Origin of the sequence: Spirosoma spitsbergense DSM 19989 (assembly GCF_000374085.1) — a bacterium.
In the GTDB taxonomy this organism is placed as follows: Bacteria; Bacteroidota; Bacteroidia; order Cytophagales; family Spirosomataceae; genus Spirosoma; species Spirosoma spitsbergense.
In genome coordinates, this window is the sequence record NZ_KB893387.1 from 1 (window position 1) to 57,671 (window position 57,671).

Consider the following 57,671-nt stretch of genomic DNA (forward strand, 5'->3'; position numbering starts at 1 on the left):
GATGCAGTACGGTAGTTTCAGAAATCGGGGTTTGCTGATTGGCAGTGGCCCAATGGAAGCGGCTCATCGCACGGTGATCCAGTGCCGGATGAAGCGCAGTGGTCAACGTTGGACCAACCCGGGGGCTCAGGCGATGCTCAACCTGCGAGTAGCGGCTAAAAGTGGCCGCTGGCAATTAGTCACCAATAACCTTAATAGGTGATAAGTAGTTTTGAAATGCACCTTATTACCGACATGTGCTCATCTTACTTTGTGGCTACGTAAAAGAAATCCAGACTTCCGGCGGGGTCATTGCTGACGAGGTAATCGGTGTAGTCGATTTCTGCGGCTAGTCCGTCGGCCTGCAGGAGCCGGTTGCGGTTTAGCCGGTTCATCAGGTCGTAGGGAACCTGTAGCAGTCGGCGGGGAAGTCGGTATTGCAGATTGAAAATATCGAAGCGGGTCAGCTTTTTGACCGACTCTTTATTCTGCTCATAATACGTCATCACCTTATTATTCCCATGAATACCCCGCGTCTCTACGGTTGGGAAATACCTGCTCATGAGGGCGCGCAGGTCCGCAGCGTGGTACTCCCGAACGTGCCAGGGGTTGCGGGTCAGCGAGAACAGTTTATTAACTGTCGTAAGCAACAGTTTCCCGCCCGGTTTCAGTACGCGGTGAGCCTCTTTAATGAATAAATCGTCGTTCTGGATGTGTTCGATCACCTGAAATGTCACGATGTAATCGAAGGTATTATCGGCAAACGTGCTGAGCGGAGGTATACTGGCCGAAATAAACGTGGCTTTTGGGTATTCAGCACTCAGGGCCGCAATCAACGCATCGTTCTTATCAATACCCGTGTACTGGTCGGCGGCTTTGGTCAGCAATTCCAGTCCCCGTCCCCAGCCGCAGCCAATTTCGAGCACGTTTCCGCTCACCATAGCAGCCGCTTTAACGTAAGGGAAAAGTAATCGCTGATGGACGGGATTGTCGGACGCGATTTCGGCGGAGGTTATTTCGGTTGTTTTATACATGGTTCTTCGGAACGGCAGTCATCGGTTACGGCCAGCGTTGGGGTTGCAATTAAACCAACAAAATTACTTCTTTTGTAGAAGCAACGAAAAGCAAAGCGTTTCCTGCGTTCGTTTTTATCCAGGACAGGCCATTGTTGAATAATAGAAAAGGCAAAAGTGCGGATTCATCTCCGCCGGAATGATAAAATTTGCTCTTTTTTCGTTGTAAATAAATAAGACTAAAACCAAGCCGTACCGGCGTTTGACCGTTACCGTTGTTTATGCGAATTCTAACTGCTTTATTTTTTGCTATTTCCCTGCTGTCGGCTTGCTCAAGCGCAAAAAAGACACGGCAGGCCCGTATTAACGAGGCCTATGATGCCCGCACGGAAGCGCAGCGGAATCGGCCATCCGTGCGCGTTGCCCAGACACCCGCCCCGGCCAGTTCCCGGACAGCTACGGTTTCTCCACCTGTTAAAGCAGCCGAAGGACCCTCTGTTGGTACTGGTCCGGCTATGGCCACCAAAACCGGGAGCGAATGGGTCGTTACCTCGATTAAAGGAAAATTCCTGGCCATCGACACCTCCAGCGTTCGGATATACATGGACCTGACGGCCAGAACACCGTCGGGTGAGTCAATTATGAATCCTGCCGATTTTATCGACCATTTTTCGATTGCCTACGTCATGTATCCCGACTACAACAACCGCGACCGGCTGGGATACGGAACCGTACCCCTGACAGCGCAAAATGTAGGCCATGACGGCGACCACCTGACGTTGACATTTGATATAAACCGGCCAAAAGGTGCGACGAATGCGCTGCTGCTAACTGAAATCACCGAAACAGCGAACGGAACAAAAGCCCGCAATGACCTGTCGCTGCGGTTCAACGCGTCCAAACTCAGTGACCGATTCTCGTTGTTCGATCAAAGCGGCCAACGGCCCGAACTGCGTAACTACGTGAACGTGAATGAACCCGTTGTTATCCGGGATGTGAAGGGGACCAGCAAGACCTTGTTCGGCATTCGATACCAACACGATTTCGACGCAGCTTCGTCGCCCATGAATACCTCGCCCCGGCCAGCGTCCAAATCGCTGGATGTCGACTCTACGCTGACCATCACCACCAACCAGCCGTTCATGCTCCCGCAGGAGGGGCTATACTATTTTGTGGAAGACACGACCGATGCATCGGGTATTGGCCTGGTTGTAGCCGACAAACGTTTCCCGAAAATGACCCGCCCCGAAAAGCTCATCAAGCCGGTTTTGTACATGAGTACCAGTTCTGAAATTGGGGAGTTGAACCAGGCGCAGGATACCAAAAAAGCCTTCGACCGGTATTGGCTGAGTATGATGTCGGGGAATGAAGGGGTGGCGAAGAAAGCGATAAAAGCGTATTTTGACCGGGTAGAAGAAGCTAATAAGCTGTTTACGAGTTATAAAGAAGGCTGGAAAACCGACAAGGGCATGATTTATATCGTGCTGGGTGCGCCCGACCGGGTGCAGCGGAACCGGGAGCGCGAAGTGTGGGTTTATAATCGCCGGGCCAACGTGTCGGAGGTAAACTTTACCTTCACCCGAAAAGCCAACCAATTTGTCGATGACCATTATGAGCTGGTGCGCTACATTGAGTACCAACCCATCTGGTATCCCATCGTTGAAGCCTGGCGAACCGGTGCCATCCGCGAATAACCTGATTGTCATTCAGTAGTCATTGGTCGTCGTTTATTGTCATTCATGGTTTCCAGGAGCCAATGACCACCGAATGACGACCGATGACGATAAAATGACTATTGATAATTAATGACAACTTAATGCCCCAGCCCCAAAATCGGCCCCAGCGCCCCCGCCCTCAGTTTCGTCCTGAACCAGATGAAATGGTATTTGGAATTCAGTCTGTTATCGAGACGCTCAAGTCCGACCAGCAGATTGATAAATTGTACATGGAAAAGGGATTGAGTAATCCCGATATTCAGAATCTGGCTTTTCAGAACCGCGTTACCATCCAGCGCGTGCCGGTCGAGCGTCTTGATAGACTCACCCGTAAAAATCACCAGGGTGTCGTTTGCCTGGTAGCGCAGGTGCAGTACGTTAAGCTCTCCAACGTCATTGCCGATGTGTATGAGCGGGGTGAGCAACCGTTTATTCTACTTCTCGACCGCATTACCGACGTTCGGAACTTCGGGGCCATTGCCCGCACGGCCGAGTGTACGGGCGTGCAGTGCATCGTTATTCCGGGGCGGGGGGCGGCTGCCATCAACTCCGATGCCATGAAAACCTCATCGGGCGCGTTAAACCATATTTCCGTTTGCCGGGAACCGGACCTGACCGAAACCATTAAATATTTGCAGGAATCGGGCATACTGGTCGTCGCCTGTACCGAAAAATCGAGTCGCGACCTCTATGAACGCACCACCGACCTAAGCGGCCCGATTGCCGTTATTATGGGGTCGGAAGAAGACGGTATTTCGCCCGAATTACTCCGTATGGCCGATACTCATATCAAGATTCCCCTGCTGGGTGCGGTTGGCTCGCTCAACGTATCGGTAGCCACGGGCGTAATGCTGTATGAGGCTGTCCGGCAGCGGACTATGGCGGCAAGTGCGGTGTGAATCCAGCGTATCGTTTGCAATCTACTAATACGACGAGCTACTCATTCGTCACTCGTATCGAATCAACGCTTTCGTTTTTACCCGCCAGGTGCCATTCTCCTGCACGGCTTCCCCATCCCGGCGCATAGCAATGCGGGTGTGCGTGCTGGAATAAGTATTCTCGCTGTCGCAGGCGGGTTCAATCATGTAATTACGGTAGGTCAGGAAGCGGGCTAATCGATTCGGGTCGGCTTCGAACCGAAAGCTGGCCACCGTCGGTTTTTCGGCACTGATGCTAAACCGGTACGCTGACTCCGGGGAGATTACCTCAGATTTTTGCGACAGGTCGAACTGACCATTTGGATCGGGTGGCGGGAAATAAAACACCGCTGGTTTTGCTGGCGCAGCTACCGCCTGCAACGGCTCTGCTACCGGAGTGACTGCAATAGGGGGCAATGCCTGAACAGGTTCCGGCTTCTCAACAGGTTCAGTACGTACTTCGCCGGAGCGCATGGCGGAAGCCGGTTTTGACGTATTCTCCGTTACCTGTTGCTTTAGTTGACGAATAGCCGCCAGTGGATTAGCGGAACCCAACTCGGCCACAATCGCATCGTAGGCACTCACTTTCTGCCGGTACTCAGGCCGAACGGCATTAGTCATCGCATCAGTACCGGGTTTGTTCCGCTGGGCCGTTTCCAGCGAATTGCGTAATCGGTTATTGTCGGCTAGTAGTGCTTTTGCTTCTGCCTCAATGCCCCGGTAAAGGAGTAAATAGATGGCCCCCGCGCCGACCACCAGGCCAATAATGCCACTTACAATCATCATCCAGAGTTGTTTTTCCTTGGTTTCTTTTACTTCGCGCTCCAACTGACCCATCTGAAATGTAGCCGGGTCGATGATCGCTTCATCGCCGGTAATAGCTGAACCAGCAGTTACGGTTGGATTACTCGAAACGGTGGGTGCTGGTTCTGTCGTTTCGGCGGGGGGTAACATCCGGTCAATCTTAGTCAGAATTTGCTGTTGTACGCTGGGCGGCAGGGCTTTCCGGTAACTTTCGTACGCTTTGTTTCGCTGATAGAACTGGGCAAGCTGTCGCCGGATAGCCGCGTTAGCCTCGGCTGGCCCCATACCAATAAAGGCTTTGGTATCCCGCAGTTGGCTTAGTTGCTGAATTCGCTGCCCTACCTGGTCCCAGCTTCCTACCGCCCGGATAATTCCCTGTGCCTCACAGCCATCGCCACAATCCACTAGCTGAGTGTATATTTCCTGCGCTTTGGGTTGGTCGATAGTGGCGAAAACGGCCAGCGCCACCTCTTTCGTCAGGGTATCGACGGCGGCCTGATTGATGCTCTGGGCAGACGATAACGATGCCGATAGGATGAGTACTAAAAAGGGTAGTATTCGCATACTTCCTGTCATCATTTTGTGGTCAGTTGATTGTCATGTCATGGTCATTAATCGTCATTGTCAATCATTCCCTGCTTCACTACGAATGACAATGAATGACTAACAATGACCACTGAATGCCTATACCATGACCATTTAGTTACGCCAGTGCATTGGCCAGTTTGTTAATAGCTCCGATGAGTGGGTAGAAAAACAGGGTTTCTTCAATGGGTGCGCCCAGCGCATCCGTCATCCCGCTGTACTCGGCGGCTACATCACCTTCTTTTCGCTGAATCCCATCCATGAGGGAGGTGTCCAGATGCGTCCGTAGTTCCTGCTGTGCAATGACCAGTGCCCGCGCCGAAACATTCAGATTACGAACGAAACTGAATTCCTGATTGACCGCGAAGAAAAAGTCGATAAACGCGTTGGTTTCTTTCAACAGGGACTGAACGACATCCGGCTTTCGCAGGTCGGCGTAGGTCAGTTTAGTGAACTCGTCATTGAAGGTAGCCGGATAAACATAGCTGATGGCTTCGGTATCCACCGGGCGGCTGTTGGCAGGCTGCATCAACGCCCCTTTGCAGGTTACCTCTTTTGGCCCTTTACGCTCATAAAACAGGGTTAGTCCGCTGGTGTCGTAGGGTTGCTCATACACCTTCTCAAAGATAACCCGTGCCAGTTTTCCCAGCATCTGATCGTCAGAACTGATGATGGTCAGGAGTTTGGAACCTGTACCACTAAAGGTGATGGCCCCCGGCAGGCTAATGCCCCGGTGCTTCATCAGTTGGGCAATGTGATACAGCAACGCGGTGTAGAACAGCACAAAGACGACTTTCAGGTCCTCATCCTTCGCCAGCATTCCGTTGAATGACAGCATGCTTTTGGCCTTTACATCATTACTTCTTTCGATGGAGAACCAGAACGCCATGATGTCTTCCGAGCGGTTCGTGTCGAGCATCCGGCGGTTGTTGTCGCTCAGATTGCCCAGGCTCTGGCTTTCCAAAAGCGTTTGAATTTTATCGGCGTATTTCCGAACGAAGCCGTTATGACTGGCCGCGCCGTACTCGCTGAAGGCGTCGCCGTAAATGGCGTTACCCGCAAAGCGGAAGGAGGTCAGCAGACGAGGTTCATTGCGTTCGTACACCACCACGTCAGACGTGCCACCACCAATGTCGATGTTGATAACCGGGCGGGCCGATGCGCTCAGCGTTGGATTCTGCTTGTAATAATAAAATGGCGCTACCGACTCCGACACCTCACGCAAACGTCCTGCCGGCCCGCCAATATAACGGTCGTAAAGCAACTGCCAGTCGGCGCGGAGTTGACTCACGCGACCGGGTGTCATACTGGCCGGGAAGAACCAGAACACCGTTGTCTGCAACAGATTACCGCCTTCGGTCAGCACTTTGTTCTTGATGAGCATTAGCAACTCTTCCAGGAACGCTTCCACGCGCCGTTCGGTCTGGTCGCTGGTTTTGGCCCATTTCAGGTTGGTGGTGATGCGGTTGGAACCCGCCGGTTGCCGTTCCACATAAAATGGAATGTTAAAGTCGGCCAGGGCCTGGGTTGGCTGATTGAAACTCAGGTTCATCGGTTCGGCAATGGCCGTGCGTGTCGGGAAACTATCGGGTTTGCCGGGGCCAATGGTGGGCGGCACAAACTCCAGGTCGTACAGCAGGAACAACTCGAACAATGCCGGATTATACTGGGCCGGAGCTACCAGCGTAGCTACCTGCGGGGTTAGTTCGGCCACGTCGAAGGGGCGGGGCGTACTACCATCTACACTGTACTCGATGTGCGTATTGGTGGTGCCGAAATCGACCGAGAAGGCAAATTGCTTGCTGCCGCCGTTATATTCCTGCCAGCGCGGAACCAGCAGGCCGTTCATCTCGCGGCTATCGGCGCGGATGTTGGTTTGCAGGTAGTCGAACTCCTCACGCAGCACGTAATAGACGCTTGACCCGTCGGTATTCTGTTGCCGGACGGTGCGCTGATGCTTCGATTCAACCGTAATCGGCGTGTTGTTCTGTTCGCTGAGATACGTTAGTTCGTATTGATTCTGACTATCGAAACCGGCTTCAATCAACTCAATCCGGTAGTCGGCTGGAATGGTGACCGAGCCAGACCGGACAAACGGATAAATATTGATCGTGAATGAGTTTTCAACAATGATACCTTCGTTGGTTGTTTCGTTGGGGGCCGCACCGGCACCCGCCGTTGAACTGTACAGCCGCTCGAACGTGACGAACTGATTGCCGGGCTGGTTGGGGGCCGTAACAGGAATGTCGAGGGTTACGTTGATACCACCCGCCTGCGGGGTCATCTTCAGCCGGACGCGGCCCATGAACAGGTCATCGACGTCAAAAAAGTCAAAGAAATCTTTTTTGAGCGGTAATAGAAAGCCTTTCTCCGTAGCACCACTTTGCAGGTTACCGTCGAAAAAACGGCTCCGGTCGGTGGGGAAAGGTAGCCGAATAAGGTACGGCTCCAGAAAGTCGCTGACGGTAAGCCAGGGGTAGTTGCCCGGTTGCCCCGGCAAGGGTCGCTGGTTGTCACGCCACGATTCGCGGGCGTAGTACGGTACGGGTGTGTTCGAGTTCCACTGTGCCTGCGGTACGTAGGTGAAGGGCCGGAAAAAGCGGTTCTGCAACGCCATGGGGCGTGGTTTGCCCGGATTGAGTCGGGCGTACTTGTCCGACCGGATGATGAAATCACTCACCTGGTCGATGGCGCGGGCATCGGATTTTTTCTTGCGAAGCGGGAAGCCCAGCACTTCTACAATATCGCCCGGTCCGGTGGTGAGTTCGTCAAAATCCTGGTCGAACTTCTCCCGCGTCAGCAACGGCTGCCCGTTTTGCGATTCGATATGTTCGTAAAACATCGTCGGGTTCTGCTGCTGCAACAGTTTCCGGCTCCGGTTCAGGTAGTCGTCTACTTCGCGGAAACGGTCCCGGAAGTTGGGCATGAACTGCTTGATGGCGTACCAGAATTTCTGGTACTCGATGTCGCGCTGGTGGAGCTGACACACCGACGCGTCGAACAGCCGGTCGTTACCCATCGAAACATCCATCCAGGTCAGGTCATTTCCCGAACTGAAGAACATCGTTTTGGGCGATGTGCCACCCACCACCCGCCCCCGGTAACTCAGCACGAACAGCCGGTTGATGTCGCCAAAGTTGTACTCGGGCGCATCCTGGTCCAGAAAGAGTTTCAATGCATCGCCCAGTCGTTTATGACCGATGTTCGATGATTGCCGCAACTGGTCCAAGTCGGTGCGAACATCGAAGGGGGTGATGGTAATGTAGTTTTTGAGCTTGTCGTAGTTGAAGAATAACTCGCCTACGTCCAGTGCATCAGAAACGACACGCTGGTCGTTCACGGTGCCGTTGAGGTCGGGTTTGAGGGACAGGTTCAGGAAGGCCGAACGCACCAGGTCCATCCGGGCAAACGGGCTTGGAATGGACGTTGGCTGCTTTACGGTCTGACCGCCCTGTGGGTCGCGGATGGCCGCAATCTGGTCTGTACCGAGGGGTCTGCTAACGTACCAATGCAGGCCAGGGGTAGGATTATGTAAGCTGAATGTTGTTGGCATAATTTAGTAGTCATTCACCGTCATTTGTTGTCATTACTGGTCACTCTGTCATTTTTGTTGATACTATGAATGACAATCAATGACGCGTAGCGAAAGACAATCAATGACATCTAATAATCTAATACTTTCGGGAGTTTCTCGTGGACGAATCGGTCGGTGCCTTCCGAGAATAACTGAATGAGTTTATCGGCTTCGCTACTGTAGGCTTTTCCTTCGGCGGTTTTATTGAGCGTCTGGTCGAAGTCGTCCACAATGTCGAACTTCACATCCGATTCACCCCCGAATAGTCCTTTCTTTTTGGGTTCGAATCCCCGGACGATATGGCCCAGATTGGGCGCGTCGAGCAGAAACGGTTCAAACGAACGCTTGTTCTCCCGCATCTCGGAAAGCCACTGCCGGAAGGCATTATCGAAGTTTCTGACGCTGTTGAAAAAGCCGGAGTTCAGGAAGGCGGTAGAAATAACGGGGTTGGCTTTCGACCACTGCACTGTACCGGCCGCCTGCTTAATCCGCTGATTCAGATACGTACTGAACAGGGCCATTTTCGACAGCGGTAAACTGATGATTTGCTTTGTGGCATTGGCCATATTACCCAACTGAATGCTGATGCCGTCCTGCTCAATGCCAAATTCCTTATAGACCGGATTGTTGGGTTTACCGTTGGTGACGGACAAACTGTTATCGTCGGTATTCATAAAGTCGACGATGGCCAGGGCCGATGCCATTTCTACGAAGTGCGCTTCGTTTTTCTGGCCACCCGCACCGGGGTCGTAGGTGTACGCTTTGGTCTGGTCGTCGCCGATGTAGTATAGCGCGTTGACCGCCGGATTTACGCCTTTTTGGTAGTAGTTGAGTGCCGCTTTCGTTTTGGCAATAAACGAAGCGGGGTCAATCAGTTTGTTGTCGTTGGTCGTCAAGCTGAAGTACGGCATGACCGACACCGCCCCGATTTTGGCATCGCGCAGAAACGCCGGATTCGGAATTTGCCCGATGGCCTGCGCTCCCCGAATGTTCTTGAGCAGAATGGGGAAACCAGCTGCGCCTGTACCGCCAAAAATGGAACTGACGATGAAAATCCGGTCGTTGGCTCCGAAGTTTTCGGCAAACGCCTGGAATACATCCGAGTTGCGAAACTGGTTTAGCACGGTGCTGCCGATATTCGGATTTCCTACAAAGCCAATGTCCATCTTGGTTTCCAGATTCTCCTCCGAGAACAACAGACTGGCGAAGGCTTTGGCGGGGGCATCCATGCCATCGAAGTTGATATAATCCCGGAATTTCTCCTGCTGAACGCCCTGTAATTCAAAAACGTACGTGTCGGCAATGGTCGCATTACCACCGATGGACCGGTTCAGGGTTTTGATTTCGGTACTGAAAAATCCCGCTGTGGGTTTGGTTTGAAGACCCGCCCGGATATTGCCGTATTCACGCAACAGGTCTTTGGTCCGTAGCAGGTCGTCATTGTTGGCGTGAGGGTCCAGCACAATCGGAATAACCTCGTCCGTATTAGTCAGTTTTACGCCGGAAGCCAGTAAAAACGTCAGGGCTTTGAGCACCCGTGAGCCGGTTCCGCCAATAGCGAATACAAATAGTTTTGGCATAATAGGAGGTTTATGGTCTTTGGTCTATGGTTTATGGTTGGCAAAAGCAGAAATATGCGTTAGCCGACCATGAACCGAAAACTATAAACAATGAACTTTATTTAGATGGCCAGAGCATGGGCCGGTGTTTGGCATTTTTACTGAAATTCTTCATGACCATCGAGATGATGAAGAAAATGACGGCTGTTAACAAGGCCATCTCGAAGGCGTAACTGAAAAAGACGCTGATGCCCTGGTCGAAGAGGGTACCCTGATTGGGGTCTGCTTCGTCGCGGAGAATTTCCTGATTTGCTTTCTGATAGCAGGTAACCAGTGCAATCAGGAACAGGACCAGCGCACTGATGCCCATCATAAGCAGCCATTTGCCCATACCGCTGAAACTCACTTTATTGAGCGGCCAGATGTAAAAGGCAAACGTCACGAGCAAGGCAATACCAACGGCGGTCCAGGTCAGGGGCGACAGCAGTTCTTCCTGATACAAATCTTCGAGCAGGTTGCTGTTGACAAACAGGTTGTAAAAGTTATAAAGGGATTCTTCCATATTTAAAGAGCGAAAGAATGAAAGAGTGAAGGAGCGAAAGAAAAGCGTCAGCCGGTATATCGGACCATCACTCATTCGCTCATTCGCTCTTTCACTCTTTCATTTGAATGGTTAGCGTGAAATACTCGGTTTGGTTATTGGGGTTATAGGCTCGTTCTACGCCTTGCAGCAGGTTTTGAATGCCGAACGTTGAACTGGCATCGGGCGAAGTATCATTGGTTGTGTTGGTGTTGGCAATCCAGCGGGGCGGAAACTGCCGCTTTAGCCGGATGGTGGCCGTGCGTTCCCCACGAGCGGGTTTGCTGGTTGTCAGCAATAGTTTATGGGTCGTACCGTTGGCTCCGGAATACGGCTGAACCGCTGTTACCCGGAAATTATCTTTTCCCACAACTTCATACTGGCTGGGGTCAGTGAGTAGCGACGCGGGAAGGCGTAGAGCCGACAAATCGACCGCAATGGGAATCGTCAGGCTTTTGTCCGCTACGTCGGGCTGTACATCGGTTATTGAACGAACCGCTTTGTCGTGATTCCGAATTTCGGCATCCGATCGTTTGAAGCGGCCTTTTCGGGCCGGGTCAGTGACCAGTATGCTATAAAACGGCATTATAGCTTTCGAATCCCGCCCGAAAAACCACGAATTTTCGTAACCCGGCAACTGGTCGAACCGGCGGATAGTCTCATAGGTCGCGTCCTGATACAGTTGCTGCATGGTTTCGTTGCGGGCAATCAGGCAGAGGTAATAGGGGCGGTCGCCGGTGTACTTTTTCTTCGCATTATTCCAGCTATAATACGTACCGTCATATCCACCTTCCAGTTTTATAACTAGCATGGAGTGTGTGCCGGCGTAGGGATTGAACACGGTGGTCAGGAGTGATGTAGCGGCATCCAGTGTTTTCTGGGCACTCATGCCGGTCAGGCTGGGGTCGGAGTAGATCAGGTCGGACACCAGCACGCTCAATTCGTTGCCGGACGTGTTGCTGAGAATGTCGCTGAAAATCTTTTCGAAATCCGTACTGGTTGTTTTGCCCTTCGTTTTGGCGACCGTAAAGATGTTATTTTCCTTGAAAAACTGGGGTAACGACAGGCCCAGGTCATTCACTTCGGTATTGACCACATAGAGTTTAGGTTGCCCTGGATTCACTGCGTCAAACTCCGTCAGTACGTCGTTGAGGGTCCGTTTAAAGGTACCATTCCCACCCGGAACATCGTAGGGGAACATGCTGGCACTGGCTTCCAGGTAGAGTTTTAGCCGGATGGGCTGGCTCGATGTAGCCGTAGACGACTCGTCTATCGCGGGCGCTTTGCCAATTTTTGACAGCTTACGATAGGACCGGTTCCGCTTGATATAAGCCGTCAGAGCTGCTTCGCTCACTTTGCCATCGGGCGTAATAAGCGTGGCGGTTTTCTGTTCTTTGCTCAGTTCCTTGCTTTTACTGACAATAAATACGCGCAACGCATCTTTCTCGGTCACATCGAGGGCATTGTCATTTTCCAGCGATTCGCTGATTTGGGTGTCCAGGTCATCGGCTGAATTGGAACAACTGGACAGCCCGACTGCTGACAGAAACAGAAAGAGCCATAAATACAGACGGGACTGATGCATGAATTGGGTTTTCGGGAAGTTAAGCATGCCATTGACAGGCGGTAAATGTAGTAAATCGGGCATGTACAGCCTTACCATTCGCTAAGTGACCTTAAATTTTCTTAAATTACTCGTTAACGTAACGAAGCCGCCAGCCATTTTATGTCAACCGGTACAACTAAACGATAAACGGTCGTTTACCTTTGTACTGCGATTATATAGTATACTATCTATTTCTTTGCCGACTCTGACCAACCCAGCCCCCCCTAAAACGGGAGCGGCTAAAAAACACTCTATAATGAGCCTTTCTATGTTAGGAGGGGTTGGGGCGGTAATTACATCAACCATGACGCTCCGCCACTTCGTACTACTGCTGTCTTTATCATTGCCTCTGTTCCTGCAAAACTGTGCCCAGGTAGCTCAGCCACCGGGCGGTAAAAAAGATACCATCGCCCCCAAAGTGGTGGAGAGTATGCCAAAATTCCGTCAGTTGAATTACCAGGGCAAAACCGTTGAACTTGAGTTTGACGAGTACGTGAACAGCGAGAATCTCCAGCAAAAAATTACCATTACCCCACAGGATAGCAATACGTTCATTGTTAAAACACTCCCGCTGGGCATTCGGTTAAATTTTGCCAAACCTTTTCTGCCCAATACCACCTATACCATTGACTTTTCTGATGGTATAAAGGATATTACCGAACGGAATATTGCTAAAAATACGAAGGTCGTTTTTAGTACCGGGCCGTTTATCGACTCACTGTCTCTGGCGGGAAATGTGGTGGACGATGAGACCCGCCGGCCGTTGCTGGGCTTTGTCGTGGGTCTTTTCGCTTCCACCGATACGTTGCCCATCAACCGGAAACGCCCACAGTATTTTGCCCGGACGGATAGTAGTGGGAATTATCGCATCGAAAATGTAAAGGCTGGTCTGTATAGAGTATATGGGTTCGACGATAAAGATCTGAATCTGGTGAACAACACACCAGGCGAGCGCGTGGCCTTCCGGGATAGCGTGCTAAACCTGAATAAAAACTACGTAGACATCAACATGGTAGCCTTCCGTGGGTATGGAAAGCCGCGCGTTAGCCGACGCGAACGCACCGACGAAACCCTGGGACTGGAACTGAGCAGCGGCATTGCCGATTACAAAATACGCTTTGGCAAAATGGTCTCTACAACGGCAACGTCTACGTCGGCCACCTCTACAACGGCTGTGTCCACGTCGGCCGTATCCGCGTCGGCAACCCCAACGAAGGTGACATCGACCTCGTTTTCTGCTTCGGGCGATACACTGGTGTCGTTTCTGGAAACGCCTAAAATGATTCGGTTGTACCGTCCGGCCGACCGGGCAGCTGATGACACCATCCACGTGGTCATCATGGCCGAAGATTCGGTGGGTAACGTTACCGAACTGCGGGAACGCGTTTATTTTTCTCCGCTGAAAACAAAGGCTAAAAACAGAACGCCACTCACCGTGCAGATAACCCCACAAGCGGGTGAGCCGATAGACCGAAATCTGGATTTTACCCTAGTCTTCAATAAACCGGTATTTCAATTTAAAACGGAACAGCTCATTATCGGTCCGGATAGCACGAAGCCGCTCAAATTGACAGCCGAAAACCTGACCTGGAGTAATAATCACTCACGCCTGGTTATCCGGAAAGCCACGAACCTTCGAGACACTCTTCTGTTCCGAATTCCGAAGGGAGCCTTCATCAGCGTTCAGGGCGATACACTGGCCCGGTATTCGTCCCGGTACATCATTGCCGAAGACGACAGCTATGGTCTAATTGCCGGTAACGTTAGTCCGGCTACCATTGGCACGGCGGGCAGTAAATTCATCGTCGAATTGCTGGATGAAAAGTATACCGTTGTTCGAACAGCGTACGGAGAAGCGAACTACAGTTTCGGGCGATTAAAACCGGGCCTGTACCGCGTCCGGCTGATTATCGACAGCAACGGCAACAAAAAGCGGGACATTGGCAATGTGCAAAAGGGCGTCCAGCCGGAGCGGATTATCTACGCCCCCGGCACGGAAGAGGACGGAACGATACGGGTTAAGCAGAATTTCGAATTGACCGATATTGATTTTTGACCCAACGGGGTTTCTTTCCCGGAGAGAAGTGCCCGTTATATCGGTCAGTTGCCCACTCCACCCCCCCCCGGCGTTTCAATGCGTATCCGCTCACCGGTTTGCATGGCCCGCGTGAAAATTCCGGGTAGTGATGCTGTCCGGCCATCGGCAAAAATCAGCGTCTGCTGGCCTGTTTTACCCGGCTCCCCGCCGTTTAATCCATAAGGAGCAATGACCCGGTGCTGGCTCAGCAGGGTTGCCTGAACGGGTTCCAGAAACTCCATTTCGCGGATGATACCGTCGCCCCCGCGCCACGTTCCCGTGCCCCCGGAACCCGTACGAATGGCGAACTGATGCAGCCGAACCGGGTAACGCCGTTCGAGTTCTTCGGGGTCGGTGAGTTTGGTGTTGGTCATGTGCTGATGCACCGCCGAACGCCCATCTGTTCCCACGGTAGCCCCGGCCCCTCCGCCAATGGTTTCGTAGTACCCGAAGGGTTTCGTGGTAGTCGAACTGCCGGACAGGTTCGATTGGCCGAACAGAAAATTATTCATCGTCCCCTGGCTACAGGCGGCTAGACCAAGAGCCTTCAGCAATGTATCCACCAGTCGCTGACTCACTTCGGTATTGCCGCCCACCACGGCGGGGCACAGAGCAGCCTCATCCTGAAAGACCGGATTCAGAAACGAGGCATCCGGCAAAATCAACGTTACGGGTGCCATTAACCCCTCGTTCAGCGGGATGTCCCGCCCGCACCACAGCCGGAGAACGTACAATACGGCACTGTAGAGTATCGAGATATTGGCATTGAGGTTGTTCGGATGAACGCCCGAGGTGCCGCTGAAATCGAACTGAATGCGGGGACTGCCCTGTTTGGTTGCGTCCGGTTCTTCCGTAGAAATGTCAATTCGCAGTTTTATCCGGTGCCCATCGTCCAGCGATTCTTCGGCGGTAAACTGCTGACCCGCCAGGGGTTGTAATACGGCGAGTATCGCATCTGTTGCCGACTGTTGCAGTCGCTTCATGTACGTCTGTACCGTGGCTAATCCGTACTGGCGCACCAGGTTTTGCAGGGCTTTCTCGCCCGATTGTAAGGAAGCCAGTGCGGCCTCAATGTCGGCGCGGTTTTCGGCCAGAGACCGGGTAGGGTAGGGGCAATCGGTAAATCGACGGGCAACACCTTGTTGCGGCCCATCGCTGGCATCATCCCACAGGAATTTACCGGCTTTCGCGATGTAGATTGGTTCCAGCACCACGCCTTCTTCTGCCAGCGATGTCGCATCGGGCGGCATGGAACCGGGGACTTTACCGCCAATTTCGGCGTGGTGCGCCCGATTAATCACGTAGCCAATAAGTTGCGGATTACCGTCGTAGGTATCGTCGGTAAAAACACCGCTTAGCAATGTAACATCGGGCAGGTGAGAGCCGCCGTATTTCGGGTGATTCGTGATAACTACATCGCCGGGTCCGATGGGGATTTTAGCCAGTATCAGGCGGGCACAGATGCCCAGGCTACCCAGATGAACCGGAATATGCGGGGCGTTCGCTACCAGTTCGGCGTTGGCGTCGAGGAGGGCGCAGGAGAAATCGAGTCGCTCTTTTACGTTGACAGAAAAGGCCGTTCGCTGGAGTTGCGTACCCATTTCTTCGGCAATGGCCCGGAATCGCTGGGTGAATAGCTCGAGCTGAATCACCTCATCTGACGCCTGAATGGTTATTTCCTCTGTGTCCCGGATATAATCAACCAGTGCATTTTTATCCGCCTGAATAACAATCCGCCAGCCGGGTTCGATAAAAGCCGAGGAAGTTGTATTCAACAGCAGAGCGGGTCCCCGAAAGGTGTCGCCTTCCTGCAATTGCGTCCAGTCGAATGCGGGGTAGGTATCGGTCTGAAAGGTAGGTACGGCATGGCGGTGAATCACGGGCGGACTACTTACCGGCTGGTCGGCTCCCGTCGTACTGACGATAACCCGGATGCTTTCCACCTCAATAGGGCGTTGCTGCCCCGCATGCTGACCGGGGAAATGACCATAAAGCTGCCGGTACTTTTCCTGAAAGTCGGCGGCTAACGCTGGACCGAACGGAACCTCGACGGTGGACTCCTGCCCAAGCAGTCTCAGAAAGACGGACCGGGTTTTGGTGGCAACGGGCACACCAGGACCAACGTCCTGCCGCAGTGCCTGTGTAGCGGTATCAATCAGTTCATCGACTAAGGCAGGCAGGTCATTTTCTGTATCAGTCAATAACCTCAATACCGACACGGATGCCAGGCGTTCAATCTGCGCCTGCCCAATGCCGTAGGCACTCAATAACCCACCATCGAAGGGTAAAATCAGTCGTTCCATGCCCAGTTGTCGGGCAATGGCACAGCCATGAAGGCCACCCGCTCCCCCGAACACCAGCAGATGATAGTCTGTTGGATCGAAGCCCCGGGCAATGGAAATCTTGCGAATGGCCCCCGCCATGGTTTCGTTGGCAATCTGTTCAAAGCCGCGTAGTATGGTTAGCGCATCGGGCTGGATACCAGTCAGCGTACCAATTTGCCCGATAATCTGCTGGAGGGCAACGGCTGCTTTGTCGGGGAAAACCGGAATGCCGAACTGCTTCGGGTGTAGTTTACCCAGTAATAAATTGACGTCGGTAATGGTGAGCAACGGGGGTTGACCGGGTGCCGTGGCCCCGTAGCAGGCCGGGCCGGGGTTAGCCCCCGCACTGTGCGGCCCCACGCGCAACTGACCGCTAGCGGCACCGTGTGTTTCAAACCAGCAAACAGACCCACCACCGGCGGCCACCGTTTCGATGGCCAGGGAGGGCAACTGCAAATCGAACGGACCTATTCGGGTCGTGAAGCGATAATCTACCTCCCCGTCAATCCGGGCCACGTCGGTGCTGGTGCCCCCCATGTCGAGGGTGAGCACGGGCTGCCCGTTTCCGATAGCGGCTGCCCCGATAACGCCCCCCGCCGGGCCGCTGAGCAGGCTGTCTTTCGGCTGGAACAGGTCCGCCCGCACCAGCCCGCCTGAACTGGTCATTACCCGAACCGAATGCTCCACCCCCAACTGCTGCTGAACATTATTAAGATACGCCTGCATGACGGGGGTCAGATAGGCGTTGACCACGGCCGTTTGGGTGCGGGAAACGTATTGAGGAGTAACCGAAACCTCCGTCGAAATTGTAAGATTGGGAAAACTGGCTGCCGCCAGTGCATCGCATACCTGGCGTTCGTGAACCGGGTTTCGGTAGGCATTCAGGAACGATATGGCTATCGCATCCGGCTGCGTCTTTTTCAGTTGTTCAATCAGGCTGGTCATCGTCCCATCCGACAGGGGCGTAAGCACCTGCCCGTCGGCACTGGTACGTTCGTCCACCTCCAGCACCGATTCGTACAGGACTTCGGCGGGTGGGATAGCCAGTTGAAAGAGGTCGGGTCGTTGCTGCGTCCCGATGAGCACCAGGTCTTTAAATCCCTTTGTAACCAGCAATGCTACGCGCCCTCCTTTTCGTTCGAGCAGTGCATTGGTGCCTTTCGTGGTGCCCAGCCGCATTTCCAGGGGAGGAAACGGTTGGTTCAACGGTGTTTTCGTGAGCAGCCGGGCGGCTAGTACGGGGGCTTCTTCGCCGGTGAACAGTTCAACGGTGTATGGTTCCCCGGACGGCCCGGCAGGGGGTGGAGCAGGCTGGTTGTTTTCCAGGCTAATCTGCCCGTTTGGGCTACAGGAGGCTATGGTAAATACGGCATCGGTTTCTAAAATCCGTAACTGATAGCCATCAAAAATGGGATCTATAAGCCAGGGAGCTACCAGTTTGTTATCGAGTAGCTGCCCCCTCAATCGACTGCTGCTCAGTACTTTGGTGCGGTGGATACTTCCATTGGGGGCCAGGGCCAGGCCATCCGTAAAGGTGCCGCCCGTATCAATCCAGATTTGGTACATGGGTTAATGAGCCGTTGACTGCCAGTCGGGCGAAAGGACTATGATGATGAATCCCAAACACTACCCTGCCTGTCAACATGATTTCTTATGTCAGGCGAACGCGCTTTTTAATCCAACCGGACTCTTGCCAACGTACGTGCTGTCAAAAATAGCCAACCTTTAGCGTTTTACAGGACATTTTTTCTCCCAACGATGAATGAGCTACTACAGTCTAACCTGGTTTAACCTTTAAATACACTGTGCCGTAAGGGACGCTTTCGGTGAGGATGGGTTAATCACAAGCCATCAGCGTGTAGGTTACGGTGCCGGTCGAACCGGTTAACGTATTTGTAAAAGTGTAGCCCAGTGGGTAGCTTTTGGCGTTGTATGAGGCCCTGGCTGTTGATGGTGAGCGGCTGCGTTTCGGTGCCATTGCCTGCCCGTATCAGGTACTTCGTTCATAAGCCATTCGTAAACGTCAAGATATTGGCACTTACTGCCTGGGCGTCGAACGTCATTTTTGTAATCTTTCCATTGCTGTCATACTCGTATTTGTTGGAATAGGTCGTTACATCACCCGCAGTACTAACGTTGCGCTGGAGATCGCTCACCAAACGCCCATCGGTATGTATGTACGTTTTACTATTCGATGAAACGACTGTTTTTCCGTTATTGGGACCTTCATTCGTGTTCGATTCGGTAGTCAGGAAACCGTTGGTATCGTAAGTCAGCGTTTGTTTCAATAGTCCGGTCGATTTGGTACCGGTTTTAGGCGTACTGACCGTTTGATACGTTTTGCTGATGAGCTGCCCGGCAGCATTATAACTGAACAGAATAGCGGTATTATAACTTCCTGAGCTATTCGTTGACGAATACACACTACGAGCCAGTTTGCAGGTTATGGCTGGCGTAACGTCATTTGTTTTTAACAGGAAATAACCGTTAGTGCTAACAGGCTGCCCGATAGCAAGACTGTACGAAAACTGTTTGTTTTGTGTGGCATGGCTAAACCTTACTGGCAGGATGTAACGAATGTTTCTTTCAGATAACTAACCGACTTATTAGTGGTGGGGTCGGTATAGGTAATATCTCGGCTCATCAGGCCACCCTGACCGTTAAAGGTGTTTATCGTAATCTGGTATGAAGTGTTGCCTATTTTATAGGCCGTAACTGTTCCCCGGAAGGGCCTGCCCAAGAAGCTGACGTAGGGCCACTGGACGTTCAAAAAACCAATGGGTATGAGTTGTTTCAGGTCTGCCTGTTCATTGGTTGTAATGGTGTAGAGTGACGACCCGATGGTAGCGGAGCGCAGGTACCCGTTTTCGGCGTTTATAACCGTTTCTTCTGTCCCCTGCCTCTTTATTTTGGTTAGGTATCCCTGGCTGTCATATTCATAATCATAGACCACTTTACTGCCCGATGGAGAGACATCTTCCCGGTGGGTAGCCCGGTTTTGCCCGTCGAGGGTAAGGGTGGTAGTCAGGTAAGGCTGGCCTACAAACGTCTGATTTATCGTAACCTTGCCGGCTGTCCCGTAATCATACGTCCAGGCCGTTTTCTGGGACAGTGTAGGATTAAAGTTGGAGTATTTTGTTTCTATAACGAAGGGGCGACCGTCACCACCGTATGTAAATGTATAGCTGTACTTGTTAGCATTGCTGGTGCCATCAAGGGAGGTATATTCCGTCGTCCGACATGTGGGCAGGGGTGTAACATCATCGGTTTTTTTACAGCTATCCAGGCTGATGATGAGCAGTATGCCAAGCAGTTGCGCTGATAAAGAAAAGAGCGTTTTCATGATAAATCATTGTTTAGGGTTTTCTTACAATCACTTATCGAATACCACTTTATAGACCGCGAAGCGTAGGGTTTGACTCGATACATCATTGTTGGCAATTACGTAGAGCGTGCCGTCGGGCGCGATGGCTATATCGAACTGGTCGAAGCGGAACGCCATCCGATTGCCTTTGCCGGATTTAGTGGCTCCCGCCAGGCCAAAGAGTTTTTTGTTGCCTACCACCGTCGTTACATTCCCCGACGCATCCACTTTTCGCACACAGCCCGATCCGTAATCGTTCACGTACACGTTGTCGCTCTCATCAACGGCAATGGTGTTGCCCCGGGCGTAGCCGCCATCCTGAAACCGGGCCGCGCTACCGGCGCCATCTACGTAGCCTTTCTGGCCCGCAGCCCCGGCAATGAGTTTGAGCGTGTTATCAGGTTGGAGTTTCCAGAGGGCCTGGTTGCAGAAAACGAAAACACTTTTAGCGTTGGTGCCCAACTGGGCATTGGCCTGGTCGGGGGTGCCTTTGAGCTGGCCGTTCACCAGCGTTGTCGAGAAACTGGACGCCGTATTGCCCCCCGCTGTGCTATTGACAATGCCGATTAGTTCGTTGTTAAAATTGGCGCATACGTAGCTGTATTTGCCCGTGGCTCCGCCCGGTTTCAGCGAGAATGACTGCGCTTTGGAGTCCGCTGATGATGACTTGGTGAAGTTACCAAAGCGGTAGGTGTAGTAATAGCCCGCACCCGTATCGCCCACGTAAAGATCACTACTGGGGCCACTGCCGGCAATACCAACGGGGCTGTCGGCGGTTGTCTGGAAGGGGGCCACGCCCAGGGTGGTCAGGTCCATGCGGTATACGGTCTTCTGACCGGGACCGGTTATGTAGAGCAGGTTAGTTGCGTACGCCATCCGAACCCCATCGGCGCCGGCAGTGGCAAACGCCGGAATACCCGCCAGTTTGGTTACCGTCGCTTTGGCCGAAAGCGGAACGATAACCGTAAAGTCGGTGGGGGAGGTGCCGGACTTACCCGCGTCTTCCAGCGTTATTTTGCCCGTTGTCGATCCGTCGGGGACAATAACTTTCAGAGTGGTAGTGCTGGTTCGGGTAATGCCGGTAGCCGCAACGCCGTTGAATTTTACGGCTGTACTGTTGGTGAAATTCAGCCCCGTGAGGGTGATCTGGTCACCTTCTTCACCCTGTTCGGGGGTGAAACTTGTAACGACCGGGCCGTCGATGAACGTGAAATCGGTGGCAGAGGTGGCCGTTCGTCCGTCTGTTGTAACGGTTATCTTTCCGCTTTGCGCCGTAGCCGGAACCCCTACTACCAACTGCGTAGCCGAAGCCGTTGTAACCGTAGCGACTCCGGTGCCAAACGTCACGACGTTCTTCGTTGGGTCGGCCGAGAATCCCTCCCCGCTGATGGTCACTACCGTACCTGCAACACCCTGCACGGGCGTGAAACTCAGGATGGAGAAAGGGGCTGGCTCCGGTTCGCTTTTCTTACAGGACAGGAGTACACCCAACAGTAACGCGAAAGTAAAAAAGACGTTTTTCATGATTTCATGCGGTAAGTATATGGGTAAATATGTACGACATGCCGTAGATTGCGGCTGGTAATGAGAAAGGTAATGAGAACTCTGGGAGGGAGTATTGGGCATTTGAGTAAACGGTGACATTGGCTTAGTAACTGGTAGAATGGGCTACCGCTACGTACGAATCAGGCAGGCCCTTCGATCCGTGTACAGGCTGTATGGCTAACCAGCCCTCGTCCGCTTTTATCGGTAATAAAACCGCCAACAGCCCCCTTATTTGCGTAAATTTGGGGTATACTAACAACAACCTACCCGATGCATGGCTGAACACAAGCCCTTGATATTAGTCACGAATGATGATGGCATTACGGCCCACGGCATTCGGACGCTCGTTGAACTAATGAAGCAACTGGGTTCGGTAGTGGTCGTAGCCCCCAACAGTCCCCAGTCTGGTATGGGGCACGCCATCACGATTGCGAATCCAATCCGTTTGTACCCCTCTGATTTGTACGGCGATGTGCCCGCGTATGAATGTTCCGGTACCCCCGCCGACTGTGTGAAGCTGGCGAAACACCACGTGCTGAAAGACCGCGCGCCCGACCTGGTTGTGAGTGGTATCAACCACGGCAGCAATTCGTCGATCAGCATTTTGTACTCCGGCACGATGTCGGCGGCTATCGAAGCGGCCATCGAAGGGATTCCGGCTATTGGCTTTTCGCTGGGCGATTTCACCCGCCAGCCCGATTTTTCGCATACGCACGAGCATATCCTGCGCATTGCCCGTTCGGTGCTGGAGAAAGGTATGGAGCGCGGAACGGCGCTGAACGTTAACTTCCCGGCCCGTGCGGCCGAGGCTCTGAAAGGAATTCGTATTTGTCGGCAGGCCAATGCCAAATGGCAGGAGGTGTTCGATGAACGGCGCGACCCGCACGGAAGACGGTATTTTTGGCTGGCCGGCGATTTTGTCAACTTCGACACCCATGCCGAAGACACGGACGAGTACGCGCTGGCCAATAACTACACCTCCGTTGTACCCTGTCAGTACGATCTGACGGCGTATCGAATGATGGACACATTGAAGGACTGGAAACTTTAAAATGAACAATGGATGATGTATAATGCCATGTTAACGAGTAACTTATTCATTGTACATTATCCATTGTTCATTCTCTAAAAACTATGGCTCTTTTAGGAAACATGCTTAAAAGTGGCATTCGCCTGACGAATGTCGTCCGGTTGCGAACGGCTACCCCCTTCCGGCAGCAACGGAAAGCCTTTCGGAAATTAGTCCGGAAAGCACAGTTCACGAAATTTGGGGAAGCCTATCGTTTTGAGGAGTTACTCCGGTCGGCCGAGTTTGGCCCTACCCGCGAGTTCTACGAAAAGTATAAACAGTACGTGCCGGTCCATGACTACAATAAGATGTTCGATGGCTGGTGGCACCGGACGCTGGCCGACGAAAAAAACGTAACCTGGCCGGGTAAAGTGAAGTATTTTGCCCTGAGCTCGGGCACGTCGGAGGCAGCCACCAAATACATTCCCGTTACCCGGGCAATGACCAAAGCCATCAAACGGACGGGTGTCCGGCAGATTCTGACGCTTGGCCGGTACCAGAACCTACCCCCAACCTTGTACGAGAAGGGTTGCCTGATGCTGGGGGGCAGTACCCAGTTGAACCGGCGGGAAGGCCACTTTGAAGGCGACCTCAGCGGGATTACGGCGGCTAAAATTCCCATCTGGTTCGAGCGGTTTTATAAGCCGGGCCGGAATATTGCCCAGGAACGCGACTGGGCCCTGAAACTGGACGAAATAACGGAGCAGGCAGGGCAGTGGGACATTGGGTACGTGGTGGGCGTACCCGCCTGGATTCAGTTGCTGATGGAAAAGATCATTGCCCGCTACAACGTCAAAACCATTCACGACGTATGGCCTAACCTGATGGTTTTCTGTCATGGTGGCGTTTCGTTTGAACCGTATAAAGCGGGTTTCTCCAAACTCCTGGCGCACCCTATTACCTACATCGAGACCTATCTGGCGTCGGAAGGGTTTATTGCGTACCAGACGCATCCGGATGCGCATGGCATGCAGCTGGTGCTCAACAACGGGCTGTTTTTTGAGTTTATCCCCTTCAACGAACAGAACTTTTCGCCCGATGGCGAACTGGTGGAAAAGCCCAAAACGCTCATGATTGATGAAGTAGAGGAGGGTAAAGAATACGCCCTGCTCATTTCGACCTGCTCCGGTGCCTGGCGCTATTTAATTGGTGACACCATCCGGTTTATCGATACGAAACGGGCCGAAATCGTCATTACGGGCCGCACCAAGCACTTTTTGAGCCTTTGTGGTGAACACCTGTCGGTGGATAATATGAACAAAGCCATCGAAACCGTAGCCGATGCGTTGGGTGTTTCGGTGAGGGAGTTTACGGTGGCGGGTGTAACACACGATACGCTGTTTGCGCACCACTGGTACATTGGTACCGATGATGTCGTGGATGCAGAAACGTTTCGCAATCAGCTCGATGCCAGGCTGAAAGTGCTCAACGACGATTATGCCGTGGAGCGTAAACACGCCCTCAAAGATATCAGCGTGACGGTGCTACCCACCAAAACGTTTTACGACTGGATGGCCTCAAAAGGAAAGATGGGCGGTCAGCACAAATTTCCCCGCGTTTTGAAAAAGGACCTGGTGAAGGAGTGGGAGGAGTTTCTTGATTCAAAAAGTGAAAGAGCGAAAGAATGAAAGAATATGCTTCAGCTATTCGTTCGTTCTTTCTTCCGCTATTGTATCCTACCAGTTCAGCGCTTTCTGGAGCGGTTCGAGCAATCGGGAATAGGTAATGTTGGCGGCTCCGATGAGGAAAATAACGCCGGTAGTGCGGTTGAATATTTTGACGACGCGGGGTGTAAAGAGCCGTTTGAGCCGGTTGGCGTAATAAGCCAGGGCCGTTTCGGTGGCAAATACCCCTACCAGGGCGGCAATCATGAACCCGTATTGCTGGGCATCGGAGTAGTGCAGATGCGAGCGAATATACGCCACAATGGCTACCCAGGCCACGAAATTGACCGGATTGAGCGCGTTCAGAAAAAAGCCGGTAGTGAAGTAATACACGAAATTACCCAGTCGGGTTGTGGGATACGCCAGCCGGGGCGTTCCTTTCAGAATATTGACCAGGCCGAGGGCAATCAGAAAAACAACCCCCACTACCGCCATCAGATTTTCGAACCACTGCGCCTTTGGGATAAAGGACGTTCCCAGTAAAGCCGCTATAACAAACAGAATATCGCCGATAATAACGCCAAAAACGATTTTCATCCCCGACCGAAATCCGTTGTCGACACTATTCTGAATCAGGGCAAAAAAAACCGTCCCGAACGTCAGGCAAAGGGCGGCACCCAATAAGAAACCAAGGAGAATGGGAAGAAACAAAGCTTGTTGATGGTTGAAGTTTACTGTTTGTAGTTACTTGTTGCGTCAGCCAATCTTGCGATAGCCAACTATAAATAGCAAACTACAAACGATAAACAGAGTTTAAATTCCCCGCAACCGGGCAACGATTAACAGGCCGCTTACGCTGAGCGAATCGGTAATCTGACTGCTCATCACCATGCGTATTGCTTCGGCTAGCGGGAGTTTCCAGATACGCAGGTCTTCGGTTTCTTCCGGGGCGTGTTGCCCCTGTTGTAAGTCTTCGGCAATGTATAAAAAACCTTCCTCATCGGTAGCCGAGTTGGACGTATGGATTCGGGCAATCCTGGTCCATTTGCCGGCTTCGAGCCCCGTTTCTTCTTTCAGTTCGCGCCGGGCCGATTCCAGCGGGTCTGTACCGAGCGGAGAACCTCCTTCCGGAATTTCCCACGAATATTCATTGAGCGGATACCGGTACTGGCCGACGAGATAGGTATTCCCATCGGCATCGATCGGGATTACGCCTACCGCTTTGTTCTTAAAACTAACTACGCCGTAGATGCCGGGTGTGCCGGCGGGTGTTATCACCTCTTCGTGCCGGATGGCTAACCAGGGATTTTCGTAGGTAACCGACGATTGGAGCGTTTGCCAGGGGTTTTCAGTCGAGTTCATGCGGACGAAAGTACAAACATTCCCGCTACGAATGGTTAACTTTGCTTAAACTAACCGTCAGCAGCTACACTTCATGAGTGCCAGTCAACAAACAAAATACCGCTGGATGGGCATCTCACTGGGATTGAGCATCGTTCTGCTGATTCTTAAATTCACAGCCTATTTCCTGACCTATTCAACGGCCATTCTGACGGATGCGGTCGAATCCATCGTCAACGTAATTGCCAGTGGATTTGCGTTTTACAGCATCTATCTGGCCAATTTGCCCGCCGATCAGAACCACCCTTACGGACACGGGAAAATTGAATTTTTATCGGCGGGGTTCGAAGGGTCAATGATTCTGTCGGCGGGGCTGGTGATCATGTGGCAGGCTATTCTTAGTTTTTTCGAACCGAAATCGCTTACTCACCTCGACTGGGGTATCGCCCTGGTGGGGCTTACGGCCATCGCCAACGCCTTTGTGGGCTGGATGCTCATCCGAACGGGCCGGCAAGCCGACTCTGCCGCGCTGTCTGCCGATGGCAAACACCTGCTCACCGATACGTTTAGCAGTATAGTCGTCATAATTGGGGTTGGGCTGGTAGCGCTGACGGGTAAAGGATGGATTGACAGCGCACTGTCGGTCGTGCTGGCCATCGCGATTATTTACAATGGATTTATGATTACCCGTCAATCGGTGGCCCGGCTCATGGACGAAACCGATGTGCCAACGCTTCATCGGGTGGTCAATTTGCTCAACGTTCATCGGGACCCTAACTGGATTGACGTTCATAACCTGCGCGTTCAGAAATACGGTGCCGACCTGCACATCGACTGCCACCTGACCCTGCCCTACTATTGGGAACTGACGCAGGTACACAACGAAGTCCACCACTTTGAAAATACGCTGAAAGCAGGGTTTCGGGGGGAAGTGGAAATCTTTGTACACACCGACCCCTGTATCAGCGAGTGCTGCCACTACTGCCGGGTAGCCAACTGCCCCGTGCGGGCCTTCGCCTTCGTAGGCTATGTTGACTGGACGGCCGAAAATTTGCCCCTGAATCAGAAGCATTTCGTGCCGCTGGTGGCCCCCCCGTCCCCGAATTAGGTGTATTTCACTTACTCGACGACATTGGTCAGGGTACCGATACCATCAATTGTGATGCTTACTTCATCGCCGGAACGGAGCGTAAAATCATCACCGGGTACAATGCCGGTGCCAGTCATCAGGTAGCAGCCGTTCGGAAATGAACACTCACGATAGAGATACTCAACCAGTTCGGTATGCTGCCGTTTCATCTGATTGATGGCAATGCTATTGGTGAAAACGGCCTGCTCATTTCGCACAATTTTCAGTCGAATCTGGGTTTCCGGGGTTATAGGGACTTCGGGAACGTACAGGCAGGGACCTAAAGCCGCGCTGCCGTCGTATGATTTGGCCTGGGGTAAATACAATGGATTTTCGCCTTCGATACTCCGCGAACTCATGTCGTTGCCACAGGTGTACCCCACAATTTTGCCGGACGAACTGATGAAAAGCGTTAGCTCCGGTTCCGGTACGTCCCAGGTTGAGTCGGCGCGGATACGGACATTACCGCCCGGATCCACTACACGTTCGGCGGTAGCTTTGAAGAACAGTTCAGGCCGTTCGGCATCGTACACGCGGTCGTAAAAGTTATCGCCACCCGATTTCTTCGATTCTTCCATCCGGGCATTGCGGCTGCGCAGGTATGTAACGCCCGACGCCCACACCTCCTGTCGGCCAATGGGGGCCAGCAAACCCGTTTGTGTCCAGGCCTGATAGTCATCGCCGGGTGTGGCGGTGGTGATTAATTCCTGTAGATAAACGTGCAGATCATCGCGGTTAATCAGCGTGTCCCAATCGGTGACGGGCACGGCATAAAACTGATTTTGGGATTCAATAACGAAGCCAGAGCGGGTTTTGTAAAGTTTCATGGAGAAAAATAGTGTACAATCAACAAAGATTTCTTGCATTAGACTTTACTCTATCGTAATATTGCGATGTATTAATGTCGGCCCACTCATCATGGGCCTGTAACCAATATGGGATTAGCGAAAACCGACTTGTTTACCAATCAGCAGAACCGCGTGGCAGAACTGGCCAAAGCCTTTGCCCATCCGGCCAGGGTGGCTATTTTGCAATTGCTGGCCGACAGGAAAGCCTGTGTCTGCGGTGACCTGGTAGACGAACTGCCCTTAGCGCAGGCCACGGTATCGCAGCATCTAAAAGAACTAAAACGCATTGGCATCATTAAAGGCGATATTGACCCGCCCCGCGTGTGCTATTGCATCAATGAACCGGTTTGGGACGAAGCCCGGCAGTTATTTGGGCAGGTACTGGATACATTTATGGTAGGCCAGGGCTGCTGCTGAATCTATTTTTTTGTCATTACCAATCGTAATAATACGATGGATTAAACCAAGTCAATTATGAACACATCCGAAGAACTCAAGGAACTAGTACGCCAGAAATACGGCGAAATAGCGCAGGCCGAAAACGCTCAGGGTGTAGTAGTGGATTGCTGTGGTCCCGCTACTGCCGGAGTATCCACTCCGGGACCATCCAGTCCCGGCGCTACCAGTTGTTGCGGGCCAGCCGTTACCGATGCTTCTTACAGCATTTTGATGAATGACGAATACACGTCAGTAGAGGGGTATGCGGTGGAAGCCGATTTGGGTTTAGGCTGCGGCCTGCCTACGCAATTTGCCCACATAAAGCCGGGTGATGTGGTTGTTGACCTTGGCTCCGGTGCGGGTAACGATTGTTTTGTGGCCCGTGCCGAAACCGGAGAGACGGGCCGGGTAATTGGACTAGACATGACTCCTGCCATGATAGACCGCGCCCGGAAAAATGCCAGAACGCTGGGCTATACCAACGTGGAATTTGTGTATGGCGACATCGAAGACATGCCCCTGCCTGAATCGCTGGCCGATGTGGTCGTGAGTAATTGTGTTATGAATCTCGTACCCGACAAGCTGAAAGCGTTCACTGAAACCTACCGGATTCTGAAACCGGGGGGGCATTTCAGCATGTCGGATATTGTGCTGGCCGGCGATTTACCCGATGGATTACAGCGCGATGCCGAATTATATGCAGGTTGTGTTTCGGGGGCGATTCCGCAACAGGATTACCTCCGTCTGGTGGCCGAAGCCGGTTTTACGGATGTACTGGTTCAAAAGCGGAAAGAAATCAATTTGCCCGATCAGCTTTTGCTCAATTACCTCAGCCCGGACGCGTTGCAACAGTACAAAAGCAGCCCGGAACAAGGTATTTTCAGCATTACGGTGTATGCCGAGAAACCCGGCACCGCGCAGCCAAAACCCTGTTGTGAAGCCTCTGCCGGTCAGGAAGCCGGTGCTGCCTGCTGCTGATTGTATGCTCTTTTTACTCATACATGTATCGAATTATAAGCACGTTTATGGCTATAACAATTCAACCCGCCCGCCCGGAACAACTGCCTGAGTTAGTGCAGTTGCTAACCAAAAATCAATTACCAGTCGAGGATTTGCCCGTCGATTTGCCCAATTTCTGGCTAGCCCTTGATGGCGAAAAACTCGTAGGTTCCGTTGGGTTTGAAATCTACAATACTGTTGGACTGTTACGCTCGCTAAGCGTGGACGAAACCTATCGGAACCAGGCTATTGCCCGCCAGTTGTGCGACCGGGCGTTTGACGAAGCGAAAAAACAAGCCGTCAGTACCGTATACCTGATCACGACCACCGCCGATCGGTATTTTCAACGGCTGGGCTTTTCGCTGGTAGACCGGTCTACTGTGCCCGATGCCATCATGAAAACCAGCCAGTTCAGTAGCTTGTGTCCCTCATCGGCTACTGTGATGAAACAAACGTATTCGGTATAAAACGAATTTTAGTGCTTTGCACGGGTAATCGCGACGGCGACCCGGCCGACCCGCAGCCAGATGGCACATGGGTATTTGCGGTTATGAACAACTACCGCCGTATCCGCGGCCAGATTAAAGCGTTTAGTCAGGCATTTGCTGCACAGAATGTGCTGATTTGAGTAGGTTGCCAGTCGGTTTTAACGGCTAAAAACCGTATCTTGTAGGATGCTTGCGAAAAGCAGGCATCGTATCATAATGCTCCATAAAACCAGAGGAATCGCCCTTAGTTACATCCGCTACCGCGAAACCTCCATCATCGCCCGCATCTATACCGAAGAGTTCGGTCTGCAAAGCTACATTGTCAATAGCGTACGGACGGCCCGCAGCAAAAACAACCGGATTGCGCTGTTTCAGCCGCTTACATTGCTGGAAATGGTCGTGTACAACAAACCCGACCGGGATTTGCACCGGCTATCGGAAATAAAGACCAGTGCCCCGTTTCAAAGCCTTCCCTTCGAGGTGTCCAAGTCGACCATTGCGATGTTCGTGACGGAGTTTCTGAACAAGGTATTGAAAGAAGAAGCCAGTAGCCCCGTGCTCTTTCGTTTTCTGGTCGAATCGGTCCTGTTTCTGGAAGAGGCCCGACTGAACTACGAGAATTTTCATATTGCTTTCCTGCTGAAGCTATCGTTTTTTCTGGGCTTCGGTCCGGAGTCGGCCCGCGAGTTCGAGAGTCAGCTCCGCGAAAATGCGTATCCTTTTTTGCCTGATAACGAGATGGATACGGCCCTGAACATCATGCTTCGGCAACCATTGGGAACCCCCGTTAAACTAAGCCGGGCCGCCCGAAACGAGCTGCTCGATGCCCTGGTAGCCTATTACCATATTCATATCGATTCGCTCGGTGAAGTGAAGTCACTACCCGTGTTGCGGGAGGTGTTAGGGTAGGAGGGGGGAACTTGACCGTCCGGTAGTTTAGTGGAAACCAATCTGGTGCGCATCTTTACAGAAAAAACGAACTTCATGGCTTATGAAACGACCAATTACGTTTGTGCTGATCAGTACATTATTCTGTGCCTGTGGGAGAGAAACGACCAAAAATGATGGCGGAGAATTATCCGAATCGCTCGTTGGAACCTGGAAACTACTATCGGGGACATTGATTGAAAAAGGGGATACATCGGTAACGGATTACACGAAAAATAGCTCCTTTATCAAAATCATTAACGGTTCTCATTTTGCTTTTTTAAAACATGGGGTGAATAAAGACTCGGCGGCTAATTATGATTCAGGAGGGGGTAAGTACACCCTCAGGGATAGTTCGTATACCGAGCATCTGGAGTACTGTAACGAGCGGGAATGGGAAGGCCATGACTTTACCTTTACCGTTTCTCTGAAAAATGATACCCTTATTCAACGGGGTATCGAGAAAGTGGAAAAGGCGGGTATCGACCGGATGAATATCGAGAAATATGTGCGGCTGAAAAATTGACAGCGCAGGCTGCTCGTAAAACACAACAACGCCGGGTTCCCAGGAACCCGGCGTTGTTGTGTTCGTGTGTGCCTAATAAAGACTATTCGTTGGCAGCTTCGATAGCAGCCTGGGCTTCCAGTGCTTCAATAGCCGATTTGTTTTTCTCGGCGTAACTGTCGCGCTGCTCCTCAAAGTGAGTAAAAATGTTGGATACTGCATCAACATTTTCGGCTACTTTGCTATGCATCTCGCCAAGGTTCTTCTCCAGAAACTTGTCGTTCAACCCGTTCATGTTGTCTACTTCTATCTTACCAATCTTCTCAATCAGGGCTGTTTGACTATTTTGCAGGTCTTCCAGTTCACGAACAATCTTGTTCATCAACTCAAACTTTTGTAGCTTATCCATTGTGCTTTTTATTAAGTACTGGATTAATAACTCATGAGGGGCCAAATGGTTTGATTTACGCTGCGTGGTAAAGGTCAATGTCATTACGCAGGGGAAGTCGTAAAAAACATAAGCCCACTATGATTAACCATACTAACCAGCCCGTACTACCCAGTAAACCGGCTAGTTCCCAGACCGGGAAACCAGGAATTACCGTAGCAAACAACTCACCCTGCGCCAGTAGATATACAGCCGATGCTGCATACCCAACGTAGCTTACCCAGCGCGGAAACAGGTTTAGTCGCGCAAAAACAGCCGATAACAGCACCGTGTATAGAATGGTGAACAATTGACCGAGGTGCTCACCCAGCACAACGCCCCCGTATTGATGAACAGCAGTAAACACTACTTCAATGGCCCGACGGGTAGCCGGGTCGGGGGTGGTTACGTAGTTCATCGCCAGCACCGGGACCACAAATGTCCAGCGCAGCAAACCGATAATTTGAACCAGACCGGAAACAACGCCCAGCGTCGTAGCCCACCGAACGGTAGTATTCTGTTGATCAAGCTGTTGTCCGATGAGTACGTAAGCCTGAAGTAGTGGCAGGCCGCCCAGAGAAAATACCCACCAGGTAACAATCAATGCACTGCCTCCCTGGTGAAAACGTGTCAATACAACAGCGGGGGTTTGCCGCAGAATATCGGGATAATCGAAATTGATGGTTAGTGCCGTATACGGAACCATCACTAGTACCACGCCGACAATAAGCAGCCAGCCAATAAGCCGGGATGAGGGCTTTACGAACGGTTCCATAGTTTTCTGAGGATGAGATTTACCAGTGAAACGAGTAGCTGATACCGGGCGTCGGGTTGATTTGGATGTCTTTCCCGTCACTTGCCAGCGCTATTACGCCTAAACGCAGGTTCAGCCCGCGCCAGACCATCCAGCGAAAACCCGCTTCGGCTGCCCCCGCATTCTCCTGCTCATAGTCCCGGTTCAGGCCGCGCAGGTACGACACGGATGCGTAAAATGAGGAAGGATTTTCACGGCGGCCAATGGGTAAAAACCAGTAGGTTAATCCCGTTTTGGCAAACTGCGTCGTTACGTTCGGGGTAAAGTTTGTAATGTAGTACCCGGCGTGGACCGAAACGTGGCTCCGGCGGTACTCCAGCCCAATGGAGGGGTTCCGGAAGCCATTGATACTAATCTCATTACGCGGGAAGCGTTGGGCAGTAGCCACGGTACTTATCAGTAGCAGGGTTGCCAGTGTTACTGTCTTCATATCGTCTGTCTGTTAGTTGATTGACGATACAAAGTTGGTTGGTCAGGTAGACCAATCTGGTAGACAAATGTCTAAATCGTTCGGCGCCTTATTCTTATTTGTCGCATTGCGCAATGGTCAGTCAATCATCGGATCTGGCCCCTGATGCGGCTCAGATGGCGGGGTGTAACGCCGAGGATAGACGCCAGGTAGTGTAGCGGTACTTCCTGCAATAGATGTGGTTCTTCTTTGATTAATTTCTGATACCGCTGTTCGGCGCTGAGTGTCAGTAGGTTGTAGCGGCTCTCTTCAATGCAATTGATCTGGTCTTCGAGCATACCCACATAAAACACGTCGAACGGGGGCAAATCCTGCCGCAGTTGTGAGAAGGCCGGTTTGTCAATCACCCAGATAATACTGTCCGTCAGGGCGCGGATGGACTCACGGGCTGGCTGGAGTTTTAGAAAACTGCCCAGTGAGATCAAAAAATCAGTCGGGCCAGCGGTGTACGTCGTTATTTCCTCGCCATCCCGGTCGCAGAAAAATTGAAACAGCCCCCGTTCCACAAAGGCCAGTCGGTCGCTGATTCGACCTGCCTCTACGAATAAACCGCCCTTATTCAGCGTCTGACGGTGAAACTGGCTGATAACCAAACGTTGCTGGCTGGCGTCGAAACCACTTTCGTTCAGGAATGCGCGTAGTTTGTCCATAAATGGTCGGTGATGCTTTTAGTTAGTGAGGTTCTTACGTAAAATGTCGGACTTTGGAGTCCGGCGTTTTACGTAAGCTCGTAGAGCAGGAAAGGTTTCAAACCAACCTCGAAGCTGGGTGATCTTGGTATCTAAGCGATAGCCTGTTGTTGGTGGTGGAAGGTTGGACGCCTAAAATTACGCTACGAAAACAGACGTTAAACCCTCAAATCATAAATTGCTGACCTTTATTCATCTTTATGAATAAAGGTCAGAGCATAACCCGTATATCCTTCCTGAAATAATAAGGCCCATCATCTGGATTGCTAAAAATTCGTTTCTACATTTGTCTTGCTGAAAGGCAAAGCTTTAGGGGTGCCCAACCGGGCTGAGAGATCACCCTTTGAACCTGAACAGGATAATACCTGCGGAGGGAAAAGCGAGAATACTGGCTTGATAAGAATTTTGTGCGGTCTCCTGACCGCCTTATCGGCGCTACTCGTTTTTTACCCGCTTTCCTTATTCGTCCGGTTCGTTCCCCTACGCTTGTGTGTTTGGCGCTACTATGCACAAGACCATGAACGTATCTGTTAATAACCAATCCGTAGAAACGGGGGAATCAACTTCCCTCGGGTGTCTACTGACGGAATTAGCCCTTGCCGATAAAAAAGGCATTGCGGTAGCCGTCAACAACGCTATTGTTCCCCGCACCAGCTGGGAGCAGTTTGCCTTATCCGGAAACGAAAAAATTACGATTCTACAAGCTACCCAGGGAGGATAATCATGAGTCAGAAAGTCGAACAGCTGCCCACGCAGCAAACCATTACCCGCCAGCCCCTGACCGGTTCGCGGAAGATTTACGTGCCGGGTCAACTGCACGACATTCGTGTTGCCATGCGGGAAATCAGCCTCTCCGATACGGTTTCGCACGTGGGCCTTCGGAAAGATCGCCAGCCCAATGCCCCCGTTACGGTGTATGATACCAGCGGACCGTATACCGATCCCAACATAGCCATTGACCTGGAACAGGGGCTGCCCCGTTTGCGTGAATCATGGATTATGAACCGGGGTGACGTAGAGCAGCAATTGGCCTTTTCGTCAGATTACGCCAATCAGCGAATGGCCAACCAGAGCCTGGATGCATTGCGGTTTGCCCACATCCGGCACCCTTTGCGGGCAAAAACCGACCATAACGTCACGCAGCTGCACTACGCCCGCAAGGGTATCATTACGCCGGAAATGGAATACATCGCCATCCGCGAGAACCAGCGCATCGACACCCTGAATGATCAGTCGTCGCTATGGCAGCAGCACCCCGGCAATAGCTTTGGAGCCAATACCCCAAAGCAGTTCATCACCCCGGAATTTGTCCGTCAGGAGGTAGCGGCTGGCCGGGCCATCATTCCGGCCAATATCAACCATCCGGAAATAGAACCGATGATTATCGGTCGGAATTTTCTGGTCAAGATCAACACCAACATCGGCAACTCGGTTGTTTCGTCGAGCATTGAGGAAGAGGTGGAAAAAGCCGTGTGGAGCTGCCGGTGGGGGGGCGACACCCTGATGGACTTATCGACCGGGAAGAACATCCACGAAACCCGCGAATGGATCATTCGCAACTGTCCGGTACCCGTTGGTACAGTACCCATTTATCAGGCGCTGGAAAAAGTAAACGGCAAAGCCGAAGCGCTTACCTGGGAGATTTTCCGGGACACGCTCATCGAACAGGCTGAGCAGGGCGTTGACTATTTCACCATTCATGCCGGGGTACTGCTGCGCTACATTCCACTGACGGCCCGCCGGGTAACGGGCATCGTTTCGCGTGGGGGTAGCATTATGGCCAAGTGGTGCCTGGCCCACCATAAGGAGAATTTCCTGTATACCCACTTCGAGGAGATCTGTGCCATTATGAAAGCCTACGATGTGTCGTTCTCCCTCGGCGACGGCCTGCGCCCGGGCTCTATTGCCGATGCCAACGATGCCGCGCAGTTTGCCGAACTAGAAACGCTGGGGGAACTAACCAAGATAGCCTGGAAACACGATGTGCAGGTCATGATTGAAGGGCCGGGTCATGTACCCATGCACATGATTAAGGCGAATATGGACAAGCAGCTGCAGCACTGCGACGAAGCACCGTTCTACACGCTCGGTCCCCTGACGATGGACATTGCTCCCGGTTACGACCATATTACGTCAGCCATTGGCGCGGCCATGATTGGCTGGTTTGGTACGGCCATGCTCTGCTACGTAACGCCAAAAGAACACCTCGGGCTACCGAACAAAAAGGATGTTAAAGACGGCGTTATCACCTACAAGATTGCCGCCCATGCGGCCGACCTGGCCAAAGGCCATCCCGGCGCCCAGTACCGCGACAATGCGCTGAGCAAAGCCCGGTTTGAGTTTCGGTGGGAAGATCAGTTCAATCTGGCACTCGACCCCGATACGGCCCGGGAGTTTCACGATGAAACCCTGCCCGCAGAAGGGGCCAAAACAGCGCACTTCTGCTCGATGTGCGGCCCGAATTTCTGCTCGATGAAAATAACGCAGGATGTACGCGAGTATGCCGAACAAAACGGGTTTGCCGACGAAGATGTGCTTGAAAAAGCGATGCAGGCCAAGGCAAAGGAGTTTGCCGAACAGGGTAATCAGCTTTATCTATGAACCCCATACCTGCCAAAATCCCCATCCAGACCGAACGGCCCTATGCGCTGACTATTGCCGGGTTGGATCCCTGCGCGGGAGCGGGCATACTGGCCGATATAAAGGTTTTTGAAGCCAGTCTGGTGTACGGACTCGGCGTGTGTACGGCCCTGACCATGCAGCACGATGCTGATTTTCGTCAGGTCAGGTGGGTAGCGTTGCCAACGATTATTGATCAGTGTAAACCGTTGGTAGAGCGGTATCCCATCCGGGCGGTAAAGATCGGCCTGATCGAGTCACTATTTGTCCTGACGGAATTGCTCGACTGGCTAACCATTCAACTGCCCGGTGTGCCATTGCTTTGGGATCCCATCCTGACCGCTTCTGCCGGTTTTAGTTTTCATGGTTCAACGGGCTGGGATTCCCTACGGAATATTCTGCCCCGGCTGGCACTCCTAACGCCTAATGTACCGGAAGTACGACAACTGGCCAGCGGGAAGGAAGCACAATTGGCGGCTGAGGAGCTGAGCCATTATTGCCCGGTATATCTAAAAGGGGGGCATGCCGAACCCCGAGAGGGAACAGTTACGGATTATCTGCTGATGGACGGGAAGGTGGTCGTATCGTATCCGGCGGCTTTCGTGTCGAACGGCAACAAGCACGGTAGTGGCTGCGTGCTGTCAGCGGCCATGGCGGCTGCACTGGCCGGTAACTCATCACTGCCCGATGCCTGTTTATCTGCCCGTCGTTATATGAGTCAATACCTGGCCAGTTCGCCCACGCTGCTGGGTTTTCACCAACCATACTCATGACTATCAGAACCTTACACTATATTGCCACCCGACCCGAGCAGGCCGAAATCGCCTGCCGGGCGGGTGTCGACTGGGTCCAGCTACGGCTGAAGAACCGGACCTATGCCGACTGGAAAACCGTCGCGCTGGAAATACTGGCCGTCTGCCGTCAATATAACGCCCGCCTTATCATCAACGATAATCCGCATCTGGCGGGCGAGATTGGGGCGGATGGCGTCCATCTGGGTCAGGAGGATATGCCCGTTCGGGAAGCCCGCGCCCTGCTGGGGCCGGGTGTTATCATTGGCGGCACGGCCAACACGGCCGATACAATAGTGGCCCACCAGCGCGACGGGGTCGATTACGTTGGCTTGGGACCGTTTCGGTTTACAGCCACCAAAGAAAAGCTAAGTCCGATATTGGGGCTGGCTGGCTATCGGCGCGTATTACTGGCTGTTCAACAGCAGGCGGTAACCTTACCGATTATTGCTATTGGGGGTATCACCCTGGCCGATGTGTCGGAACTCATTCGGGCTGGCCTGCACGGTATCGCCGTATCATCGGCCATTACGGACGCCCCCGATCCAGCTGCCCAGACACGGTTATTTCTATCACAACTAACCCTGGCACCAAATCATGTTCACTAAGCAGACAACGAATCCGCTGGTTATTGCCAGCAAATCATTTTCGTCCCGGCTCTTTACCGGAACGGGTAAATTTGGTTCTGCCCAGCTGATGGCAGATGCGCTGCTGGCATCAGGTACCGAGTTAGTAACCGTTGCCCTGAAACGAATTGATGCCTTTAACAGACAGGATGACCTACTGGCTCACCTGGCGCATCCCCGGTTCAATTTACTGCCCAATACATCTGGCGTCCGGACGGCTAAGGAAGCCGTGTTTGCCGCTCAGATGGCCCGTGAAGCGCTGGAAACAAACTGGCTTAAACTGGAGATTCACCCCGACCCGAAATACCTCCTGCCCGATCCAATAGAAACGTTGAAGGCGGCCGAAGAGCTGGTAAAACTCGGGTTCGTGGTCCTGCCTTACATCCATGCCGACCCGGTACTGTGTAAACGACTGGAAGAGGTAGGCGTGGCCGCCGTAATGCCCCTCGGTGCCCCTATTGGCACCAATAAAGGGCTAAAGACTGTTGACTTTCTGGAGATTATTATTGAGCAAAGCCGGGTTCCGGTCGTTGTGGATGCCGGTTTGGGAGCACCGTCCCACGCGGCTGCGGCTATGGAGATGGGCGCCGATGCCGTGCTGGTGAACACGGCCATTGCCGTTTCCGATGATCCGGTGCGGATGGCTACGGCATTCAAACTGGCCGTGGATGCGGGCCGGTTGGCCTACGAAGCCCGACTGGCACGTCCGTCGGTGGTGGCCCATGCCAGTAGTCCGTTCACTGCTTTTCTGGATGAACTATGAGCACGCACACCTGGTTTGATACCTATGACTGGGATACCGTTCAGCGCGCTATCTATACAACGACCGCCCGGCAGGTAGAGCGGGCCCTGAGCAACAGCCGCCGGACCCTCGACGATTTCCAGGCCCTGATTTCACCGGCTGCGCAGGCCTACCTGGAGCCAATGGCCCAGTTGAGCCACCAGTTAACGCAAAAACGGTTTGGCAAAACCATTCAACTCTACGCGCCCCTTTACCTCTCCAACGAGTGCCAGAACATCTGTACCTACTGCGCGTTTAGCCTTGATAACCGAATTAGTCGGCGGACGCTTACCGATGAGGAGATCCTGCGCGAAGCTACTGCCGTGAAAGAACTTGGGTACGACCATATTCTGCTGGTAACAGGTGAAGCAAACCAGACCGTTGGCGTACCCTATCTGAAGAATGCCATCCGGCTACTACAACCGCACTTTGCCCATATCTCCATGGAGGTTCAGCCCCTGGATCAGCCCGAGTATGAGGAACTTATTGCAGAAGGGCTCAACACGGTACTTGTTTATCAGGAAACGTACCACCGCGAAACGTATAGGAATCACCATCCGAAGGGCAAAAAATCTAACTTTTTATACCGGCTCGATACCCCCGACCGACTTGGAAAAGCGGGTATCCATAAAATGGGCCTGGGTGCCCTGCTGGGCCTGGAAGACTGGCGTACGGATAGTTTTTTTACGGCCGCCCACCTCCACTATCTGGAACGTATGTACTGGGAAACCCGGTATAGCATCTCGTTCCCGCGGCTGCGCCCCATTGACCTGTTACAAAACGATACGATTACCTCAAAATCCTTTGAACGGTGCATGACGGATCGTGATCTGGTGCAATTGATTTGTGCCTACCGGCTCCTCAATGAGGAGGTTGAGTTATCGTTGTCAACCCGCGAAACACCCCGTTTCCGGGATCATGTACTCAAACTAGGTATTACCAGCCTGAGTGCAGGCTCGAAAACCAATCCGGGTGGCTACACTGTTGAACCCCAGTCGCTGGAACAGTTCGCCATTTCCGACGAGCGCAGCCCGGCTCAGATGGTCGATGTTATCCGGCGGCAGGGCTACGAGCCGGTTTGGAAAGACTGGGATAAAACACTGACAGGCGTATGACACCGGCCGAACTGAATCGTTATGATCGCCATATTCGCCTGCCGGAGATAGGCCTGGCCGGGCAGCAGCAGCTGAAGCAGGCCCGGGTGGCTATCGTTGGGGCGGGTGGCCTGGGGTGTCCTGTATGTCAGTACCTCACCGCTGCGGGCGTTGGTGTACTGGGCATTATTGATGGCGATGTAGTGGAAGCCAGTAACCTGCAGCGACAGGTACTTTTTTCGCCCGAACACATTGGCCAGCTCAAAGCCACTGTAGCTGCGGCTGTATTAGCGCGTCAGAACCCGTACTGTCAGATCCTGGCACATCCTGTTTTTCTGGACAGGTCAAACGCATTGTCCTTACTCAGCAACTATGATATTATCGTGGATGGGTCCGACAATTTTGGAACCCGATACCTGGTTAATGATGCCTGTGTGTTGCTAAAGAAGCCATTGGTGTTCGGATCAATTTATAAATTCGATGGGCAGGTCAGTGTATTTAACCTTGAGGAAGGGCCAACCTACCGTTGTCTGTATCCTGAACCCAGTGAGTTGGAAGCCTGCGGTGAGGTTGGCGTAGTCGGTGTAGTTCCGGGTCTGACCGGGTGTTTTATGGCCAATGAAGTTATTAAACTCATTACCGGCATCGGCGATGTACTAAGTGGTACACTGCTGGTATTCAATGCGCTCACGCTGTCGTTCAATACGTTTTCGTTTACCACTAACCCGGCCAATAAAACCATAACGACCTTACCTGAATCGTTTGCGGGCTGCACTACTGGTATTCCGGAAATCACCCCCTCAGCGCTACGAACGTGGCTAACACAGGCTGATAAACCAATGCTGGTGGATGTCCGACAACCAGATGAATATGAGCGGGACAACCTGGGTGGCTTACTGCTGCCACTAGCTGCGCTGCTACAGCAACCGCATCTGATTCCAATGGATAGGCCCGTGGTGGTACACTGTCAGTCAGGGGGGCGCAGTAGACAGGCTGTGGAATTTTTAGTGAGGCAGGGTTATCAACACGTTTTTAATCTGAGTGGTGGCCTGAATACGTTCAGGTTATCGTTGGATGGAGAGCCTCTTTAACTGTTTTAAATGCACGAATGGCATCAGGTGTTTGCCAGAGAGCACCCATTAGCGCAGCTCCATCGAATCCGGCCTGTTGAAGCAGCGATACATTATCGGCATTCACTCCCCCTAATCCAATTAGCCGGGGCAGACGGTCATGTTGCCGGCGGATAGTTGCTACCTGTTTCGCAATGAAATCCAGACTGTTTGCCGGTCCGTAGCCGGGCTTACTGATACTGTCAAAGACGGGGCTGTAAAAAACCAGTTCGGCCTGCCCGGCCAGCGCAGGCCAATCGGTAAGGTCGTGAATGCTGGTCGAAAAAAACGTAGTGCCGGCTGGTAATTGTCGGCGGTCCGGTTCTTTCAGGTGCCAGCGAGAGGGAGAAGGAACATGATCTGCTTCACATGCCGGGAACATAATGGATGCCTGCACGTGGGTTGGAAACAGCTTTGTGTTTATTTTAGAAGCCAAGCTGCGCCAGTAGATAAAGTCAAGGCCATTGGCCAGTAACTCCAGCAGGGTTTGGTGATTGCGGCTCTGCACGCTATCATCGGTTATGCCAATGAGTAAAAAGGGCTTTTGATTCACTGATTGAATACCGCACACAAGTGGGAAGTTGTCCGTAAAGACCTCACTATCATTTACTTATCCTTCGCTGGGCGGGTCGAGTGGGGTAATCTTCTTTTTGCCCAGTACGTCGTCGATGGTGGCTTCGGCATCGGGGAAGTTGGCTTTCAGCATATCAGATAGCTGCTCCTTCAGTTTGTCGAAATAATCCGGGGCATGATCAATAGTACCTTCGGCTTCCGTTTTGAGCTGCATCCCTTTTTCTTTCAAGTCAGCCATTAGTTTCTGGCCATCTTCGGACTGAGCGTATTTGTTGAGGGCCACTCCGGCGGCTGCGCCAAGAATAAAGGTGGCCAAATGTTTTGCGTTGACAGGCATGATTGCTACGTAGTTAGATTATAAACGAAACCTACCGAAAAGTTTTTGACAAAGCAACATAAAGAAAGTGTGTGCCTGTGTATTGGCTGGGAAACTCCGCAAGAAGCGGGTTTCTCCACCACGGACTTATGGCGACTTTTGTACTGGTAAACGTCAAACAAATGAACATCAACAACGCATACACGTACAGGCAAATTGCCCGCGCCATCGAGCACCTGACTGCCAACTTCCGGGAGCAGCCATCTCTGCGCGAACTGGCCGAAAAAGCGAACCTGAGTGAGTTTCATTTCCAGCGTCTTTTCACCGAATGGGCGGGCGTAAGCCCCAAGAAATTCGGGCAGTACCTAACGCTCGAACACGCTAAAACCCGACTCCGAAGCGGTTTCCCCCTCGCCGATACGGCATACGAAGCGGGCCTTTCGGGTACGGGCCGTCTCCACGATTTGTTTGTCAGTATCGAAGGTGTAACACCGGGACAGTTCCGGCAGGCGGGTTTGGGGGTAGTACTGGCGTATGGCGTGTTCGATAGTCCGTTTGGCCAGTACGTGTTGGGAACTATCAGCGGAAAGATTGCCCTGCTGCACTTCCTGAATGAAAGTGATGAACCCGAAACCATTCTGGCAACGGCCTGGCCCGAAGCCGCCCTCCAACATGAACCCGCCCTGCTACAGTCGCTGGCCGATCAGATTTTTCCGTCTCATGAAACGAACAGTACGGTAAAAAAAGACCGGCTACCGGTGCTGCTGCGCGGCTCGGCGTTTCAACTTAAAGTGTGGGAAGCCCTGCTGAAAATTCCCGAAGGTCAACTAAGCAGTTACGACCAGATTGCCGAAGTTATCGGGCAGCCGACGGCAGCGCGGGCGGTTGGAACGGCCATTGGCAGTAATCCCGTTGGCTACCTGATTCCCTGCCACCGGGTTATTAAAAAGACCGGTCTCTTCGGCGGGTACCGGTGGGGAACCGAACGCAAGCAGGCCATGCTGGGCTGGGAAGCCGCCCGAACCGACTTATAACTTACTTGCCATTGGCGAATGCAAGCCACATCCTGTATTTTGGTAGTTTCTAACTGTCGGCTTATGGGATAAATACCTGAGTGAAGTTACAAGACATTATTGAAGGCGTTCCAACCTTTACTTATGCGGAACGGTCATAACAGCAAAAAACTCAATTATGAAGCGTCTACTACTTGTTCCGGGCTTTTGTATACTTTTAGTTTACCTTGTTTGGTCATGCCAGCAAGAAGGCCCACCACCGGCCACCTGTCCCGACGCGGGTGCTTACGTCAAACGAACCCGCAACGCCAGAGGTGACGTTTATTACGATTCTACTCAAAGTAGCTGGTTTATTCGAGTACCAAATAGTTTTGATTCTCACGATATTGGCTATACCTGTAATTTGGCGAGTGAGTTTCAGCAAACTGGATTGAACGTTCAGTTTAGTGGAAGTTACTACGAGTACGATAAAACGGTCTACGGTATAGCAGGCAATAAGTACTTTTATCTCTCCCTCGAATCTATTTCCCCTGCTAATTAGTGGCCTCAGGACTGATTTTTCATGATGCTCACTAACCTGGTCCACGATAGATTGACTAATGATTAAACACACCGAGTTAGGGGCATCTCATTACGCTCAGTTGAAAGTACTGGCCGGGCTACTGCGAAATGGTGTGGTTACACTGGCTGGTCATGCTCCCGGCAAAATTTATGGTCACCTGCATTGCCGGGCGGGAAAACGGATGAAAACTGCCAACCGGGTGTTTTTTCGGAATGAGGTAGAAGCAATGGCGCTGGGTTTTCGGCCCTGCGCCGTTTGCATGCGGGTAGCGTATCGGGCATGGCGGTCGACTGTTCAGTGATCCTTGTTACTGCCCTGTTTTTCCGCTAAACTTATCAAAATGGACTACTTTTACAATCTCTTCCCCCTGATACATCATCCATGAAAAACCTCTCCCGCTGGGCCAGCCGCCACACCCGTACGGCTATTCTGTTATTGATTTTCTGCGAAATCGGTAACGCGCTCAATGGCCTGCTATTGGGTATGAACCTATTGGCCAACTGGTCGGAAGGCGGTTTGCTGCTCCTGATTTCCGGGCTATTGGCCGGGGCGTTTTTTCTGCAAACCCAATCGGAGCGGGTAGCCGGTATGCGGTATTGGGTCGGGCGAAGGTGGCTGTTCGGGGCGTTCATGACCAACTTTTTACTGTTCATCCTGCTGGGCGGATTGTGGGCATCCCGTGTTCAGGCACCCAATACCAATCATACCGCCTGGGGTAGCCGACGAATAGATGTTCGGTCTGATACGCTCGTACGTCCGACGGATGCCCGGTCTTCCAACCCGGCTTATTTCGAAGAACGGGCTACCGTAAACGAACAGCCAGTCAGTAACCAGACGGGCAAGCGAGTGGGGTTTGTATTTCTGTTCCTACTGGGCATTACCCTGACCAGTTTGGCCCTTGGGCTGGCCTGCAACCTGACCTGTGCCGGAAACGGGGCGCTTGCGTTTGTCGTTGCCCTTCTGGGTACGGGTATATTTGTGGGTAGTTTCTTCCTGCTGAGTCGCGCTTTTGGTAAAGTTGTTAAGCCCTGGAAACAGATGAACCGTCTTGAACGAAGGCAAACGTATGTACGCGCCTTGTTTCTAATGGGTGGCTTTTTTGCAGTGTCCGTACTGCTGGGCCGTATTTTTAACTAAGAAATGGGTTTTAGCTTCTATGATCCAGCAGAGAGTCACTCAACGCCCTGAGCCCTCTGAGAGTAGTTTCTTCAGGATTAAGACACTTTGCTCCAGCTCATCCTCCGTACTGGAGGCAAACCCCAGCCGGGTGCCATTCAGTTGCTGACCGGGCGGGTTGTGCGCTTGCCCGCTTGCCACATACAATCCCGTAAAAGACGCCTGCCGGGCGAGTTTCTCCATATCCACGACTGGATTAAAGGCGGCCCAGACAGCCATTCCCCCATCGGGTTTTGTAAACTGTATCGCATTGGGTAACTCGCTGGTTAACAGGTTGAAGAAGTAGTCCCGCCGGGCGTGGTACGTACGCAACGCTTTCCGAAAGTGCCGTTTCAGTTCCCCCGTTTTGAACAGCTGCCCAATGGCAAATTCAAGCATCGGGTCGCCCTGCCGGTCGATGATGCGCCGAAGCCGGGCCAACTCGTCGATCAAACCCGATGGGGCTACTACATACCCAACCCGAAACGCGGGTGCCACCGACTTGGTGAGCGACCCCACATACACAACCATGCCCTGCCGGTCGGCGCTGGCCAGGGGCAGGATGGGGCGGCTCAGGTAGTGAAAATCATAATCGTAATCATCTTCCAGAATGGCAAAGCCGTGGTGTTCTGCCAACTGCAATAACCGAAGACGCCGATCAGCCCGGAGGGTTACCGTAGTGGGGTAATGATGATGGGGATTGACGAATACCATCCGAACCCTGTTTTTTTGACAAAGGACCGCCAGCGCATCAACATCCATCCCATACTGGTCGACAGGTACGGTTTTTAGCAGTGCGCCCGTTTTCTGGATATTCATGGTTGCACCCGCCCAGGTCGTCTCACCCGTTACAACGATGTCGCCCGGTCGGAGGAGGACCTGACAGGTCAGGTGCAGACCCATGATGCTGCCGCGCGTGATGAGGATATTGTCTGGCGCTGTTTGCAGACCCCGCGTTTCGTTCAGGTGCAGCGAGAGTTGTTCGCGCAGGAGCGGATGCCCTTTTGTGTCGCCGTAGCCGAAGTGAGCCTGCGGATTGCCCCACCGAAAATACGACCGGTAAGCCCGGCTTAGTTCATCCATCGGGGCCAGCCGGATATCAGGCAGGCCATCATCCAACCGTAACCCCGCCGACTGAGTCAGGACGGGTCGTTGTAGAAAAACCGTCGATTCAAAAGCGTAACCGGGTTGGCTGATTGTTGGCCTGTTCCAGTGTGGATTTTCTTCCGGCGTCAGCTGCTGCGGCCTGACTTCGGGAAAATGCGCGGCTACGTACGTACCGCTGCCCGACCGGCTTTCGAGCCAGCCCTGCGCCATCCCTTCGTCATAAGCCGCTACGATGGTTTGTCGGTTTAGTTCCAGCAGGGTGGCCAGTTGGCGGGAACCGGGCAACCGCTGACCAGGCACAAGCGTTCCCCGGCGGATAAGCTGACCAAGCTGGTCGCTTACCTGCACAAATACGGGCGTACTTAATGACCTGTCGACCTGGATAAGCGATTTGAAGGGGACCATAACCGGACTAGCTGTTTTTTGAAAATCGGACGGTTTTGCCAGTCCGGCAAAGAACGACATTTGTATGATAAATCAGCGAATTCTATGCAAACATCCCGTACAACCCCCAGTCGGTTGGCCAAACGCGCCCACTACGACGAAGCAACCATCCACCCCATTCTGGACGAAGCTCTTTTTTGTACGGTCAGCTTTGTCGTCGATGGGCAACCGATGGCGATTCCTACCGCCTTCGCTCGGAAAGAGAGTAGCCTGTACATTCATGGTTCCGTAGGGAGTCATTTTATCCGGGCTATCGAAACCGGTGCGCCGGTTTGTATTACCATTATGCTGGCCGATGGGCTGGTCCTGGCCAAATCGGCTTTTCATCACTCGGTCAACTACCGGTCGGTTGTCATCTTCGCCAACGCCGAAAAAGTAACGGACGCCGATGAGCAGATGAACGCGCTGGCCCTGATTACCGACCACCTCATTCCGGGCCGATGGGACGACCTCCGCCCCACCACGGAGAGCGAAATGCGCAAGACGACCGTACTGCGGTTTTCACTAGCCGAAGCGTCTGCCAAAGTTCGCACCGGTGGACCTAATGACGACCCTGAAGATATGGATTTGCCTACCTGGTCGGGCGTGGTTCCGCTGCAAACGGTGCGATTGACACCCGTTGCCAGAGAAGATACACCTGCTGTTCCTTTACCGGATTATTTGCACTAAATTTCCTTTATCGGTCTCCAGGCAACGATTTGCTGCTTTCTTGCTGGCCGGGTTGGGCCCGGATATGATTTACCGGAGCAAGGTGATGACCCCGCGCTGTCGTTTGGTGATGCCCCCCGTAAACTCCACAATGGCTTCGTACACGTAATTGTCGGGTGGGAGTGGCTGATTCTGATGTTTACCGTCCCATCCTACGGTCTGGTTATTGGGTTCAAGATTGACGCCTTCGTATACCTGCCCGCCCGACCGGCTAAAAACGCGAAGGAGTTGAATACGCACCAGATTACTCCCGTAAATGGTAAAGTTATCGCCGATGTTATTCCCGTCGGGGGTAAAGATGTCGGCTACCTGGAGGGTGCAGGTATCGACCCGGATAACATCCTGTAGCTCGACCGAATCCGGGCATGTACCGTTGTTGCTGGTCCAGAGTTTTATGTCGTACTGGCCCTGATTGAGCCTGATCTGCGGGTTCTGCGCCGTGGAGAAGAGCACTCCATTGGCATACCATTTCCATTGCGTAGCAGCGGTGGACGAATCCCGGAATGACACCAGTGTATCCGAACAGACGACTTTATTACTGACAAGGCTGAAACGGGGCTCTGCTTTATTCCGGATAGAAATGGTGTGCGGTACCGAAGCCGTACAACCGACGGGAAAACTAACCACCGTCATGGTAACGGTATAGGTCGTACCCCCTTTTGGGTACATATGCGTCGGCGAAAAATACGTGGAATCAATCGGCGAGCCATCCCCGAAATTCCAGCGAAAACGGTGGGTAGAACTCGACAGATTGGTGACCGAAACAGGCTGCCCCGGGCAGGCTTCCATGGGCAACCGGAAGGCCCCCGTCGGCACCGAATCGGTCTGGATCGATTGTTCATACGTTTTATAACCACCACATTCAGGATAAACCGTCTGGTTGATCCGATAAGTCGTGTTGGGTTTTGTGAATTTAGTGTATACAACAACGGACCCATCCAGTTTTTCGCCGTTTATGTCCCAACTGACGCGGGCTGGTTTGGGCGTAGTGGCGTCCGTAAAGGTGACCGGTTCACCCACGCAGATACGGGACCGGCTAATGGTAAACAGCGCAGTTGTAGAAACCGGCAATACCGTGACTGGAATCGTATCGCTGTCAGTGCCGCATTCGCCCCGAATGTCCAGCCGGACGAAATAAACGGTTTTGTCGGCAGGGGCTTTGAACTCATGATCGACCACGCTGGCCGTCGTGCTGAGGGGGGCACTCTGATCCCCAAAGTTCCAGAGAACCGCATCGCCCGTACTCGTGTAGCGGCTGGAAAAGCGCACAACGGCGGGGGGACAGCGTACGGTGGTCGAATCTACGCCAATTTCGGCTTTGGTGCGGGGGCGTACCGTAACGGAAGCCGTTTGCGAAAAGGAGCCACAGGCCGTACTGCCCCCAAACGAAATGGTGTAGGATTTTGGTTGTCGCCCCGTATTCTCAAACACCCGCTGACCCGACTGAAATGTAGTACTGGTTGTGCCGTTGCCAAAGTTCCACTGGTAACTCACGCCGTCCTGCGCCGTTCCGGCGGTGTTGAAGGTAACCGTCAGGGGGGAGCAGCCGCTCGATACGCTTGGCGTAATCTTTACGTCGCTGGGTACAGGGGCTATCGTGAGTTCCTGACTGGTGGTGGCGGTGCAACTTCCTGACCAGGCTACGAGGGTGACCTGCACGCGGCCCGACGGCAGGGTGAGCGTTGGCTGTTTATCAGTAGAAACAGGTTGACCATTAATCCGCCATTGAAAAAAGGTGGCACCCGTCGATGAATTGATGACCACCGGGGGTTTGGTGCTACACCCGGCGATTATAGAAAAACTGGCCACCGGATTCCCAATCGTCACCATCGCCGTAGCCGTAGCACTGCATTGACCGCTGACCTGGTATTCGACCTGCAGGCTGGATGATCCGGCGGGTAACCTGCCGACAAATAGGGTGTCGTTTCGAATACAGCCCGGGCAGTTAGTGAGGCTACGCCATTGCCCACCACCGGGAGACCCCGTCAGTTTCAACACCGACTGATCGCGGCATACGGCCATATCACTCACTTTTACCGCTATGCCGCCTACCTTGATGCGGACGGTGGTATCCCGCTCACATTTACCAACTCCCCGCCGGTAGTGCAGCGTATAGGAGCCGGTATCTTTGGGCATGAAAAAACTCTTGCCACTCCGTTGGACGATGTATGGACTGGCATCCCAGGTCCCATCGGCGAGGCTGGTAACGAGGGGTAGGTCGGCGGTGCTCGCGCATAGGGTGGTATCCCGGCGGGGACTCAGAATCTGAGCCGCCTGCGGGGTGCCCATCGTGAAGGTCACGCTTTGGGGATTGGCTCCGCAGAGATTGTTCAGGGTGCCTTCAACCACAACGGCGTAACTTGTTCCGGTTAGTTTTAAGAGGGTATCGCCCGATGCGGGCAACGGCCTGCCATTAATGGTATAGCGGGCCGTTTTATCGAATGGCGACGGTCGGTAGCGAAAATCCACACACTGCGAACCGGGATTATCCAGTTTAAGCACGGGCAGGTCTTCCACAATGTGGGTGCATTTGACCTGCGTACTCCAGACGTTACAGGCATTATTGACCCGTAGTTTAATGACATAGGTGCCGGGCTTCACAAACCTTACTTTCGGATTGGGTGAGTTGGGCGTTGTTTTCTCCAGATACTCCACGGCCGGCGAAATTTCCCATTCGTAGGCCGTGGCGCTGATGGAGCCATAGCCATCGAGCCGAATGACTCCCCCCGCATTATAACAGATAAGCACACTGTCGAGACCGACAGGAATAACCCGCCCACCCGAATCGGGACCGATTTTCGGTTCTGCCGGTTTGGTCACGACGATGGTACGGGTGGCTGGGGCACCCGCACCGCACACGTTCGTGCCCGACAGGGTTACGGTGTACGTGCCGGTCGTTGAATAAATTTTACTGGTATTGATGTCTTTGGTCGAGGTACCGTCGCCCAGCATCCATTCGTAGGTATTGCCGGTTGACGGGCAGGACTGATTCGAGAGGAATAGTTGCTGATTGGTACAGATAAGAGTTCGGGAGGGGGCAAAGGACAAACGGGGTTTGTTGATAAATGTCAGGTCGCGGGTGAGGTTTTCTTCTGAATTATCCTGATTACGGGTCACCAGTTTGATGCTTATATCCTTCTCGTCGAGACACGAATTGACGAAGTCCTTCATATTGTACGTGAAGGTGAGTGGATCGGGGATTTTATTGGCCGGAATGATCACCTTCGTGCTGGCATTGCTTTTGTCCCATTGCAGTTCAAACTCTTTGATGGGGACGTGACCCGCCGGAATAACGATTTTTATACAGACGGGCTGGCTTTCCCCGTCCACACAGACCCGATAGTTGCTTGAACCACAGAGAACGAAATTTACGTCCGTCTGAGCGTGGCTGTTTGTGCTTATCAGGCTGAAAAAAAGTAGTAGTAATACGAAAGATAAGCCGTAGTACTTTTCTGAACGTTGCTTGGTGGATACCATCGTTTTTAAGTTTTTTATTGGATAGAACTACGCTTTCACTGCCAGCGCCAGGGGCTGATTACTTGTACATGGGGCATCGCGGCCCTTTCTTTCCACTGGCTTTCTTTCCATCACCTTCGCAACGCCACATGGATTCAGGGAATAGACAGCGGGCCGTAACCTCGAAGGTATTTCCGGTGTAGTTCTGTAGCTTCGATATCGTTACATCGTAGCTAAATCCGACGGAGAGAGACCCCGTCTGAAGCCCTACAATACCGACCAGCGCATCCTGCGTAATTTGGTTGACCAGCGTTTTTGACAGGGGAATTCCCCGGTACATCAGGCCCAGCGTAAGGGAGGAGTACTGGAAATACGTACTGATGTCGAGTTGATAGATATGGCTCTGCATGCGGAAATTAGCGACGGGCGTGATGTTCCACCGGCCAGCCGCGAGTTTTGACCCCGCCTGCACACCGATACGCATGGGTAACCGGTAATTTTCGAAGCCAATGGCCACGTTGGGCTGGTTGAGGTGATAAACCGACACGCCAATCCAGTCCTGATCATTTTCTGTGTAGTTGAACTCGACCAATCCGCCGAATCCAACATCGAAAAAATTTCTGGAGAGGGGAGCAAGGGCTAAGGGGTCCCGGCTGGGATTGAGCGTTGGCTGACCCGTGAGTTGATCCATGAAGACTCCCTGGTTTGCCTTATACGTACGCTGGCCACCACCGGCGTAGAAGCCAATGCGGGCCGAGAACGTTTGCCGGTCGTTTCTGAATACCGCTGGTACGAAAACAACGCCCCCGCTAACCGTCTGGACACTGGCATTCTGGGCATCATGCATTACATAGATGCCGCCACCCATGAACTGGTTAGTACACTCCCGGCCTACATCGACCGAAGCACTGGTGGTATTGTAGCTGCCTAAATCGCGCCATTGATTGCGATAGGCCACATTTGCCCGCACATCACCCGCGTAGCCGGCATAAGCCGGATTGACATGCAAGGGGGCCGCATCGTTCTGGGAGAATTGGGGGTCCTGCCCCTGAGCGAAATGAACGGCCAGCCATAAACAAAGTAGATAGGGGTAGAAAGATAGCATCACAGGCATGGATAAGTTGACGCAAACAAGCACCAGAAGAGGAACAAACCCCTTTTGTCTTCTTTGCCTTAATGAGCGAAATAATGGACTATTCTGGTCGAGAAACCCTTTTGTGAAGAAACCCTGACTTATCTACTAATTCAGGGTTTGCTGGCTGGCTAAAGCAATCAAATTAAGCCGGAAAGATTGCTATATAGCTTATTTGGGCGATAAATTCAATACCGTACGCTACAATTAAGTTGGTCGGTTTTAGTGTAACACCAAACCGACCAACCAATTGACTTTCTTGGTGTGGTAAAAACGGAAAGCTTAGTGACCGGAGAACGCAATGGCAGGCAGGCTTCACCTGATCCTGTTACTGTATGCCGTTTACGGGTGGTAGGGTAACAGCTACCCGGCGAAGTTTTTTTTATTTTATGACTAAGTGGCTGGTTAGTAGGTGATAGCCCATACGCAAAAAACACGACTCGCCTGGTGAGTTGTGTTTATGTAAAGACCACTTATCCCTGCGTTTCAGTAATGTTCACCCCGTCTGGATCGGCCGTTTACCAGCGGGAAAAGCTGTAATGGAAGGTAAGATCGACGTTGTGCGATAAGGCCTTAGGCTTGGGCGTAGTGGCAAGCTGAATACGGGCAAGCTCATAGCTTAGGGCTATTTTGTAACTGCCTGGTCGAAACGATTTTTTCAGTAACTCTACCCCGATAGAGGCCCGAGGGTTGACCGATAACTGTAGCGAAGGCATATTGGCCGGTGCTACGGTCGTGCCATAGTTTTGATATGTGAAGCCAATAGGTATACGAACCATTGGACCGGCACTGGCAAATACGCCAAACCGATTGGCCGCAAATTGGTTTGGTCGTCGGCCAAAGGGAATCCAGGTTGCTTTGGGAAAAGCCGTCAGGTAGTACAGGTCAAGGGTTTCGAGCAAACGCTGCGACGGTTTATCCCCAATCAACGTGCCGTATTTTTGAGTCGAGTAAGCTACTTCGGCTTCAAATTGCCAGGGGCTTTGCCACTTGAACCGGGTTATCTGAAAACCCATGTACAGGTTATACGCATTAGGCACCCGATAGAGTAGTCCATCAACGGGTATCCCATCGACCGAGAACTGGGGCTGTCCGGCTACGGTCAATCCTGCCACGAAGCCCAGGTCCCAGAAGGTGCGTTCGGGGTGTAGTTCGAGGTAAGCAACGCCGGCTGAGTTGGCAAAGTAGCCCCGGCTGATACCCTTTTGCTGTAGTTCACGAAGCTGCAACTGTTTCCAGAAGCGACGCATGGCACTGATCCGGTCTTTGAAAGCAGGATGACTGGCACTGTATTTTGAATCCGGCTCCAGGTACTGCCGAATGTAGTCCGTATCGAACTCTGATACGAAGGCCTCGAAATTCAGTGATTTATCCAGCAGCGATAGCACCCAGAGACCAAAAAAGTCGGCCTGTATTTCTTCTGCCTGAATGTTGGTGACTTTATACCGTCGTTGAATACGGGTTGTATCTCCGGCATCGGTTCCCTTCAGGCCACCAAATACGGCTACGCCATCCGTATTTTTCAGGTGTCCCAATACATGATGACTGATTTCGTGCGCCAGAATATGCCGGTCTACACGGGTCATGAGCGCAACTTTTTTGTTGACGCCTTCCATAAACACCTTGTTATACAGGATTAACGGAACATCGGCCGCTTTTTTTTCGGTCACAACAGTTGGGCAACTGCGCGCTTCAGGTGCCCCGCAACCAGCCGCTTTCACCACAATGGAATCCGTATACTGCATAGAACTGTTCCGACGGATAAGGGTCAGTAACTCAGATACTGCTTTATTGGCCGCTTCTTCTGAGGGTAGATACCCTTTGGCCCCGGTAGTGAGTGCTCTACAGTCGCAGAATTGTTTATAAGACAGGTCGGTTTGCTGGGTGGGCGTGGGTTTAGCGGGTTGCCCGATTACCCGGTTCACAACAAATAGCACAAAAAGGGCCAGCAGGCATGGTCTCATAGAAGTCTTCTCAAAATGGTTGTGGGGTAGGGGTACACTCGTTCAATAGGGTTACCGAGTGGTCGGGCCGCTCGATGGATAAGGATCGGGAATCACTGTTATACCGTAACCGGTTGTTTTGAAGATAGAGGGTATCGCTGGTATTCTGGACAAAAATAGTCAGGGTATCCTGGCAATACCGATAGGCGGCTGTGGTTTTCAGCTTCCGGTCTTTTAGCCACTTTACGGGGAGCTTGCCAATGGGTAAATCGCCACCGGCATACCCTAAACCGGATTTCGGTCCGGTGCCGCCATCGGCCCGAAAGAGGAAGTTGGTTTCTGTTTTTACAAGTTGAGGTTCACGGTCTGGCCATAGTAACCAAGTTCCCACAAGCAGCAGGGCGATACAGGCCGCCATCGCGTAAGGATAACGCCGAACCAGATCGAAGATAGTCGTGCGCCTGCGCGCTCTGGCCCGTGCCCTTCCAGCGGCTTCCCATAGTTGCTGGTCGGAGTCTTCCCGGACTACGTCCGCTACCAACGTGTGCAGGGTGTAATCGTCGTAAAAAGAAGGGTCGGTACCCAGCAATTCCAAAAATTGCTGGCTCTCCTCATCCGTCAGGGCACCCTGCTGACGCTTTTCGATAAGCTGGCGACGTTGAGCAGGTGTCATGGGCAGTACGAGATTAGGGGTTGACGATTACAGCGTTCCATGGGCCATTTTCTTTAATTTTTCCATGCAGTCATAAAATCGGCTCTCCACCGTTTTAGGTGACTCTCTCCATTCGAAAGCCAGTGTCTGGAAAGGCACCGGTTCGCTGAAATCACTGTCATAATGACGTAGAATAATGGCGCGGCATTTCTCTCCGAGTTTTTTCAAACAGCGATGCAATATACTTTTCTGTTCATCCAGATAATCTCTGTCACCCGAAGAATGCCAGTTAGTATATGATCCGTTTTGGTCGTCGAATGAATCATTATTATCTTCTGGTTTTTCTTTCGGTTTTATTTCTTCATTTTCTATTCCAAGCAGCTTGTCAATGGCGTGGCTTTTCCTGACGAAAGCAAAAAGGTACGTGGCTAGTTTGGCATCCAGATAAAACATTTCCGGTTCAGCCTTCCATCGCTGGCATTTACGAAGAAAATCTAATTTTACCTGACTGACAATATCTTTCATTCCTTCCTCCAACTCAGCGTTGATGGTCTGTACTCGTTTGATAACTTCGCTCCTTACCCAATGATGCACGCTTATCAATGCTTCTTCGATAAAAAAAGCTTCTGTAGGCGTGTGGGAAATGTACACCCGTAAAGCGATCTGCTCGAACAGATACGCCCGAATTGGTTTGATACGCAGTTGGACCCGACCATTACGCAGCCAGAATAAAGCGGTTGTCTGGATGGGTTGTTTTTCCTGATATAGACAGGATAAAAAAGCGCGTAAGGTCCGGTAAGCAATAGCCTGCTGGTCTGACTTTGTCAGCATGCGGGTCAGCCGCCTGATGCGGGTGGGTTCCGGCCCGTTGGCTAAATGGATAATTCCCTGTAACACATCGGTCTGCCGCTGTTGGCTACTCTGGGCAGCTTCCCCAAAAGGTATTTTCCTGAGTGTATGTTTCCAGCGACAGGCATCGATCAGCTCATCTAACACGCTTTTGTAGTTGGTAATTAGGTGCGTGTCTGAAGGGAGTAGTGTAATAGTCAGGCCGTGTAACTCAAAAAGAATGCTCTGTTGTAAGATCTCATCGTTTTGTTCGGCTCTGGAAAGACGGCTGTTTATCTGCGGATTGAATACCTCATTAATCTGGAAGGTGAATTCCTCTTTCGCTGCGTCATTGATCAGGGCCTTTCCCTGCTCTACCAGCCGGGCAATAGCGCGTCTACGATTTGAAAAAAAGGGAAAGGTGTCCATGATTAGGGATAGAGAACAAAAATAACGTTAACCCAGCCACTGCGCCCATTTTATCTGCCACCAGATTTTCCAGCGGTCAACCGTTCTGATGGGGTACTCGCAGTCGATGCACTGCCTGAACTGGTTGTACATCCGCTCTGCTTTGTCGGGTTCGCCACTTTTCAGGTAGGCAAAGGCCAGATGCCACTGGGCCGCTTCGCGAAAATAGGGACGAATATCCGATGCCGTGAGTACCTGCTGAAAATTTTTTGCGGCCAGCGCATACTGCCCTTCCGACAGGTGGGACTGTCCTTCGAAAAACTGGCTGAATATCTGGTTGGGGGGCGTTGCCACCGTACTGCTATCGTCGGAGAGGTTGCGGGTTACGTTGATGTCGTTTTCTGAGTTGGGAAATACGACCGGCGAAGCCGACAGGTACAGAACCAGTAATAGCCCGGCGCTGGCCAGGCCCACCAGTGAACGACTGACCAACCGGATGCGCTGCATTTTTCGGCGACTCTGCCGTTGCAGGAATTTCACGGTACTGGTGGCCCGCTGTTCCAGAAATGCTTCTTCCATGAGTTTTTGCGTGCGTTGGAGGAGTAGTACTTCTTGTTTAAAAATGGGATCAGTCTGCATTTCGGTTTCCAGCTCGGCTCGTTCGCCGGCTGGCATCTGATTGGTCAGATAGCGTTCAATCCATTCGTGTTCTTCCTGTTTTTCCGTTGGCCTTTTCATGGTGTCATGCGTTCATTAGTCTTTTGAGTGCCTGTACGCATCGGTACTTTCTGGTTTTCGCGTTGTCTTCGTTTCCCAGCCCGAATTCGTCGGCTATCTGTTTCATAGTCTTTTTTTCGAAGTAAAAAGCTGTCAGTATTTGCTGACATAGTTCGTCCAGCCGGTTAAACGTGGTCAGAGACAGTGCCAGTTCTTCCTGCTCAATCACCTCCACCTCCGGAGTGGGGGTATCGGTTTGGTCATTGTGTTGCTGTTTGCCATACTTGTCATTCCGGTCGTTCCGGTTTATTCCTCTGCGTAATTCCTTAAGCCACATCCGGTTGGCTATCCCGTGAATGTAGGTCGTTACCATTACCCCGTCCCGAAGTTCGAATCTGTCTTCCCAGACGTTTTGCAGGAACGCCACGATTACGTCCTGAAATAAATCATCCGCATCGGCTGGTGAGCCGCTGTTGCTGGTTACCAGCCGCGTAATACTCCGCTGACACTGGTGGTAGAGGTAGGCTACAATAGCATCCAAAAGCGGGGTATTTTTCGAGCGAATACCATCAACAATTTCCTGGTCGGTAAAGGTTTTCTGCATGGATAGGGTAGGCTTCTTTGTGTATTTATACCGATTGGGGTGGGGAGGTAACATCTGAAAAAAATATTTTCCTGGTAATACCCAGGAAAACTACAGCAGGCCTGCGTAAAGCTGCGAATCACGTCGATTCCGCTAAACCGCTGTAGTTATGTGTACCCTCAAAAATCTCCTGTTCGTGTTCGCCGTGGCGACTACCATTACGCTGACCTCCTGCCAGTCGGCCTCTATCGAGCCACAAGCTCCTGAAAAAACTACTCAGGCACATCCGGCCGTGGCAGAGGATGATGCCGACCAGCCGCCTAAAGACAGAGATAACGGAGGGCACTGAATTCTTTATAAAAATGAGCCTTTTTAAGGCTCATTTTTATTTAACGGTATGCTGTTTGTGTTTTGGCATTAAACCATTTTTTGCTGGCGGGTGTACATAGTCCAAACCGGTACGCTGGTCCAGAATACTGGCTGTTGGAATGACTGCTTTACGAGTTGGTCAGATCATTGGTATGGAGTCTGAAAATCCCGCTTACCAGTCGTTTCCGCTGCCAGAATGCCAGCAGCCCCGTGCTTACTGCCAGCAGTAGCCACCCGGCCATTGACAGGCGACTGTTATCTGGCATGACTGGATTATAATTGCCCAGCAGGATGTAATTCGCCCAGTAGTAGGGGTGGTCGTATTTGGCAAAGACCGGCGATGCGAAAAAATCGAGCCGGGCCTGTTGCAGGGCTTGGTCGGTAGCCAATCCGCGAGATAGATGGTGATGAAGCCGGATGGTCAGGAAAGAGGTTGTTTCTTCATTGGCTTTCCAGAGCGTTGTGATAACCGATGGGCAGCCCGCGTAGGCAAACGCCCGGGCCAGCGACAGGATACCCTCGCCCCGGATGGTCTGGCCCGACCCGGTTTCGCAGGCCCCCAGCACCGCCAGGCCAGTGGCTCCCAGTGGGAGGTTGTATACATCGTCGGTGTACAGTTTATCTGCTTCGCCGGGGTAAAACGCGATGTGCGAATTGGCTGGGTCTGTTTCGTCGGTTTGGGCATGGGTCGCAAAATAAATAACCGGGCGATTCAGGTCTGTTTTTAAAAAACGGCCTACCGTAGCATCCGGTCCGGCCAGGACATCGCCCCCAATACGTCTGGCTTCGGCCTCGCTCGATGCCAGTGTCGGTACTGTTTCCTGGCGATTTACGGCCTGCTGAATGGCCTCGGTCCGGGCAAACGGGGCCACTACCAGCACAGGGTTGAGGCTGCTGGGCCGCTGGGAGGCAGCGAAAAAGGTCTGCGCCGAAAATGCATAGGCAATAGCGACGTGCCGGGTCAGGTAATCCCGCGCCTGTTCACCGGTTTCGAGTACTTCGAAGGGTAAAAAATTAAAACTCCAGTCGCGGCTAATAATGAGCCGTGTTTTGCCAGCCAGATGCACCCGGATAGGGGCGATGCAGGCGGCATAGAGACCAGCGGCATAGGCCGCGCCCTTATACTGGCGAATAACCGGGTCGTGGTAGAGTTCCTGACTCAGAGCCCTTAATTGCTGATCGAAGCGGGTTGAGTCGATGGGCTGGCGTATAAACTCGATTGTTTGCCGGGTGGCTACCAGTATAAAAAGGGAAGCCCCGTGCCGAACGTAGGCAACATAGGCGGCCTGATTGCCC

General features: G+C 52.4%; 52 protein-coding genes, 1 pseudogene and 1 riboswitch (1 of these 54 running past the window's edge). Of the genes and pseudogenes, 25 read left to right on the plus strand and 28 right to left on the minus strand.

The window, feature by feature from the left end; genetic code table 11:
* Positions 1–202 (plus strand): annotated as a pseudogene (locus tag B157_RS38770) (ISLre2-like element ISRsl1 family transposase); the annotation flags it as partial.
* 43 nt (positions 203–245) lie between these two features.
* Here B157_RS38770 and B157_RS0100010 read toward each other — a convergent pair.
* Positions 246–1,013 (minus strand): class I SAM-dependent methyltransferase, encoded by a 768-nt coding sequence (locus B157_RS0100010; RefSeq protein WP_020601314.1) that lies wholly within the window; start codon positions 1,011–1,013, stop codon positions 246–248.
* 260 nt (positions 1,014–1,273) lie between these two features.
* Between B157_RS0100010 and B157_RS0100015 the strand changes: the two genes are divergently transcribed.
* Positions 1,274–2,686, plus strand: a complete 1,413-nt coding sequence (locus B157_RS0100015; protein ID WP_020601315.1) for a GWxTD domain-containing protein — start codon at positions 1,274–1,276, stop codon at positions 2,684–2,686.
* Positions 2,687–2,808: 122 nt separating this feature from the next.
* Positions 2,809–3,606: a 23S rRNA (guanosine(2251)-2'-O)-methyltransferase RlmB gene (rlmB, locus tag B157_RS0100020; protein ID WP_020601316.1), complete on the plus strand. Its 798-nt coding sequence runs from the start codon at positions 2,809–2,811 to the stop codon at positions 3,604–3,606.
* A 48-nt stretch (positions 3,607–3,654) separates the two neighbouring features.
* Here rlmB and B157_RS0100025 read toward each other — a convergent pair whose 3' ends face one another.
* The 5 genes from B157_RS0100025 to B157_RS0100045 all read right to left on the minus strand — a co-directional run bounded on the left by B157_RS0100025 (position 3,655) and on the right by B157_RS0100045 (position 12,311).
* A complete protein-coding gene (locus B157_RS0100025) occupies positions 3,655–5,007 on the minus strand; it encodes a COX15/CtaA family protein (protein ID WP_245564995.1) in 1,353 nt (450 codons plus the stop codon).
* A gap of 124 nt (positions 5,008–5,131) precedes the next feature.
* Complete coding sequence (locus B157_RS0100030; RefSeq protein WP_020601318.1) at positions 5,132–8,566, minus strand: acetate and sugar kinases/Hsc70/actin family protein; 3,435 nt, start codon at positions 8,564–8,566, stop codon at positions 5,132–5,134.
* 110 nt (positions 8,567–8,676) lie between these two features.
* Positions 8,677–10,167 (minus strand): hypothetical protein, encoded by a 1,491-nt coding sequence (locus tag B157_RS0100035; protein WP_020601319.1) that lies wholly within the window; start codon positions 10,165–10,167, stop codon positions 8,677–8,679.
* 97 nt (positions 10,168–10,264) lie between these two features.
* A complete protein-coding gene (locus tag B157_RS0100040; RefSeq protein WP_026308371.1) occupies positions 10,265–10,708 on the minus strand; it encodes a hypothetical protein in 444 nt (147 codons plus the stop codon).
* 91 nt (positions 10,709–10,799) lie between these two features.
* A complete protein-coding gene (locus B157_RS0100045) occupies positions 10,800–12,311 on the minus strand; it encodes a hypothetical protein (RefSeq protein ID WP_026308372.1) in 1,512 nt (503 codons plus the stop codon).
* Positions 12,312–12,636: 325 nt separating this feature from the next.
* Between B157_RS0100045 and B157_RS0100050 the strand changes: the two genes are divergently transcribed.
* Positions 12,637–14,388 carry an Ig-like domain-containing domain gene (locus B157_RS0100050; protein WP_026308373.1) on the plus strand — a complete coding sequence of 584 codons (1,752 nt, stop codon included), beginning with the start codon at positions 12,637–12,639 and terminating at the stop codon, positions 14,386–14,388.
* A gap of 44 nt (positions 14,389–14,432) precedes the next feature.
* On the opposite strand, the gene B157_RS0100055 is transcribed toward B157_RS0100050, so the two are convergent.
* From B157_RS0100055 to B157_RS0100070, 4 genes are all read right to left on the minus strand, one after another.
* Positions 14,433–18,299, minus strand: coding sequence for a hydantoinase B/oxoprolinase family protein (locus B157_RS0100055; protein ID WP_020601323.1), 3,867 nt, complete (start codon positions 18,297–18,299; stop codon positions 14,433–14,435).
* A 437-nt stretch (positions 18,300–18,736) separates the two neighbouring features.
* On the minus strand, positions 18,737–19,156 hold the full coding sequence (locus B157_RS0100060) for a hypothetical protein (protein WP_020601324.1): 420 nt from the start codon (positions 19,154–19,156) through the stop codon (positions 18,737–18,739).
* A gap of 134 nt (positions 19,157–19,290) precedes the next feature.
* Entirely contained in the window at positions 19,291–20,076 is a 786-nt protein-coding gene (locus tag B157_RS0100065) for a hypothetical protein (RefSeq protein ID WP_020601325.1), read from the minus strand.
* Positions 20,077–20,106: 30 nt separating this feature from the next.
* Complete coding sequence (locus B157_RS0100070; protein WP_020601326.1) at positions 20,107–21,621, minus strand: IPT/TIG domain-containing protein; 1,515 nt, start codon at positions 21,619–21,621, stop codon at positions 20,107–20,109.
* 295 nt (positions 21,622–21,916) lie between these two features.
* Here B157_RS0100070 and surE point away from each other — a divergent pair, with 295 nt between their 5' ends.
* Together surE and B157_RS0100080 are read left to right on the plus strand one after the other, a co-directional pair.
* Positions 21,917–22,693, plus strand: coding sequence for a 5'/3'-nucleotidase SurE (gene surE, locus B157_RS0100075; protein ID WP_020601327.1), 777 nt, complete (start codon positions 21,917–21,919; stop codon positions 22,691–22,693).
* A gap of 83 nt (positions 22,694–22,776) precedes the next feature.
* A complete protein-coding gene (locus tag B157_RS0100080; protein WP_026308374.1) occupies positions 22,777–24,339 on the plus strand; it encodes a GH3 family acyl-acid amido synthetase in 1,563 nt (520 codons plus the stop codon).
* A 48-nt stretch (positions 24,340–24,387) separates the two neighbouring features.
* On the opposite strand, the gene B157_RS0100085 is transcribed toward B157_RS0100080, so the two are convergent.
* Positions 24,388–25,026 carry a LysE family translocator gene (locus B157_RS0100085; protein WP_020601329.1) on the minus strand — a complete coding sequence of 213 codons (639 nt, stop codon included), beginning with the start codon at positions 25,024–25,026 and terminating at the stop codon, positions 24,388–24,390.
* A gap of 102 nt (positions 25,027–25,128) precedes the next feature.
* On the minus strand, positions 25,129–25,677 hold the full coding sequence (locus B157_RS0100090) for an NUDIX domain-containing protein (protein ID WP_020601330.1): 549 nt from the start codon (positions 25,675–25,677) through the stop codon (positions 25,129–25,131).
* A gap of 73 nt (positions 25,678–25,750) precedes the next feature.
* Here B157_RS0100090 and B157_RS0100095 point away from each other — a divergent pair, with 73 nt between their 5' ends.
* A complete protein-coding gene (locus B157_RS0100095; RefSeq protein ID WP_020601331.1) occupies positions 25,751–26,764 on the plus strand; it encodes a cation diffusion facilitator family transporter in 1,014 nt (337 codons plus the stop codon).
* Between the two features lie 11 nt (positions 26,765–26,775).
* On the opposite strand, the gene B157_RS0100100 is transcribed toward B157_RS0100095, so the two are convergent.
* A complete protein-coding gene (locus B157_RS0100100) occupies positions 26,776–27,612 on the minus strand; it encodes a fumarylacetoacetate hydrolase family protein (RefSeq protein WP_026308375.1) in 837 nt (278 codons plus the stop codon).
* A gap of 108 nt (positions 27,613–27,720) precedes the next feature.
* Here B157_RS0100100 and B157_RS0100105 point away from each other — a divergent pair, with 108 nt between their 5' ends.
* The 6 genes from B157_RS0100105 to B157_RS0100130 all read left to right on the plus strand — a co-directional run bounded on the left by B157_RS0100105 (position 27,721) and on the right by B157_RS0100130 (position 31,011).
* Positions 27,721–28,050 (plus strand): ArsR/SmtB family transcription factor, encoded by a 330-nt coding sequence (locus tag B157_RS0100105; RefSeq protein WP_020601333.1) that lies wholly within the window; start codon positions 27,721–27,723, stop codon positions 28,048–28,050.
* A 57-nt stretch (positions 28,051–28,107) separates the two neighbouring features.
* The gene (locus B157_RS0100110) at positions 28,108–29,049 is read left to right on the plus strand and encodes an arsenite methyltransferase (protein WP_020601334.1); all 942 of its coding nucleotides are present in this window, start codon (positions 28,108–28,110) and stop codon (positions 29,047–29,049) included.
* Positions 29,050–29,096: 47 nt separating this feature from the next.
* Complete coding sequence (gene arsN2, locus B157_RS0100115) at positions 29,097–29,537, plus strand: arsenic resistance N-acetyltransferase ArsN2 (RefSeq protein ID WP_020601335.1); 441 nt, start codon at positions 29,097–29,099, stop codon at positions 29,535–29,537.
* 11 nt (positions 29,538–29,548) lie between these two features.
* The gene (locus B157_RS37925; protein ID WP_020601336.1) at positions 29,549–29,698 is read left to right on the plus strand and encodes a hypothetical protein; all 150 of its coding nucleotides are present in this window, start codon (positions 29,549–29,551) and stop codon (positions 29,696–29,698) included.
* A 76-nt stretch (positions 29,699–29,774) separates the two neighbouring features.
* Complete coding sequence (gene recO / locus B157_RS0100125; protein ID WP_020601337.1) at positions 29,775–30,467, plus strand: DNA repair protein RecO; 693 nt, start codon at positions 29,775–29,777, stop codon at positions 30,465–30,467.
* Between the two features lie 82 nt (positions 30,468–30,549).
* The gene (locus B157_RS0100130) at positions 30,550–31,011 is read left to right on the plus strand and encodes a hypothetical protein (protein ID WP_020601338.1); all 462 of its coding nucleotides are present in this window, start codon (positions 30,550–30,552) and stop codon (positions 31,009–31,011) included.
* Positions 31,012–31,093: 82 nt separating this feature from the next.
* Here B157_RS0100130 and B157_RS0100135 read toward each other — a convergent pair whose 3' ends face one another.
* The 4 genes from B157_RS0100135 to B157_RS0100150 form a co-directional block, all read right to left on the minus strand.
* Positions 31,094–31,399 (minus strand): hypothetical protein, encoded by a 306-nt coding sequence (locus B157_RS0100135; RefSeq protein WP_020601339.1) that lies wholly within the window; start codon positions 31,397–31,399, stop codon positions 31,094–31,096.
* Between the two features lie 55 nt (positions 31,400–31,454).
* Positions 31,455–32,192 (minus strand): DUF4386 domain-containing protein, encoded by a 738-nt coding sequence (locus B157_RS0100140; protein ID WP_020601340.1) that lies wholly within the window; start codon positions 32,190–32,192, stop codon positions 31,455–31,457.
* A gap of 19 nt (positions 32,193–32,211) precedes the next feature.
* Complete coding sequence (locus B157_RS0100145) at positions 32,212–32,661, minus strand: hypothetical protein (RefSeq protein WP_020601341.1); 450 nt, start codon at positions 32,659–32,661, stop codon at positions 32,212–32,214.
* 125 nt (positions 32,662–32,786) lie between these two features.
* Complete coding sequence (locus tag B157_RS0100150) at positions 32,787–33,350, minus strand: Crp/Fnr family transcriptional regulator (RefSeq protein ID WP_020601342.1); 564 nt, start codon at positions 33,348–33,350, stop codon at positions 32,787–32,789.
* A 340-nt stretch (positions 33,351–33,690) separates the two neighbouring features.
* Positions 33,691–33,782: riboswitch (TPP riboswitch) on the plus strand.
* 124 nt (positions 33,783–33,906) lie between these two features.
* On the opposite strand from B157_RS0100150, the gene thiS reads away from it, so the two are divergent.
* Genes thiS through moeB form a run of 7 tightly spaced genes read left to right on the plus strand, consistent with a single transcriptional unit; the run spans position 33,907 to position 40,391 of the window.
* Positions 33,907–34,110, plus strand: a complete 204-nt coding sequence (thiS, locus tag B157_RS0100155) for a sulfur carrier protein ThiS (protein ID WP_020601343.1) — start codon at positions 33,907–33,909, stop codon at positions 34,108–34,110.
* Positions 34,111–34,112: 2 nt separating this feature from the next.
* On the plus strand, positions 34,113–35,990 hold the full coding sequence (gene thiC, locus B157_RS0100160; RefSeq protein ID WP_020601344.1) for a phosphomethylpyrimidine synthase ThiC: 1,878 nt from the start codon (positions 34,113–34,115) through the stop codon (positions 35,988–35,990).
* Entirely contained in the window at positions 35,987–36,781 is a 795-nt protein-coding gene (locus B157_RS0100165) for a hydroxymethylpyrimidine/phosphomethylpyrimidine kinase (protein WP_020601345.1), read from the plus strand. The genes thiC and B157_RS0100165 overlap by 4 nt, the downstream gene beginning before the upstream one ends.
* A complete protein-coding gene (locus B157_RS0100170; RefSeq protein WP_020601346.1) occupies positions 36,778–37,407 on the plus strand; it encodes a thiamine phosphate synthase in 630 nt (209 codons plus the stop codon). The genes B157_RS0100165 and B157_RS0100170 overlap by 4 nt, the downstream gene beginning before the upstream one ends.
* Positions 37,397–38,188 carry a thiazole synthase gene (locus B157_RS0100175; RefSeq protein WP_020601347.1) on the plus strand — a complete coding sequence of 264 codons (792 nt, stop codon included), beginning with the start codon at positions 37,397–37,399 and terminating at the stop codon, positions 38,186–38,188. Before B157_RS0100170 ends, B157_RS0100175 begins: the two co-directional genes overlap by 11 nt.
* Positions 38,185–39,321 carry a 2-iminoacetate synthase ThiH gene (thiH, locus tag B157_RS0100180; protein ID WP_020601348.1) on the plus strand — a complete coding sequence of 379 codons (1,137 nt, stop codon included), beginning with the start codon at positions 38,185–38,187 and terminating at the stop codon, positions 39,319–39,321. The genes B157_RS0100175 and thiH overlap by 4 nt, the downstream gene beginning before the upstream one ends.
* A complete protein-coding gene (moeB, locus tag B157_RS0100185; protein WP_020601349.1) occupies positions 39,318–40,391 on the plus strand; it encodes a HesA/MoeB/ThiF family protein in 1,074 nt (357 codons plus the stop codon). The genes thiH and moeB overlap by 4 nt, the downstream gene beginning before the upstream one ends.
* Here moeB and B157_RS0100190 read toward each other — a convergent pair.
* Complete coding sequence (locus B157_RS0100190) at positions 40,360–40,962, minus strand: thiamine phosphate synthase (RefSeq protein WP_020601350.1); 603 nt, start codon at positions 40,960–40,962, stop codon at positions 40,360–40,362. The two genes, moeB and B157_RS0100190, sit on opposite strands and share 32 nt — an antisense overlap.
* Positions 40,963–41,019: 57 nt before the next feature.
* A complete protein-coding gene (locus B157_RS0100195; protein ID WP_020601351.1) occupies positions 41,020–41,319 on the minus strand; it encodes a YtxH domain-containing protein in 300 nt (99 codons plus the stop codon).
* A 128-nt stretch (positions 41,320–41,447) separates the two neighbouring features.
* Here B157_RS0100195 and B157_RS0100200 point away from each other — a divergent pair, with 128 nt between their 5' ends.
* The 3 genes from B157_RS0100200 (at position 41,448) to B157_RS0100215 (ending at position 44,010) form a co-directional block, all read left to right on the plus strand.
* Positions 41,448–42,332 (plus strand): bifunctional transcriptional activator/DNA repair enzyme AdaA, encoded by an 885-nt coding sequence (locus tag B157_RS0100200; RefSeq protein WP_245564997.1) that lies wholly within the window; start codon positions 41,448–41,450, stop codon positions 42,330–42,332.
* A 578-nt stretch (positions 42,333–42,910) separates the two neighbouring features.
* Positions 42,911–43,174 carry an Ada metal-binding domain-containing protein gene (locus B157_RS0100210; RefSeq protein ID WP_020601354.1) on the plus strand — a complete coding sequence of 88 codons (264 nt, stop codon included), beginning with the start codon at positions 42,911–42,913 and terminating at the stop codon, positions 43,172–43,174.
* Between the two features lie 80 nt (positions 43,175–43,254).
* Positions 43,255–44,010: a hypothetical protein gene (locus B157_RS0100215; protein WP_020601355.1), complete on the plus strand. Its 756-nt coding sequence runs from the start codon at positions 43,255–43,257 to the stop codon at positions 44,008–44,010.
* Between the two features lie 39 nt (positions 44,011–44,049).
* On the opposite strand, the gene B157_RS0100220 is transcribed toward B157_RS0100215, so the two are convergent.
* Complete coding sequence (locus tag B157_RS0100220; RefSeq protein ID WP_020601356.1) at positions 44,050–45,600, minus strand: aminotransferase-like domain-containing protein; 1,551 nt, start codon at positions 45,598–45,600, stop codon at positions 44,050–44,052.
* Between the two features lie 24 nt (positions 45,601–45,624).
* On the opposite strand from B157_RS0100220, the gene B157_RS0100225 reads away from it, so the two are divergent.
* Positions 45,625–46,248 carry a pyridoxamine 5'-phosphate oxidase family protein gene (locus B157_RS0100225; RefSeq protein ID WP_020601357.1) on the plus strand — a complete coding sequence of 208 codons (624 nt, stop codon included), beginning with the start codon at positions 45,625–45,627 and terminating at the stop codon, positions 46,246–46,248.
* 69 nt (positions 46,249–46,317) lie between these two features.
* Here B157_RS0100225 and B157_RS0100230 read toward each other — a convergent pair whose 3' ends face one another.
* The 7 genes from B157_RS0100230 to B157_RS0100260 form a co-directional block, all read right to left on the minus strand.
* Positions 46,318–49,617: a PKD domain-containing protein gene (locus B157_RS0100230; protein WP_169521636.1), complete on the minus strand. Its 3,300-nt coding sequence runs from the start codon at positions 49,615–49,617 to the stop codon at positions 46,318–46,320.
* Positions 49,618–49,822: 205 nt separating this feature from the next.
* Complete coding sequence (locus B157_RS0100235; RefSeq protein WP_020601359.1) at positions 49,823–50,848, minus strand: PorP/SprF family type IX secretion system membrane protein; 1,026 nt, start codon at positions 50,846–50,848, stop codon at positions 49,823–49,825.
* A gap of 545 nt (positions 50,849–51,393) precedes the next feature.
* Positions 51,394–52,839 carry a M48 family metalloprotease gene (locus tag B157_RS0100240; protein WP_020601360.1) on the minus strand — a complete coding sequence of 482 codons (1,446 nt, stop codon included), beginning with the start codon at positions 52,837–52,839 and terminating at the stop codon, positions 51,394–51,396.
* Positions 52,840–52,849: 10 nt separating this feature from the next.
* On the minus strand, positions 52,850–53,491 hold the full coding sequence (locus B157_RS0100245) for a hypothetical protein (RefSeq protein WP_020601361.1): 642 nt from the start codon (positions 53,489–53,491) through the stop codon (positions 52,850–52,852).
* 27 nt (positions 53,492–53,518) lie between these two features.
* Positions 53,519–54,727 carry a sigma-70 RNA polymerase sigma factor region 4 domain-containing protein gene (locus B157_RS0100250; protein ID WP_020601362.1) on the minus strand — a complete coding sequence of 403 codons (1,209 nt, stop codon included), beginning with the start codon at positions 54,725–54,727 and terminating at the stop codon, positions 53,519–53,521.
* A gap of 27 nt (positions 54,728–54,754) precedes the next feature.
* Positions 54,755–55,444 (minus strand): tetratricopeptide repeat protein, encoded by a 690-nt coding sequence (locus B157_RS0100255; RefSeq protein ID WP_020601363.1) that lies wholly within the window; start codon positions 55,442–55,444, stop codon positions 54,755–54,757.
* Between the two features lie 4 nt (positions 55,445–55,448).
* Positions 55,449–56,081 carry an RNA polymerase sigma factor gene (locus tag B157_RS0100260; RefSeq protein WP_245564998.1) on the minus strand — a complete coding sequence of 211 codons (633 nt, stop codon included), beginning with the start codon at positions 56,079–56,081 and terminating at the stop codon, positions 55,449–55,451.
* Positions 56,082–56,175: 94 nt separating this feature from the next.
* On the opposite strand from B157_RS0100260, the gene B157_RS0100265 reads away from it, so the two are divergent.
* Positions 56,176–56,355: a hypothetical protein gene (locus B157_RS0100265; RefSeq protein WP_020601365.1), complete on the plus strand. Its 180-nt coding sequence runs from the start codon at positions 56,176–56,178 to the stop codon at positions 56,353–56,355.
* 148 nt (positions 56,356–56,503) lie between these two features.
* Here B157_RS0100265 and B157_RS0100270 read toward each other — a convergent pair whose 3' ends face one another.
* A protein-coding gene (locus B157_RS0100270; RefSeq protein ID WP_157618252.1) for a CHAT domain-containing protein crosses the window boundary here: on the minus strand, positions 56,504–57,671 show its final stretch. 1,691 nt of this gene lie beyond the right edge of the window; the window shows 1,168 of its 2,859 coding nt (coding positions 1,692–2,859); the start codon falls outside the window, past its right edge — the gene reads right to left on this strand; its stop codon occupies positions 56,504–56,506.

Bases quoted from the DNA above. Each gene is read 5' to 3' on its own strand.
- B157_RS0100010 (WP_020601314.1), bottom strand. From the start codon at position 1,013: ATGTATAAAACAACCGAAATAACCTCCGCCGAAATCGCGTCCGACAAT.
- B157_RS0100015 (WP_020601315.1), top strand. From the start codon at position 1,274: ATGCGAATTCTAACTGCTTTATTTTTTGCTATTTCCCTGCTGTCGGCT.
- rlmB (WP_020601316.1), top strand. From the start codon at position 2,809: ATGCCCCAGCCCCAAAATCGGCCCCAGCGCCCCCGCCCTCAGTTTCGT.
- B157_RS0100025 (WP_245564995.1), bottom strand. From the start codon at position 5,007: ATGATGACAGGAAGTATGCGAATACTACCCTTTTTAGTACTCATCCTA.
- B157_RS0100030 (WP_020601318.1), bottom strand. From the start codon at position 8,566: ATGCCAACAACATTCAGCTTACATAATCCTACCCCTGGCCTGCATTGG.
- B157_RS0100035 (WP_020601319.1), bottom strand. From the start codon at position 10,167: ATGCCAAAACTATTTGTATTCGCTATTGGCGGAACCGGCTCACGGGTG.
- B157_RS0100040 (WP_026308371.1), bottom strand. From the start codon at position 10,708: ATGGAAGAATCCCTTTATAACTTTTACAACCTGTTTGTCAACAGCAAC.
- B157_RS0100045 (WP_026308372.1), bottom strand. From the start codon at position 12,311: ATGCATCAGTCCCGTCTGTATTTATGGCTCTTTCTGTTTCTGTCAGCA.
- B157_RS0100050 (WP_026308373.1), top strand. From the start codon at position 12,637: ATGACGCTCCGCCACTTCGTACTACTGCTGTCTTTATCATTGCCTCTG.
- B157_RS0100055 (WP_020601323.1), bottom strand. From the start codon at position 18,299: ATGTACCAAATCTGGATTGATACGGGCGGCACCTTTACGGATGGCCTG.
- B157_RS0100065 (WP_020601325.1), bottom strand. From the start codon at position 20,076: ATGAAAACGCTCTTTTCTTTATCAGCGCAACTGCTTGGCATACTGCTC.
- B157_RS0100070 (WP_020601326.1), bottom strand. From the start codon at position 21,621: ATGAAAAACGTCTTTTTTACTTTCGCGTTACTGTTGGGTGTACTCCTG.
- surE (WP_020601327.1), top strand. From the start codon at position 21,917: ATGGCTGAACACAAGCCCTTGATATTAGTCACGAATGATGATGGCATT.
- B157_RS0100080 (WP_026308374.1), top strand. From the start codon at position 22,777: ATGGCTCTTTTAGGAAACATGCTTAAAAGTGGCATTCGCCTGACGAAT.
- B157_RS0100090 (WP_020601330.1), bottom strand. From the start codon at position 25,677: ATGAACTCGACTGAAAACCCCTGGCAAACGCTCCAATCGTCGGTTACC.
- B157_RS0100095 (WP_020601331.1), top strand. From the start codon at position 25,751: ATGAGTGCCAGTCAACAAACAAAATACCGCTGGATGGGCATCTCACTG.
- B157_RS0100100 (WP_026308375.1), bottom strand. From the start codon at position 27,612: ATGAAACTTTACAAAACCCGCTCTGGCTTCGTTATTGAATCCCAAAAT.
- B157_RS0100105 (WP_020601333.1), top strand. From the start codon at position 27,721: ATGGGATTAGCGAAAACCGACTTGTTTACCAATCAGCAGAACCGCGTG.
- B157_RS0100110 (WP_020601334.1), top strand. From the start codon at position 28,108: ATGAACACATCCGAAGAACTCAAGGAACTAGTACGCCAGAAATACGGC.
- arsN2 (WP_020601335.1), top strand. From the start codon at position 29,097: ATGGCTATAACAATTCAACCCGCCCGCCCGGAACAACTGCCTGAGTTA.
- recO (WP_020601337.1), top strand. From the start codon at position 29,775: ATGCTCCATAAAACCAGAGGAATCGCCCTTAGTTACATCCGCTACCGC.
- B157_RS0100130 (WP_020601338.1), top strand. From the start codon at position 30,550: ATGAAACGACCAATTACGTTTGTGCTGATCAGTACATTATTCTGTGCC.
- B157_RS0100135 (WP_020601339.1), bottom strand. From the start codon at position 31,399: ATGGATAAGCTACAAAAGTTTGAGTTGATGAACAAGATTGTTCGTGAA.
- B157_RS0100140 (WP_020601340.1), bottom strand. From the start codon at position 32,192: ATGGAACCGTTCGTAAAGCCCTCATCCCGGCTTATTGGCTGGCTGCTT.
- B157_RS0100145 (WP_020601341.1), bottom strand. From the start codon at position 32,661: ATGAAGACAGTAACACTGGCAACCCTGCTACTGATAAGTACCGTGGCT.
- B157_RS0100150 (WP_020601342.1), bottom strand. From the start codon at position 33,350: ATGGACAAACTACGCGCATTCCTGAACGAAAGTGGTTTCGACGCCAGC.
- thiS (WP_020601343.1), top strand. From the start codon at position 33,907: ATGAACGTATCTGTTAATAACCAATCCGTAGAAACGGGGGAATCAACT.
- thiC (WP_020601344.1), top strand. From the start codon at position 34,113: ATGAGTCAGAAAGTCGAACAGCTGCCCACGCAGCAAACCATTACCCGC.
- B157_RS0100165 (WP_020601345.1), top strand. From the start codon at position 35,987: ATGAACCCCATACCTGCCAAAATCCCCATCCAGACCGAACGGCCCTAT.
- B157_RS0100170 (WP_020601346.1), top strand. From the start codon at position 36,778: ATGACTATCAGAACCTTACACTATATTGCCACCCGACCCGAGCAGGCC.
- B157_RS0100175 (WP_020601347.1), top strand. From the start codon at position 37,397: ATGTTCACTAAGCAGACAACGAATCCGCTGGTTATTGCCAGCAAATCA.
- thiH (WP_020601348.1), top strand. From the start codon at position 38,185: ATGAGCACGCACACCTGGTTTGATACCTATGACTGGGATACCGTTCAG.
- moeB (WP_020601349.1), top strand. From the start codon at position 39,318: ATGACACCGGCCGAACTGAATCGTTATGATCGCCATATTCGCCTGCCG.
- B157_RS0100195 (WP_020601351.1), bottom strand. From the start codon at position 41,319: ATGCCTGTCAACGCAAAACATTTGGCCACCTTTATTCTTGGCGCAGCC.
- B157_RS0100200 (WP_245564997.1), top strand. From the start codon at position 41,448: ATGGCGACTTTTGTACTGGTAAACGTCAAACAAATGAACATCAACAAC.
- B157_RS0100210 (WP_020601354.1), top strand. From the start codon at position 42,911: ATGATTAAACACACCGAGTTAGGGGCATCTCATTACGCTCAGTTGAAA.
- B157_RS0100215 (WP_020601355.1), top strand. From the start codon at position 43,255: ATGAAAAACCTCTCCCGCTGGGCCAGCCGCCACACCCGTACGGCTATT.
- B157_RS0100220 (WP_020601356.1), bottom strand. From the start codon at position 45,600: ATGTCGTTCTTTGCCGGACTGGCAAAACCGTCCGATTTTCAAAAAACA.
- B157_RS0100225 (WP_020601357.1), top strand. From the start codon at position 45,625: ATGCAAACATCCCGTACAACCCCCAGTCGGTTGGCCAAACGCGCCCAC.
- B157_RS0100235 (WP_020601359.1), bottom strand. From the start codon at position 50,848: ATGCTATCTTTCTACCCCTATCTACTTTGTTTATGGCTGGCCGTTCAT.
- B157_RS0100240 (WP_020601360.1), bottom strand. From the start codon at position 52,839: ATGAGACCATGCCTGCTGGCCCTTTTTGTGCTATTTGTTGTGAACCGG.
- B157_RS0100245 (WP_020601361.1), bottom strand. From the start codon at position 53,491: ATGACACCTGCTCAACGTCGCCAGCTTATCGAAAAGCGTCAGCAGGGT.
- B157_RS0100250 (WP_020601362.1), bottom strand. From the start codon at position 54,727: ATGGACACCTTTCCCTTTTTTTCAAATCGTAGACGCGCTATTGCCCGG.
- B157_RS0100255 (WP_020601363.1), bottom strand. From the start codon at position 55,444: ATGAAAAGGCCAACGGAAAAACAGGAAGAACACGAATGGATTGAACGC.
- B157_RS0100260 (WP_245564998.1), bottom strand. From the start codon at position 56,081: ATGTTACCTCCCCACCCCAATCGGTATAAATACACAAAGAAGCCTACC.
- B157_RS0100265 (WP_020601365.1), top strand. From the start codon at position 56,176: ATGTGTACCCTCAAAAATCTCCTGTTCGTGTTCGCCGTGGCGACTACC.